Annotated in this window: 40 protein-coding genes, 1 tRNA gene and 1 pseudogene; 16 read left to right on the forward strand and 26 right to left on the reverse strand. The window is 38.4% G+C overall.

What is annotated here, in order from left to right:
- The first annotated feature begins 159 nt into the window (after window positions 1–159).
- Together ACO1QW_RS09455 and ACO1QW_RS09460 are read left to right on the forward strand one after the other, a co-directional pair.
- Window positions 160–233: transfer RNA gene (locus ACO1QW_RS09455), tRNA-Asp, on the forward strand.
- Between the two features lie 329 nt (window positions 234–562).
- Window positions 563–1,813, forward strand: coding sequence for a site-specific integrase (locus ACO1QW_RS09460; RefSeq protein WP_486257870.1), 1,251 nt, complete (start codon window positions 563–565; stop codon window positions 1,811–1,813).
- A gap of 54 nt (window positions 1,814–1,867) precedes the next feature.
- Here the strand turns inward: ACO1QW_RS09460 and ACO1QW_RS09465 are convergent, their stop codons facing one another.
- A complete protein-coding gene (locus tag ACO1QW_RS09465; RefSeq protein ID WP_486257872.1) occupies window positions 1,868–2,074 on the reverse strand; it encodes a hypothetical protein in 207 nt (68 codons plus the stop codon).
- Between the two features lie 138 nt (window positions 2,075–2,212).
- On the opposite strand from ACO1QW_RS09465, the gene ACO1QW_RS09470 reads away from it, so the two are divergent.
- Genes ACO1QW_RS09470 through ACO1QW_RS09485 form a run of 4 tightly spaced genes read left to right on the forward strand, consistent with a single transcriptional unit; the run spans window position 2,213 to window position 3,792 of the window.
- Window positions 2,213–2,971 carry a hypothetical protein gene (locus ACO1QW_RS09470; protein ID WP_486257875.1) on the forward strand — a complete coding sequence of 253 codons (759 nt, stop codon included), beginning with the start codon at window positions 2,213–2,215 and terminating at the stop codon, window positions 2,969–2,971.
- A gap of 37 nt (window positions 2,972–3,008) precedes the next feature.
- Window positions 3,009–3,410: a DUF5675 family protein gene (locus tag ACO1QW_RS09475; RefSeq protein WP_486257877.1), complete on the forward strand. Its 402-nt coding sequence runs from the start codon at window positions 3,009–3,011 to the stop codon at window positions 3,408–3,410.
- The gene (locus ACO1QW_RS09480) at window positions 3,410–3,619 is read left to right on the forward strand and encodes a hypothetical protein (protein WP_486257879.1); all 210 of its coding nucleotides are present in this window, start codon (window positions 3,410–3,412) and stop codon (window positions 3,617–3,619) included. Before ACO1QW_RS09475 ends, ACO1QW_RS09480 begins: the two co-directional genes overlap by 1 nt.
- Window positions 3,616–3,792: a hypothetical protein gene (locus tag ACO1QW_RS09485; protein ID WP_486257881.1), complete on the forward strand. Its 177-nt coding sequence runs from the start codon at window positions 3,616–3,618 to the stop codon at window positions 3,790–3,792. The genes ACO1QW_RS09480 and ACO1QW_RS09485 overlap by 4 nt, the downstream gene beginning before the upstream one ends.
- A gap of 459 nt (window positions 3,793–4,251) precedes the next feature.
- On the opposite strand, the gene ACO1QW_RS09490 is transcribed toward ACO1QW_RS09485, so the two are convergent.
- From ACO1QW_RS09490 to ACO1QW_RS09500, 3 genes are all read right to left on the reverse strand, one after another.
- A complete protein-coding gene (locus ACO1QW_RS09490; protein WP_486257883.1) occupies window positions 4,252–4,689 on the reverse strand; it encodes a DUF6943 family protein in 438 nt (145 codons plus the stop codon).
- Window positions 4,690–5,185: 496 nt separating this feature from the next.
- A complete protein-coding gene (locus tag ACO1QW_RS09495; protein WP_486257886.1) occupies window positions 5,186–6,124 on the reverse strand; it encodes a hypothetical protein in 939 nt (312 codons plus the stop codon).
- Between the two features lie 229 nt (window positions 6,125–6,353).
- Window positions 6,354–7,061, reverse strand: a complete 708-nt coding sequence (locus ACO1QW_RS09500) for a DUF4145 domain-containing protein (protein WP_486257888.1) — start codon at window positions 7,059–7,061, stop codon at window positions 6,354–6,356.
- 1,173 nt (window positions 7,062–8,234) lie between these two features.
- On the opposite strand from ACO1QW_RS09500, the gene ACO1QW_RS09505 reads away from it, so the two are divergent.
- The gene (locus tag ACO1QW_RS09505) at window positions 8,235–8,444 is read left to right on the forward strand and encodes a hypothetical protein (RefSeq protein ID WP_486257890.1); all 210 of its coding nucleotides are present in this window, start codon (window positions 8,235–8,237) and stop codon (window positions 8,442–8,444) included.
- Window positions 8,445–8,451: 7 nt separating this feature from the next.
- Here the strand turns inward: ACO1QW_RS09505 and bioA are convergent, their stop codons facing one another.
- The 10 genes from bioA to ACO1QW_RS09555 all read right to left on the reverse strand — a co-directional run bounded on the left by bioA (window position 8,452) and on the right by ACO1QW_RS09555 (window position 18,098).
- Window positions 8,452–9,771, reverse strand: coding sequence for an adenosylmethionine--8-amino-7-oxononanoate transaminase (bioA, locus tag ACO1QW_RS09510; protein WP_486257892.1), 1,320 nt, complete (start codon window positions 9,769–9,771; stop codon window positions 8,452–8,454).
- Window positions 9,772–9,776: 5 nt separating this feature from the next.
- On the reverse strand, window positions 9,777–10,403 hold the full coding sequence (bioD, locus tag ACO1QW_RS09515; RefSeq protein WP_486257894.1) for a dethiobiotin synthase: 627 nt from the start codon (window positions 10,401–10,403) through the stop codon (window positions 9,777–9,779).
- On the reverse strand, window positions 10,400–11,566 hold the full coding sequence (locus tag ACO1QW_RS09520; protein WP_486257896.1) for an aminotransferase class I/II-fold pyridoxal phosphate-dependent enzyme: 1,167 nt from the start codon (window positions 11,564–11,566) through the stop codon (window positions 10,400–10,402). The genes bioD and ACO1QW_RS09520 overlap by 4 nt, the downstream gene beginning before the upstream one ends.
- Window positions 11,553–12,536, reverse strand: coding sequence for a biotin synthase BioB (gene bioB / locus ACO1QW_RS09525; RefSeq protein ID WP_486257898.1), 984 nt, complete (start codon window positions 12,534–12,536; stop codon window positions 11,553–11,555). Before bioB ends, ACO1QW_RS09520 begins: the two co-directional genes overlap by 14 nt.
- A 152-nt stretch (window positions 12,537–12,688) precedes the next feature.
- A complete protein-coding gene (locus tag ACO1QW_RS09530; RefSeq protein WP_486257901.1) occupies window positions 12,689–14,518 on the reverse strand; it encodes a UvrD-helicase domain-containing protein in 1,830 nt (609 codons plus the stop codon).
- A gap of 142 nt (window positions 14,519–14,660) precedes the next feature.
- Window positions 14,661–15,536 carry an SOS response-associated peptidase gene (locus ACO1QW_RS09535; RefSeq protein WP_486257903.1) on the reverse strand — a complete coding sequence of 292 codons (876 nt, stop codon included), beginning with the start codon at window positions 15,534–15,536 and terminating at the stop codon, window positions 14,661–14,663.
- A gap of 2 nt (window positions 15,537–15,538) precedes the next feature.
- The gene (locus tag ACO1QW_RS09540; RefSeq protein WP_486257905.1) at window positions 15,539–16,036 is read right to left on the reverse strand and encodes a hypothetical protein; all 498 of its coding nucleotides are present in this window, start codon (window positions 16,034–16,036) and stop codon (window positions 15,539–15,541) included.
- A 15-nt stretch (window positions 16,037–16,051) separates the two neighbouring features.
- The gene (locus ACO1QW_RS09545) at window positions 16,052–16,369 is read right to left on the reverse strand and encodes a hypothetical protein (RefSeq protein ID WP_486257908.1); all 318 of its coding nucleotides are present in this window, start codon (window positions 16,367–16,369) and stop codon (window positions 16,052–16,054) included.
- Window positions 16,366–17,631: a Y-family DNA polymerase gene (locus ACO1QW_RS09550; RefSeq protein WP_486257910.1), complete on the reverse strand. Its 1,266-nt coding sequence runs from the start codon at window positions 17,629–17,631 to the stop codon at window positions 16,366–16,368. Before ACO1QW_RS09550 ends, ACO1QW_RS09545 begins: the two co-directional genes overlap by 4 nt.
- Before the next feature lie 2 nt (window positions 17,632–17,633).
- A complete protein-coding gene (locus ACO1QW_RS09555; protein WP_486257912.1) occupies window positions 17,634–18,098 on the reverse strand; it encodes a LexA family protein in 465 nt (154 codons plus the stop codon).
- A gap of 94 nt (window positions 18,099–18,192) precedes the next feature.
- On the opposite strand from ACO1QW_RS09555, the gene ACO1QW_RS09560 reads away from it, so the two are divergent.
- Window positions 18,193–18,396 (forward strand): hypothetical protein, encoded by a 204-nt coding sequence (locus ACO1QW_RS09560; RefSeq protein WP_486257914.1) that lies wholly within the window; start codon window positions 18,193–18,195, stop codon window positions 18,394–18,396.
- A 174-nt stretch (window positions 18,397–18,570) separates the two neighbouring features.
- Here the strand turns inward: ACO1QW_RS09560 and ACO1QW_RS09565 are convergent, their stop codons facing one another.
- From ACO1QW_RS09565 to ACO1QW_RS09585, 5 genes are all read right to left on the reverse strand, one after another.
- Complete coding sequence (locus tag ACO1QW_RS09565) at window positions 18,571–21,960, reverse strand: P-loop NTPase fold protein (RefSeq protein ID WP_486257916.1); 3,390 nt, start codon at window positions 21,958–21,960, stop codon at window positions 18,571–18,573.
- A 155-nt stretch (window positions 21,961–22,115) separates the two neighbouring features.
- Entirely contained in the window at window positions 22,116–22,598 is a 483-nt protein-coding gene (locus ACO1QW_RS09570) for a TIR domain-containing protein (RefSeq protein WP_486257918.1), read from the reverse strand.
- Window positions 22,599–22,600: 2 nt separating this feature from the next.
- Window positions 22,601–24,049: an SIR2 family protein gene (locus ACO1QW_RS09575; protein ID WP_486257920.1), complete on the reverse strand. Its 1,449-nt coding sequence runs from the start codon at window positions 24,047–24,049 to the stop codon at window positions 22,601–22,603.
- On the reverse strand, window positions 24,046–24,672 hold the full coding sequence (locus tag ACO1QW_RS09580; RefSeq protein ID WP_486257922.1) for a toll/interleukin-1 receptor domain-containing protein: 627 nt from the start codon (window positions 24,670–24,672) through the stop codon (window positions 24,046–24,048). Before ACO1QW_RS09580 ends, ACO1QW_RS09575 begins: the two co-directional genes overlap by 4 nt.
- A 32-nt stretch (window positions 24,673–24,704) precedes the next feature.
- Entirely contained in the window at window positions 24,705–25,289 is a 585-nt protein-coding gene (locus ACO1QW_RS09585) for a hypothetical protein (protein WP_486257924.1), read from the reverse strand.
- A 779-nt stretch (window positions 25,290–26,068) separates the two neighbouring features.
- On the opposite strand from ACO1QW_RS09585, the gene ACO1QW_RS09590 reads away from it, so the two are divergent.
- Entirely contained in the window at window positions 26,069–26,542 is a 474-nt protein-coding gene (locus tag ACO1QW_RS09590; RefSeq protein WP_486257926.1) for a hypothetical protein, read from the forward strand.
- Window positions 26,543–26,544: 2 nt separating this feature from the next.
- Here ACO1QW_RS09590 and ACO1QW_RS09595 read toward each other — a convergent pair whose 3' ends face one another.
- From ACO1QW_RS09595 to ACO1QW_RS09625, 7 genes are all read right to left on the reverse strand, one after another.
- Window positions 26,545–28,788 carry a S8 family peptidase gene (locus ACO1QW_RS09595; protein WP_486257927.1) on the reverse strand — a complete coding sequence of 748 codons (2,244 nt, stop codon included), beginning with the start codon at window positions 28,786–28,788 and terminating at the stop codon, window positions 26,545–26,547.
- Window positions 28,775–29,986 (reverse strand): AAA family ATPase, encoded by a 1,212-nt coding sequence (locus ACO1QW_RS09600; RefSeq protein ID WP_486257929.1) that lies wholly within the window; start codon window positions 29,984–29,986, stop codon window positions 28,775–28,777. The genes ACO1QW_RS09595 and ACO1QW_RS09600 overlap by 14 nt, the downstream gene beginning before the upstream one ends.
- Before the next feature lie 296 nt (window positions 29,987–30,282).
- A complete protein-coding gene (locus tag ACO1QW_RS09605) occupies window positions 30,283–30,948 on the reverse strand; it encodes a hypothetical protein (protein WP_486257930.1) in 666 nt (221 codons plus the stop codon).
- A gap of 13 nt (window positions 30,949–30,961) precedes the next feature.
- Window positions 30,962–31,405, reverse strand: a complete 444-nt coding sequence (locus ACO1QW_RS09610) for a hypothetical protein (protein ID WP_486257932.1) — start codon at window positions 31,403–31,405, stop codon at window positions 30,962–30,964.
- A complete protein-coding gene (locus tag ACO1QW_RS09615) occupies window positions 31,395–32,483 on the reverse strand; it encodes a hypothetical protein (RefSeq protein ID WP_486257934.1) in 1,089 nt (362 codons plus the stop codon). The genes ACO1QW_RS09610 and ACO1QW_RS09615 overlap by 11 nt, the downstream gene beginning before the upstream one ends.
- Before the next feature lie 471 nt (window positions 32,484–32,954).
- Window positions 32,955–33,245 carry a helix-turn-helix domain-containing protein gene (locus tag ACO1QW_RS09620; protein WP_486257936.1) on the reverse strand — a complete coding sequence of 97 codons (291 nt, stop codon included), beginning with the start codon at window positions 33,243–33,245 and terminating at the stop codon, window positions 32,955–32,957.
- Between the two features lie 693 nt (window positions 33,246–33,938).
- On the reverse strand, window positions 33,939–34,172 hold the full coding sequence (locus ACO1QW_RS09625) for a helix-turn-helix domain-containing protein (protein WP_486257938.1): 234 nt from the start codon (window positions 34,170–34,172) through the stop codon (window positions 33,939–33,941).
- Between the two features lie 186 nt (window positions 34,173–34,358).
- On the opposite strand from ACO1QW_RS09625, the gene ACO1QW_RS09630 reads away from it, so the two are divergent.
- The 7 genes and pseudogenes from ACO1QW_RS09630 to ACO1QW_RS09660 form a co-directional block, all read left to right on the forward strand.
- On the forward strand, window positions 34,359–34,517 hold the full coding sequence (locus tag ACO1QW_RS09630; RefSeq protein ID WP_486257940.1) for a hypothetical protein: 159 nt from the start codon (window positions 34,359–34,361) through the stop codon (window positions 34,515–34,517).
- 185 nt (window positions 34,518–34,702) lie between these two features.
- Window positions 34,703–35,311, forward strand: coding sequence for an RNA polymerase sigma factor (locus ACO1QW_RS09635; RefSeq protein WP_486257942.1), 609 nt, complete (start codon window positions 34,703–34,705; stop codon window positions 35,309–35,311).
- Between the two features lie 547 nt (window positions 35,312–35,858).
- Window positions 35,859–37,151 (forward strand): FecR family protein, encoded by a 1,293-nt coding sequence (locus ACO1QW_RS09640; RefSeq protein ID WP_486257944.1) that lies wholly within the window; start codon window positions 35,859–35,861, stop codon window positions 37,149–37,151.
- A 215-nt stretch (window positions 37,152–37,366) separates the two neighbouring features.
- Complete coding sequence (locus ACO1QW_RS09645; protein WP_486257946.1) at window positions 37,367–40,666, forward strand: SusC/RagA family TonB-linked outer membrane protein; 3,300 nt, start codon at window positions 37,367–37,369, stop codon at window positions 40,664–40,666.
- 5 nt (window positions 40,667–40,671) lie between these two features.
- A complete protein-coding gene (locus ACO1QW_RS09650; protein ID WP_486257948.1) occupies window positions 40,672–42,063 on the forward strand; it encodes a RagB/SusD family nutrient uptake outer membrane protein in 1,392 nt (463 codons plus the stop codon).
- A gap of 84 nt (window positions 42,064–42,147) precedes the next feature.
- Window positions 42,148–43,521: a TlpA family protein disulfide reductase gene (locus ACO1QW_RS09655; RefSeq protein ID WP_486257950.1), complete on the forward strand. Its 1,374-nt coding sequence runs from the start codon at window positions 42,148–42,150 to the stop codon at window positions 43,519–43,521.
- A gap of 50 nt (window positions 43,522–43,571) precedes the next feature.
- Window positions 43,572–43,943 (forward strand): annotated as a pseudogene (locus ACO1QW_RS09660) (hypothetical protein); the annotation flags it as partial.

Below are 43,943 nucleotides of genomic sequence, written 5' to 3' on the forward strand. Positions count from 1 at the left end.
CAAATATAAACTATGGATGTTACGAGGTTGGCTTGTATTATTCTTTTATCAAAAAAGATGAAAAACTTTTTTTACTAAATACGCAAAACCCCTATCTTTGCCGTCCCGAAAAATGAATGATAATTGATTATTGATCAGGCATTCATGCATAGGGTAGTTGGATCGGTAGTTCAGTTGGTTAGAATGCCGCCCTGTCACGGCGGAGGTCGCGGGTTCGAGTCCCGTCCGGTCCGCTGAAAGAACTACAAATTGTAAGAAAACCGCTTAGAATAGATATTCTAAGCGGTTTTTCTTTTGTAATTTGCTCAAAATTGATCAATTAATCTCATTCTGTTCGGTTAGCAAAACGGTTAGTAAGAGTAATTCTCAAATTTCTGGTAACCGAATTCTCTGCCGGGGTCATGTAATAATTGGCTCATTCGAGGCTAAGATGATTGAAGGCTTTTTATAAGAAAGCAGATCATTTATGTTTGTTAATAGACCACAGAAATTCTGGTACTTCTCCAAATATTTGAATAGCTAAATGCCTTAAAAATTGTTCACCACATTTAAGGTCACCACCATGAAACAAATGCAAACATTTACAATCCTATTTTGGATATGTAAGAGCAGAATTAAGGCGGGTAAAGCGCCAATTTCCACGAGAGTTACTGTTAATGGGCGAAGGGTCGAAATATCAACTCATCGATTTGTTTCGCCATTAGAATGGAATCCAAAAAATCAACTCTGCACCGGTAAGGGCGCCGAATCAAAAGAGTTAAATAATCATCTGGCGATGATCAAGACAAAACTGATAAGTTGCTTCAGCAAACTCGAAGCTAGAGAGGTTTACATATCAGCAGAATTATTAAAAAATGAATACTCTGGCATTGTAGAAAAGCCCAGAAAGTTAATTTCCATTATTGACCAACACAATGCGGATATTAAAGCATTGATAGGTCATGAATATTCTAAGGCAACCTGGATAAAATATGAAACTACCAGAAAGCATGTTTATGAGTTCTTACGGCATAAGTACAAACGAGAAGATATTACTCTAAAGGAACTCAATGTTGAGTTCATTTCAGATTTTGAATTCTATCTTAAAACAGAAAAGAAAATTGATCTTAATACGAATGCGAAGTACATAAAGAATATTAAGAAGATCATCAACGAATGCGTAGCCAAAAATTGGCTTGCAAAGAATCCTTTTATTGGTTACAAATTAAGAACTAAAAAAACGGAACGCCCTTTCCTGTCTGAATCAGAATTGCAAAGATTGGAACAAAAGGAATTTAAAATTGAACGGTTGAGCCATGTACGAGATATGTTTGTATTCTGCTGCTATACCGGGCTCGCATTTGTGGATGTAACTAATCTTACAAAAGATTCTATAACAATAGGAATCGATGGCGAAAAATGGATATACACCAGCAGACAGAAAACAAAAACGGATAGCAGAATTCCACTGTTAGCACCTGCATTGACAATTATTGAAAAATACAAGAATCATCCACAAGCTTCCAATAAACAAAAGTTACTGCCGATACCTACCAATCAAAAAGCAAATGCCTACCTAAAAGAAATAGCAGCTATATGTGAAATAAACAAGGACCTGACGTTTCATGTTGCCAGGCATACATTCGCCACAACAGTGACATTGACAAATGGAGTACCGATTGAAAGTGTAAGTAAGATGCTTGGGCACAAGAAGCTTCAAACAACTCAACTGTATGCAAAAATTTTGGACAAGAAAGTAAGTGCTGATATGCAAATACTACGTGAGAAATTTAAAGGAACCCAAAAACATGTTATTGATATGACTGGCTCTTGAGCCAGTCTTTTAATTTATGCACCATCCATGCTTTATCTATACTTAGGATATGCTTTATAGTACAAGGAAAGGGGCTACTTTTTCTTCTTTTAAACCGGTGAAGGAACAGAACTCGTCAATCGATATAAATTCTCCTTCTTTCTTATTGTATTTCTTTTTGATTCTGGCAAGGAGCTTCCTTGCCGCCCTTTCTTTACGGCCGGTGATATTCATTACATCTTTTGCATAAATCACTATGCGGTTTGGGATCGTTTGCTGCATAACCCTGCATATTCGGAACGCTTGCTTTTAAAGCTGCCGTCATCAGTCTAATCTTGTGTTGTTAAACATGCAAAGTTATTGATCAGGCGCCGGGTTGATGATTTGCAAAATGTATCAAATTAAAACAATCTGAATCCTATGGCAAGACAAAAAGGTATTATCAAATTAGATGGTACGATCGGAGATCTAACCTTCTACAAATCTAAAGAAGGCTACTTAGCCCGTGAAAAAGGTGGTGTACCTGCGGATCGTATTGCAAATGATCCGGCATTTCAGCGTACCCGTGAAAACGGTGCTGAGTTTGGAAGAGCAGGTAAAGCCGGTAAACTGTTAAGGACTGCAATTAGAGGTCTTTTGCAAAACTCGAAGGACAGCAAGATGGTTAGCCGCCTTACAACTTTAATGTTGAAAGTAATCCAGGAAGATGCTGTTAATCCACGTGGTTTAAGAAACGTAATTGATGGTGAAGCTGAGTTGGTGCAAGGTTTTGATTTCAACATCAACGGTAAGTTGGGTACGACCATTTACGCACCATTCACTTCAACAATTGATCGTGTAGCTGGCACCCTGGCAGTGAACCTGCCTTCATTTGTACCGTTGAACATGATAGCAGCGCCTGGAGGTGCAACACATTTTAAACTCATTTCTGCAGGTGCAGAGATTGATTTTGAAAATGAAGTATTTGTTGTAGATGCACAGCAAACAGGTATCCTGCCTTGGGATGCTATTGCTACTGCGGTGATAAATCTTTCCAATGCAGTTACCGCCAACAGTACGCATCCGTTGTTCCTTGTACTTGGTATTGAATTTTACCAAGAAGTGAACGGGCAAATGTATCCGTTGAAAAACGGTGCATTCAATGCGCTGAATGTTGTGAAGGTGGATGGTGGTGTTTAAGGCAATGGAATTTCTCAATCTTAAAATCCTATGAAAGATGGAACTGGAACTGATCAGAACATATTTTCCTGATGGCACGAACGGAGAGTTGCTCCATAATAACAAGCGGGTATGTTTTACAATAGAACTTCCCTGGCTTGATAATAAACAAAGGATCTCGTGTATTCCGGAAGGACGATATCAACTGACTAAGCGATACAGCCAACGATATAAACATCATTTGTTGGTGAATAATGTTGAAGGAAGAAGTTTGATATTGATACATTCATTTAATGATGCATTGAGAGAATCAAACGGCTGTATCGCTCCAGTTTCTATTTGTACCGGTGAGGGAAAAGGAAACAATTCAATGCTTGCATTGAAGAAATTACTTGCCATTACATCCATTGAGTTTGACAAAGACAACAAGGTATTTCTAACAATAAAATCTGCTATCTGATGAAACAACTTATTCAACGTGTGAAAGCGCCAACGCCAGTATTCTTTAAAAGACTTCGTTTAATTGGTTTAACACTGGCAGCTGTTGCCGGCACTATTGCGGCAGCACCAATAGCATTGCCCGCTGTGATTGTAAAAGTAGCCGGGTACCTGGCTGTAGCAAGCGGTGTATTGAGTGCAGTCAGTCAGACTGCGGTGGAGGGTGAATGATGTTTGATAAAACAACAAAAGCAGGAACAGCAGGTGGAACACTGTTGAGCATCTTCGCCAATATCAACAGTGAGGATCTTATCAAAACTGCAGTACTTGCAGCTGTTGGTGCGTTAGTAAGTTTTGCAGTGACCTTGTTATTAAAGCTTCTTGCAAAGCGAGTTAAAAAATAATTCTTTTCGTTTGTGGTGAGCGAATTGATAGCCTCCTGATTCTTCAGGAGGCTTTTTTATTACAAAAAGTAAAGCCCCTAAAAAGGAGGCGCACAGGATGAAGAAAAGCAATAGCCCAACTGCGATGAAAAAACGAAAACACCAGGTGAAACATGCCAGCATGAAACCCACATACTGCCGACGAACCAACGATTAACAAGCACTGCCATAACAAACAATTGAAGGTTAAGAAATAAAATAACCGTCCACCCACAGCGAAGGGATTTAGGGTGGCTGTATAAATGATGGCCTTGTGTGAGGGTATTGTGTTTATGCTGCGCAGTGTCGGCATTGTGCCCGTAGCTATCTTGGCGGATATTTTATTTTTTCAATGGTTTGTGTTGGCTCGTCCTTAGTTGGTGAGCTGCACTGTGTGTGTCATCACATGTCACCAATTTGTATGAGAAAAAGCGAATTCCCTTACGGGACATTTTTTATTTGCTGAAAGTATTGCTGCAACAAAACCTGCTGCAGTTTTTCTGTTGCTATGATTTGCTGGGCAAGTGAGGCTTTAAGCTGATTACATTTTTCTAATGAGGAAAGGATTTCCTGGAAGCGTGACCAATTAGGATGGATAAGTAAAGCAACTTCCCTGATGCAAATGCGAACATCATTTACATTGATGTAAGGAATAACAGAACCACGCTGATAAACCTTGAACTTTTTTGATTGATGCAAACCATACACTAACCAAAAGAAGAATTTAAAATACTCTTCATTTGAACAAGTGATAATAAAAGAATTTGGCCATGGAACCAGTGCAGGCCTGCCGGCATTATTGCCTTTGCAGAGAATGAAAAATGAATGCGGTGGAATGGATGCATTTGGATGATAGCAACGAACCATTGGATACATCATAAATTTTATACCGCTGATTTTTGCTATGCAGCAAGACGCCACATTTGGCCAGCGATAGGCAACCCAAATGCAGCGTGGGCAGGAAGGCAAGGTTTATTGCATAAAAAATACTACCCGAAATGAGCAGATATTAGCGAAGCAAAAAGCGAAATGAGGGGTGGAGATTTTTTTGCAAAAACCCGGAGGGCAAACGGAATGAAGTGGAGTGAAGACCTTGACGACTACAAGGAGCATAACTTGCCTATTCGGCTGGGCATGGTGAGTTTGAAAAGAGCGATCAATTTTTAAAATTTATTGCAATAGTGCTAATCAGGAATGAGTTTTTTTGTTTGAAGGCTTGTTTATTTCTAAAGAATAGAAGACTAGAAAAATAAAGAAGCAGTAATTTAATATGAAGGATAATAATAGTGTTTGAAGAATATGTATTTGTCTTTAATGGCACAATAAAAAATTTAGCAAGAACTAAAACATTATTAATTGGCACAGGTTGTTAATATTAGTTTATTGATAATTCAATATCGTTGACTTTAATTTGATTTATAGAGTTATTACGAGTGCCGCCCAAGTAAGCGATAGATATTTCGAATTTTTTGCTAAAGACTTTGTTTCCGATATCGGCATAGATTAGCTCGATTGAAAACACCGGTAAGTCAAATAATTGTTTTTTTTCTTCAACGGAATTCCAAGAATTAAATATTAAAGCACTGTAAGCTTCTAATATGTAGTGGGGTATGTCGATTTGATAAGGTTCAACGTTGTGTTCAATAGATAAAATGTGGTTAATCCGACTTTCGTTTTGAACTTGCACCACATTCATGGATCTAAACGAATTGCCGCCTATATTTTGGGTGAATTGAAAGATTTGCGGTTTCTTAATGTCATATGAAGCAGTAATTTTATCGTTATTGCCCGCTTCATGTGCCGAAATATTAACTAAATGATGAATCTTGTCCAAATCGATACTGAATCGTAAAATTATTTTTTTTGCTGGGCCAAGGCCTATATTTAATAATTTAAGGTGAAAGGAGTTGATAAGTGAAATTGACGAACGATAGTTTAAAGCAATTTTGTCGTAAGAAAATTCCAATGGTATATCGTTGAGAGAATTTGATGCAATGTAAAAAAGACGCTCTTCAATTATTAAATCCGGTTTGTAACTGCTTTCAATGGCTTTGTCTGCTCTTTTATCTTCAATTTTTTTAATATAGAAAGCGATGTATATGGTAACTAATAATGTAAAAAAGGAAATAATGGGGTTTAAAATGCCACCAAAGAAATCACCAAATGGGCCCCAATCGGAAGGATTGCTTGATGGGTTGTTATTGCCAAAATATAGTATATAATAATAAATAGGAAGACAGATAATGACAAAGACAGCAAGCATTCCGCTACCAATCAGAATTATTTTCCAAAGGTTAGGTCTTATTTTTTTCATCAATTATTTATTTTAGTGAAATGTGGTCGAGGACAGCGATTTAAAATTTGGAGATTTTTAAACACTTCAATAAGCCGATATAACATAAGTCTGGCTGTTATTTCGTAAATGTTAAAAGCAAAAGGTTTTCAGTTTTTTTAATTTGTACTTTGATTTCATTGCGTCAACAAATATTGGCATAGTTTTCTGGTTATAAAGGATGACAGATGATAAAGAAAATGCGAGTAACCTAACTAGATGATTTAGGATTTGATAAACTCTCAATTTTGTCATGCAAGTTTTGAATTCTTGCAGGAAGAATAAAGAGATATTCTATTAAGTAATCCAGTACATCAACCATTAGTGAAGAAATTTCTTCGTTAGGTTCTTTTTCTGCGTCAAAATGAGCTCCTAAATTGCCCCCTTTGCGAATAGCATCGGCTAAAGTCAGGATTGGGTCAGTCAAGTTTATATAGTTAGGCAATTCTTTAAGTTGCAATGCAAGTGGTTTCAATTTTTGTTCTTCTGAAACGATAGACTTAGTGATGCCTTCTAAAACTCTTCTGCATAAAACAGAAGTTGCGGTCCATTCATGAGCATTTAACACATTTATTGTTGAAAAGTAGGCCTTTTTGATACTTTCAGGCAATTTTTCAGCTTCGTCAATTCCCTCTAGTGCTAATCGAGTGTCTCCAGGTGGATTAATAAAAAGTTCGCCAGTATAGGAGTTGTTCGATTCGTTAGTTTTCGTTAGGTATAAAAAAAGCACTTTTTGCTGACAAGCCGGGCAATGCGATTTTGTATGTTCTATTACCATCGTTTTGCTGGCATTCCATTTCAATGTGAAGTTTGCTTTTCTTTTACAGAAAGGGCATGTTGTATCAACTGATAGCGGAATACGATAATTATTTTCTCTACTGCTACTTGCAAAATATTGATTTGGTATATGTCTCAACATTTGTAATGATGGTTAAATATGACTAGGGGGTGCATTTAAAAAGGGCTAATTGAGTTTTGGATAACGGGCTAATGTAATATCTAATTATTGAAATAAAAAGAGTGTTATAACTATTGTAAGCATTTGTCGGTAAAAGCGCCTGCGGCAAAAAGGAAGCAGAGCCCGCCGGGAGTAACGGCGGGGAAGGGCGGCAGCATAGCGAGTCAAAAGGAGCCGGAGAGAAAGATGAACGGAGGCGACGGCGAGCCCCCGAAAGGGGCCAGTAGTAAAGCTGCAGCCCCATCACTTGCCAATGGCAAAAGAAGCGTGGCCATGGGGCTGTAGCGATGCTGGCTACATAGGGAGCCGCCTGCATAAATTTCCCGAAGGGCATGCAGGCGGCGGACGTATGCGAGTGAGCTGATGTGCAGCTTTGCGACCTGGAGGTACGACAGAAGCAATTAGCAGCACACAGCAAACGATGCCTGAAGGGGCGGCCGGCGAGCAAAGAAGTGTGGCAGCGGGTGGACTTAGCAGTACTGAATGAAACCCCACTGAATGAAGTGTAATGAAACCCAGTGAGTGGTGTATGTGGGTTTGCGAAAGTGCATGTGCATCCTGCTGTGCGTGGGTTTGTGTTTTGACCAGGATGCCAGGCACAGAAGCAAATGGAGAGCAACGAACGTGGTGGAATGAAACGTAATGAAGGAGTGGTTGAATGAAGGGCTGTGAAGGACACAGGAGCTGCCGTGAGGAATGAGGAGGAGCTGCAAACAGTATGACAAACTGCGAAGTGAAACGGAGCACCCAAGACATGCGGAGTATCGGAGCATGCGAAGGGTATTGCAGCTATAAAAATGCCTTTCAGGAACAAGCATTGTATTCATTTTTTTTGCTGCAATGGTTTGGCATACCTGCTTGCCGACGACGAATGACGAACACCTTTTTACCGGCTACGGAGAAAGCTGATGAATGTTGAAAGAAAATTGTTGTGAAAAAGAAGTAGCGATAGCTGTAAATGCTGATGAAGCGAAGCGTTGCTTATAGAATGAAATGGAGTAAGCAAACACAATTATGAACGTGCCGAAGGCACGCAATTGAATTTAATTTTCTTTTAGAAAGAAATCGTATTATTAAAAACGAATACCAACATGAGAAAAGATGACACTATATCAATTCAACCAACTAGATGAAATGGAACAGCAAGAAGCAATCTGGAAACATGGAGTAAAGCTAGCTGTGCGGGAAGATGGGGAATTCAGATACACATTGTACCAGATAGACAAATTCTACGTGGAAAAGCTGTTCAATAAGGAACTGGGTGTAACAAGGGATCAAAGAACTTTTCAAAGTCCGAATGAATTTTTAGATCCATATCTAGATCAGATCAAACTGAAATTATAGAGATCGTTCATCGTTCATTTTTCATGGTGGAAGAATGTTGTAGCTCAGCTGCCATAAGTTTCAGACAATTTTCAATCTCATTCAAATCAGTTTCAGCAATGCAATATGGTGGCATTATGTAAATGGTATTGCCTAATGGACGAAGAATGATTCCTCTTTTCAGAAAGAAATGATATAGCCAATCACGAAGAGAATTGAAATAAGAAGTTTGTTCGTTTGTTATAATATCAAAGGCCAAAATAGTTCCAGTGCAACGGATATTTTTTAAAGTAGTTACGTTTTGAAGACTGTGAGCCAGTGACTTCATATGAGTTGAAATGCGTTGTATATTATTTTTGCACTCATCGTTTAATAACAGATCAAGGCTTGCCAATGCTGCTGTGCAGGCTAAAGGATTTGCTGTGTAGGAATGACCGTGATACAATGTTTTCGAACGGTCGGTTGATTGAAAGCTGTTAAAAATAGTTTCAGTGCAGATTGTGATACCCTTTGGCATTGTTCCCCCTGTGAGGCCTTTGGACAGGCAGACGATGTCGGGTTGCTGTTGCAAATGATCAGAAGCAAAGAGTTTTCCTGTTCTGCCAAACCCGGTCATGACTTCATCGGCAATGGTGAGGATTTCATTTTTCTTACAGATGCTTATGAGCTGATCGAGGGCTGCAGCATCATACATGATCATACCACCTGCGCCCAAGATTAAGGGTTCAAAAATGAATGCAGCAATCTCATCGTGATGACTTAAAATTTCAGCCCTGAGTTTTGTAAATGATTCTTCTTCGTTTCCTTTTACAGGAACAGGTATATGAATTACTTCAAACAGCAATGATGAAAAAGGTTTTGTAAACCCACTTCTTGCGCTTACACTCATTGCACCAAATGTATCTCCATGGTAAGCTGCGTCAAATGCAATGATCTTATTCTTTTTTAATGCATTGTTGCTCCAATACTGTATGGCCATTTTCAATGCTACTTCCACTGCAGTGGACCCATTATCGGAATAGAATATTTTTGATTGATTGGAAGGAAGGATCTGTAATATACGTTCGGCTAATTCAACAGCCGGCTGATGGGTGAACCCGGCGAAGATCAAATGTTCCAGTGTGTTTAATTGTTGAGCAACTTTTTCTGCAATGTATGGATGTGCATGTCCGTGAATGTTTACCCACCAGGAAGAAATGGCATCAATGTATCTGTTGCCTTTTTCATCAAACAAATAAACGCCTTCGCCTCTAACAATCGGAATTGGAAAGTCAGCATGATTGATGTCTGAATTTCTGTGTGTGTATGGATGCCAGATGCATTGTAAGTCCCGTTGTGTTAAGTTCATATGCTTCACTTTACAAAAGATTGTTTCAGCTGATGAGCATAGTTGCTGATGGTTTTCTTCGTGATGTGTTCTTCGTGATTGATCCTGGCCAGGCAGGAAAGCTCGGTATATTGTAAGATGTAGTTTTCAGTTAATTGATTTGCCTTTCCGTTAAATATAATTCCTGCTATTTCAATCTTTTTGTTTTTTAATGCTTCAACAGAAAGCAACGTGTGATTGATGCTGCCGAGGTAATTTTGTGAAACCAATATTACAGGAGCCTGCCATTTTACCAGCAAGTCGATGTTTAATTCATTTTTGTTGAGAGGCACCATGATGCCTCCTGCCAATTCAATGATAAGTGTATTATTTGTTTGAGGAAGATCCAGTTTTGTTAGTTCAATTTCGATTCCATCTATATCCGCAGCAGCATGAGGTGAAAGAGGTTGTGTTAAACGATATGCTTCCTTATGAAAAAACGATTTTGAATTTGTAACAAGTGAACGAACTTCATCTGTATCTGTATAATCAAGACTTCCCGATTGAATGGGTTTCCAGTAATCAGCTTCCAATGCTTCAGTAAGGATCGCAGCAACCATTGTTTTGCCAATGCCTGTTCCAATACCTGCTACAATGATTCTTTTCCTGTTCATGCAGTAAGAATTTCCGTTAATGCAGTTTGCAATTGATCAACCTCACCCATTGTATTGTGCAGGTGTAAACTTATGCGCAGCCGTTCTTTTCCCTGTGGTACGGAAGGTGGGATGATGGCCCGGACATCAAAGCCTTTTTTCTGTAATTGTGTTGCAGTTTTTCTTGCCCTTTCACTACCCGGTATAATCAAACTTTGGACGGGGCAATTACCATCAATTAAAACAGTATCGTCGATATTTTTCCAATGCTGTTTGAAATGCTGAATTAGTTGGTGCAGATGTGTTGTATTGAAATCTGTTGCAAGTAATTGTTCATATGCAATACGAATGCTGACTAATGAATGAATTGGTAATGCGGTTGTGAAGATGAAGGAACGGGCAAAGTTGATGAGATAATTTCTCAAGGTAGCTGAACCAACTACTACCGCACCATGACAGCCCATTGCTTTGCCGAACGTATGCACCCTGGCAAATACATCCTGTTCGAGATTGTATTGGTTAACAAGGCCTCTTCCATTTGTGCCAAACACACCGGTTGCATGTGCTTCGTCTACAACCAGGTTAGCATTGTATTGTTTGCAAAGATGAACCACTTCCTGTAAAGGAGCTATATCGCCATCCATTGAGTAAACAGATTCTGCAACTACGAAGATGTTGCCTTTGGCTTGTTGTAATTTCTTTTCAAGGTCGTGCAGATTGTTATGTTGAAAACGGAAACGGTTGGCATAGCTTAACCTGCATCCATCAATAATGCTTGCATGGATGAGTTCATCACAAATGATGGTATCATTTTTTTTAGCAATACAAGAGAAGAGCCCGACATTGGCATCGTAACCTGAATTGAAAAGTAAGGCAGCTTCTGTGTTATGAAATGCAGCAAGAAATTGTTCCAGTTCTTCGGCAAAAGCTGTGTTGCCAGAAATAGACCGTGAACCAGTTGAACCGGAAAAGCATTGCATCTCATCGAGATATCTTTTCGTATTCTCCTGAAGTATCTCTGAACGTGCAAAGCTCAAATAGTCATTGGAACAAAAATCGATCAATCCATTATTCAACTGGAGAAAGCGGAACAGCGATTGTTCTTTTCGTTGATCAAGTGCTTCCTGTAAAGTATCATTGATATTTTTACTTTCTGCATGTACTAATGTGTTATGCATTGACATGAGCAGCAGATTCTTCGTTCTTAAATGCTTTGCGTGCTGTTAATCCAAACAATTCAAACATCTGCATATCATCTACAAAGGAAGGGTTAGGCGTAGTAAGCAGTTTATCGCCAGCAAAAATAGAATTAGCACCAGCCATGAAACACAAAGCCTGTTCCGGTAAACTCATTTCCAAACGACCTGCAGATAAGCGAACTACTGTTTTTGGCATAATGCTCCTTGCTGTTGCAATCATCCGCACCAATTCCCAAACAGAAATACGAGTTTGGTTTTCAAGTGGTGTTCCCTTTACAGGTACTAATGCATTTATAGGAACCGATTCAGGATGTTGTGGTAATGTTGAAAGTGTATGCAGCATTTTAACTCTGTCGTCATCTGTTTCTCCCAAGCCGATGATGCCTCCACTGCAAACAGTAATATTTGCTTTACGGACATTGTGCAATGTTTCTAAACGATCATCATAGGTTCTTGTGGTGATGATGGTTTCATAATTTTCACGGGATGTATCGACATTGTGGTTGTATGCATAGAGTCCTGCTTCTTTTAATTTTTGTGCCTGTTCATATGAAAGCATGCCCAATGTGCAACATACTTCCATTCCTGTTTCGTTGACTGCTTTCACCATTTCTAATACACGATCAAAATCCCTGTTGTTACGGACTTCTCTCCAGGCTGCGCCCATGCAGAGACGTGATGCTCCACCTTGTTTTGCCTGCTGTGCCATTTCTACCACTTCATTGACCTGCATAAGTGCGTGCACACCTACACCTGTATTATAACGTGCTGCCTGCGGGCAATAAGCACAGTCTTCGGAACATCCTCCCGTTTTAATGGATATTAAACTGCTAATTTGTACCTCCGCATATTCATTGTTGTTGCGGTGAACAGTGGCAGCATTGAAGATGAGATCTAATAATGGGGAATGATAGATCGTCTTGATCTCCTGGAGAGACCAGTCGTTTCTTAGCATAGCAATGGTTTAAGGGTTAATGATTGCATACAGTCAAACAAACAAACTGGTTTATTTGTTTTTGTTGACAGCGGGGCAAAGATATAGGGAAAATATTTTATTGGTAGAGGAGCATTTGATATGTCTTTTCTTGAAATTATTATTCCGATTAATTATTCATCGAAGAGATTGAGCTTTTTGAGACGTGAAATGATTGCTCCTCTTGTTCTGTTGAAATGCTCTGCTAAATCGCTGATAGAATAGTCGTCTTCAAACAACTCTTTCAATTCTTCATCTAATGCATCGGTCCAAGGGTAATAGGCTGATTTGTTGACTTCTCTTTTCTTGTCGAGGGTGTATGCCTTCTTTTTTATTTCCATGCCGGTAGGTTTGCGGCTTGTAGAGTTTGTTGATTGTGGTGGTACAGTTGATTTAAAGACTGCTTTTAGTGGATCGGACTCTTTAATGACTACTATTGATGGTGATGAAATGAACGTTTTTGGCAACAGTTTATCAGGTATATGTAGTTTGTTTTTTGTACGAGTGATGGCCACATACAGTAAGTTTATCTCTTCATTTATTTTTGAAACATCCATTGGTTCCTGGTCTTTCTTTATTTCAGCTCTAATACGTTCCACTTTTTCTTCGGTGATAAAGTCGTTAACCAAGTACACAATATCATATTCCATTCCTTTGGCCCGGTGTACAGTAGAAAAGATCATTTGTGCTTTGTGCCTGTCTTCATCTTTCGTTTGACGTTTCTTTAATTGGTTGATAAGGTCGTGAATTTCGTTTTCATATTCTTTTACTATTTCGACCATCATTCCCAGTTGTGCATCTTCGGTTGACTCGATATATTCTTCTAATTCATCAATGTCTTTCATTGAAGCAATTAATTTGTCCCGGATAAGATCGTGACGCTCATTATAGAGATTAAGTACATCATAAAGTGAAGCTCCATCTTCTGCATAGGTGTAGGAATTGATATTTCCTTCGAAATAAATGTGATTCACTTTTGGATTTTCAGTAATGTAATTAATTGCAGTGAGTAATAGTCCAAGGTTTGTACGAGCAATAGTAGCAGAGGAATTTGATATTGTTGAGTTTCCTTTGCCCGTGATGGATACCGGCTTGTAATCAACCAGCTTTTCTTTGAAGTCAAGAATTCTGCAAGCAAGTTTGGCAATATCCTGGCTGAACCGAAAACTAGCTGAGAGATGCAGTATGTTGAAGTTGACTTTGTTTAATGAGTTAACCGCATGCCTCCAACCATAAATCTGTTGATGTGTATCTCCCACAATTACTTTAGTGGCTTTTTGTTTCATGAAGATATCAAGCATTGCTTCGGAAGCATCCTGTCCTTCATCGAAAAGAATATAGTTATATGGCAGGACTGGATTTGAAAGTTGAAATTTCTTCAGATAGAAATCGTGTGTGATTTCTATTTCTCCTTTGTCCATTTTTGCAAGCAGTTGACGGGTGCCCGTTATGATCGACTCATAGAATTTGTGCACAAACGATTTTGCTTTAGGATCTGTAATAGTGTCAATATAGTTCAGCTGCTGCACTTTTTGTTTATCGCTGTTGCTGAAGAAAGTAATGAACTTGTTTATATGATTTGCAATAATGTATTCAGTAAGTTTTTGATCACTGCCGGTTAGTTGTAGCAATTCAACTATCTCAGGTGTTTTGTACTGTGAGGGTTTTATTTTGTAGTTAGAGCCTCTGCAGATAAACCGGAAAGCTAGTGAATGAGCGGTTTCAACTTTTACATTGTGCAAACCTTTTTCCTTAAACTTTCTTTCTGCTTCTAGTTTTACGGATTTGTTGAAAGCAAGGTAAAGAATTTTTGAACCGGCAGGGCGGGATGCCGCATATTCAATTACTGTTGTTGTTTTTCCGGAACCAGCAACCGCATTGATGCAAAGATTTGTGTCTGTTGCAATGATTACTTCCTGTTCAATGGTTAAACGTGGCTGGGTTATGGTGTGGTGATTTTCCATACAAGTATCTTAAAGCGGCTAAGATATTGTTTCAAATGAAAAAACAAAAGAGTTTATTGACTTAATTAATACGCCAATTAACGTGAGAAATAACAGATAAAATAATTTCCAAGGCCTTATATTTTAATACAGCATTTGATTTTTAAAATAATACACTTTGTGGTTCCAAAGGACTGTCGTTTCCTAATGGTGGCAGGTTTGGCCAATTGTATGTTTCATGCTTTAATAAACCATCGGGACGAGGGTTTTGTGTCCTGATTGTAAATACCGGAGTTTCATCAAGGCTTTCAGCTGGAATCTGGAATGCCAGCATGCTTTTTATTTCATCATCTGTTAACGCAGGATCAATCCATTTAACTGCCATTTCCGGTTCCATGAATAAAGGCATGCGATGTTTGTTATCGCCATCGTTATGGATGTTCATCATTTTTTCATTTGCCGGCACTGTGATCATTGCATAGGTGCCCAACAGTTCGCCGGTTTCGATATTGATGATCTTATTGATGGCTTCAAGGAATTTTGTATCGCCTGTTGACTTGATAGCAGCAATATCTTCTTTTGTTACATCGAGGTAATTGTATAATGCAGGGATGAGCATTGGTTTTTTTGATTGAAGCCGGATGAAATAAGGCACTTTGTTTTTCCAACCAATGATCTTTCGATGTTCGTAAATACCATCGGTGACAATGAGACAACGATTCTGTTTTATTTTAAACCAGGTTGATTTGGGATCGAAGATGTTTTCTGAACGGGCATTGTACATGTTGTTTCCGTACTTAAAAAAGTTGACTGCATTTTTCAACATGAATTTGCTCATTACTCCCCACCGCATTAAAGTAATGTAAGGAATGTTTTCCGTATTCATGTAAATGATACGTGTTTGCGGACGGGAATGTGCCTGGATATGTGAATTAGCTTCAAACTTTAAATTGATTTGCGGATCAATCTTTAAATGTGGAAGATAATCGTAAAGAGAATCTTCCGAAATATCGATACGAAAAGAAATATCAAGACACATAACTAACTATTTTCAAGGTCTTCAAATTTGAATTTTATTTCATCGCCACCATAACTGATACGGGTGAACAATTCGCCCAGTTGAAAATACAAAAAAGGTATAATTGTTACCTTCCCTTTCAGATCCCAACCGGTATTTTTATAAAGGTATTTTTTGGTACGTTCTTTAAACAAAACCGTTACTTTCTTTTCAATACCCGGTATCATGATCCTCGAATAAATTTTGTATCCTTCAGGTGCGGCAGCTGCAATCTTTAGTTTATCCAAATGTTCCGGAATTCTTGTATCGTAAAGAAAGCGATTCTGATCGTGCCTGATAGCTTTGTAATGACGTTCGGCTTCGGCGGAATCGTGGTAGTGGGATATGAGAAAACTGTTTTTTATGGAAGTGTGGTCTTTTACTAAGCCTCTTGGATAAGTGGAACGTACATAATGCCGCACTTGTTTTTCAATCATTGCATTCAGCAACTCTGTTGTAAATGGATAACAAGGATTGAACATTTCCTGGGTTTTGTTTTAAAGGACCGTTGAATTGTGCAGGTACTGAAAATATAAGTCTTCAGAAATTTCTATCAAAAAGCGGATGGCATCTATACCTGCAGCCATTTCCTTCACTTCATCGCTATCAATAGGACTAATTAGCTGATCGGATGCTTCAGCTTTCAACAAGGGATCATCGGGCAATAGGGGAAGCAAGTAGTAATCATTTACATGATGATCCGCTTCATTATTTGCAAATGCATCACCCATTGAAAGAATATGTGTATATCTTTTGTCTTTCAGAAAGAACATAAGTTCCTGCGATAATTCAGCAATGATTGTTTTTGTATTCATATCTTGATGGTGAGCACCTGGTTAATATCTGTTGTATAGCAGGGTGAAAGATGTTCCTGTTTTAAGCGCCATTGCCGTGAGTAACCTTGTATAGCAAATTTAACCAAATCCTTTCCGAAGCGTGTGTTGACTTTATCGAGTGTTTTCATAAGGGTAGCATCCTTTTTTCGATCTGCTTTATCGAACAAGGACTGCTGTACTTCGATTTCCGGCACAATATCCATAACAATTACACCGGCCTTCTTGAATTGATAACCGGGTTTATAAATCATGTCGAGCCCTTTTAATGCATAACGAATAATGTCTTTTGTGCTATTGGTTGCTACAGGAATTTTTAATGTAAGATTGCGGGCATATTGTTTATCCTGAGTGCGGTGAACATTGGTCTGAATAAGCACATGCATTAAGCCGGCGCAAGTTTTTTGTTTGCGAAGTTTTGCAGCACATGATGAAGCATAATTTGCGACGGCTTCCTGAATATCTTTTTTTTCGGAAAGCAATTTTCCAAATGAACGTGCAGTGCAGATACCTTTTTTTGGTTTGATTATATCTTCCCACTCAATTGATGGAATGCCGTTTAATTCATTGAGCATACGTTCACCTACCACCGTCATGTTTGTGCGGACCCAATCAGGATTGAGTTTATTTAAAAAGTCGGCTGCAGTATGAATGCCCATCCATTTAAGCCTGCGACTATGTTGTGCACCAATGCCCCACACATCTTCAATTTGTGTCCAGTTCAAAACTTCGTTGATCTTTTCTTTTGTATCGAGACAGTAGACTGCTTTACTGCGTTGTGTTTTCTTCGCATACCTGTTAGCCATCTTCGCTAAAGTTTTACTAGGAGCGATACCAACGGTGACAGGAATACCAATATCCTGTTTGATTGCTTCACGAATTGAATAACCGTATTGAAACAGATCGGTGAATTTCATATTGGACAGGTCGAGAAAAGCTTCATCGATTGAATAACATTCTATTTTAGGTGTGAACGTTGACAGCATATCCTGGACACGCTCACTCAGATTTCCATACAATGTATAATTTGAAGAGAATACTGCTACCTGATTTTTTGAAAGCAATTCCTGCATCATAAATGCGGGTGCACCCATTTCAATACCGATCTCTTTTGCTTCTTCGCTACGTGCAATGACGCAACCATCATTATTACTTAAAACCACAACTGCTTTGCCTTCGAGCCGGGGCTGAAAGATGCGCTCACAGGAAGCATAAAAATTATTACAATCAACTAGTGCTATCATTTTTAAATGCCTGAAACAAGTGGATCAATGATGACTTTGGTAACTGTGCCCCATACACGAAAATCCATCTCTTCGGTAATGACGATTGGATTGTAACGTGGATTGGCAGGCATCAACCTTGTTCCACTGCTGTTAACAATGTATCGCTTAACAGTAAACTCGCTGTTGACTACAGCCAAAACGATGTTACCGCTGGCTGGTTTGATGGATCGATCGACTATTAACCAGGCTTTATCGGGAATGTTTGCACCTGTCATAGAATCGCCACTTACTCTTACAACAAATGTTGATGAAGGACGAGGGCGAAGCAGTTGGTTAAAATCGATGTCATCTTCACGATAGTCTGCAGCTGGAGAAGGGAAGCCTGCCGGGACAGCTGTATCATACAAGCGAAGAGTAACACAATCAAAATCACGGAGGCGATAAATCTGCACCTCATCTGAACGGAGTGTATGAATGGCTGACATGTTAGCTAATATTTTTAGCAATTTTAGCTAATTTTATTCACTCACGGTATATTTTTGTTGGCGACAAGTATTTAATGATCAAAATGAATCTGTTATGCCCTGGTACCGTGTGACTGTAGGCCTTAAAAATGGAAAAATCCATAAAGGATTGAGACAAAATGAAAGCTGGAACCTGGATGCGATGTACAGCCTTTACTTAAAGAAAGCACATGATCATTATGGAATAAATAATGTTAAGAGTGTTGATGTGGTGATGGTGCCGAAGAATAGTGAGGAGGTGAAGAGGGTGAGGAAATGAGAGAATCGCTTATAGATATTAAATACAGTTATTTTTTTAGGCAACCTGCGACGACGTCGATGTAAATATCATTGTCGTTGATGATTGCTTAGTAGGCGGAGTAGCCCTAGTGTGATTTTGTTGTGATGCATTTCCATTCACGTATTTTAAGGTGTTACGTAGGGAATCGGTCAATCAGGGGAGACTTAGCCATTTGCCTTCTTCAAATAATTGTTCTTTTTCTTCGTCTTTGTAAGTGAATTTAACAAACAATGATTTCAGTTTACCAGGTGCGGGGTCTGCCCCGTCGACTATGCCATTGTCAACCATAAAATGGAGGTTTTTTTCCTGCTCTACAATTCGTTTTAACGAATCTGTTATATCTAACTCTTCAACTTCTTCACTTGAAGGCGAGTAGTATTTTGCATAAATTATTTTAATATCGTTTGCTAAGTTTGAATTAATGATGTTATTCAGATCCATCATAGCAGTATTACTAGCATCAGATTGAAGACTTTCACGGAGAGAGTCTATAAAGGTGAATGCGTCGTTTCCTGCCGATGAGATTAAAGCACCATAAAATGATCTGTTGTTAGCAATAACTGTGAAGCACTCTGAATCAGTGAATACACAGATTAAAATTCTTCTCACATAATCGCCGCATCTATCTTTTAAGGCGCCAATTTCTCGTAACGATGTTTCGAAAAAGATAAATTGTTCTGACGAAATATCAACTTCTCGTAAAAACCTATCCCTGATATCTTTAATGACAGGCTGCAAATGAGTCTTGTCCGCTATTTGATAAATTAGTTGCCAATTCTTTAAGGTATTGTCGGATATATCGTAATCATCCGGATTATCTACTATTGCTTGTAATGTTGTTTTATATGCATCGAATGCCTCCTTAGGCAATGTGATAATTCGATTGCTGTTAATGAGTGTTAAGAATAAATCAAAAAGGTACGACGAGGAAAAATCTTTAAAAGCTTCTTTCCACTCGTCCTCAGTCGCCTGATCTGTGAATTTAATTGCTGTTTCAAAAATATATCGTGTAAGATCATTATCGGTCTTTATAGCGAATTTATAAAAATCAGAATCTGGAATGATGTTGATTAAATTTTTTTCCGTCATTTTCTGCTTTAAATATACCGCCCAGGGGTTTAATTTGCTTAGTAAGGTCTCATTGCCAACATCTATCGTTTTTGCAATTGTTTCAAATTCTGGTAGAACTTTTTCGATATGCATAGCAACGCCTGCATTGTCCATAGTGATTTTTTTCGCTATCAAAGCTATCGCCGCGGTTGGCCAACTAATTGTCATCAGCAATATGCTGCCATAGTCATTGTAGTGTTGTATACGTTTTGATATTTCACTAATATAATTTTCATCAGTTGATGCTGAAATGGTTTCATCTAAATTTCCGGGACTGGTAAATGCGCCCCCTCTAGCTAATCGCATGGCGCACAATTCATAATATGCTGGTGTTTTACTTCTTGCTTCCGACAAAAGTTCATTGATCTTGGCATCACTCAGTTTGGCAGATAACAATTTTGAAGATGAAGTGGCTTTATATGCGTCAAATATTGGATCAATATTTTCAATGGCAATATTGTTGTTGCTAATAATTTTTTCTAGTTCTGCTTTAAGTTTTGTGAACGAGTACTTTGTATTAATATGCCATAAGATACTAGTGTTTGCCAATTTATTTGGAAGCTTTTCGATAAAGAATTTTTCCAAGATCGAAGCGTCACAACTCACTTTGAATTTTTCATAATTGTCTTCGCCTTCGTAAACATAATCAACAAATTTATCAGCCTCGACCTTTTTTGCATCAATTAAATTAATATAATCAATTTCAATATTGTTTTCATCGAGGAAGTTTTCAATTTTCTGGAGTTCCAAAAAATAATGCGAACCTGTAAAAGGTTGAACGTTATAGAATTGAGAAAGAAGGTATTTTACGAATTTCTTTTTAGCATATGGGCGTGCTTTAAGGACAAGTGTTTTATGGACCTCAGTAAATTTAATAGTCTGTATCTGTGAGTTCATTTGCAATCCGACAACTCTATCCCAGATGATTTGAATAGCGGCCCTGTCAGCCTCTGCGGTCGTGTTTTCGATTTCATTCAAACATATCGACATTGATTCAACTTCTATGTCTTCGGCGGGTATTTGCTCTAATACGGAAATGAAATCAGAATTTTTGGAGTATTCTTTCAGGTCGTCAATTTTTCTCAGGCGAATAGCTAGCTCTATTTCTCTCTGCAGTGTAACTTGAGTGGCTTTTTCCAAAGGAACGTTATACATCAATGCGGCAATGTTATCTGTAAGTGCATCGTCGCTGATAAATATGTTTTTTGATTTTTCCAGATATCGTTTATTTAAGATCTCATGGAGTGGGTTTTCTGCAATCTGCTGCCGATTCATAACAAAAAGCGCCATATACCGTAATTGAATTTCTTTACCCCATAAAAGTTTTAGAGAAACCAAGTCATTAATAAAAGCGATAATTTTACGAGGTGTAATGGCAGTGCTGTGGAGATCGAATATTTTTCTGGCAATAATATATTCTTCTCTTTCGTTTTCGGCAAACGCCTCTTTAAATTTGCACTCAAATAATTTTTTCCAATCGGTAATTACAGCTGGCGAAATATTAAATATAACTGCAAAAGTTTTATTAATAAGGTGGTTTGTTTTTTCAAAGTTAATATCCTTGTCTTTTTCACCAAAAGCTTCTCTAATATGCGTCCTGTCAAATGGTACAATGACCGATATTTTGGAATAGGGCTCACTTGAAAAAAAAGTGTGTAACAACGCCCAAATAACTTTGATTTTGTCAGCTGGTAACCTATCCATATTGTCGAATACAATGACAATATTCTTCTTACTATCTTGATTCAGTTGGCTTAACCAATCTCTAAATTCTTTTAAGGAGGGTTCACTTTCGGAAATGGTTTCATTACTTATTTTCTTCAAATCATGTTTTTCATAAATCCTAAATAAATGAACAAGATTCCAGTTCTTTTTGTCTTTTAGAGCTGAGAAAATCCATACAATCGCTGCAACTATTAAAGGTGTTGAAGTTATAAGAAACTTGTAGAATTTCTTTTCTTCCGGAAGAGTATCTGAAATTGATTTTGCTATTGGCATCACCGCTGTAACAATCAGCGATGCAATTATTGCTGCACTTAATGTGGGTATTGACTGAGTTATTGTTACTTTCTTTTTTGCTAATAAATCTCTGAGTTTAGTCTTCCATTCAGATTGGTTTACAATATCATTCTTTTGTAAATTGTCGGTGAGTTCTTCGAGAAATGAACGGCGTTGTAAATCTTCCTGGTGCGCCCAGGTATCATAAACGAAAAGATGATAGTTTTCTCCAAGTTGATTTTGAATAATACTGATAGTATTTGACTTGCCAGACCCCCAAACCCCATCAAGACCAATAAGTTTATAATCATTATCCCCAATTTTGATATGATCAGAAATACTTTTAGCGGTTTTTTCTTGAGAGCGGCTTTCAAATAAATCAACGCCGGAAGGTGAATTACTGATAAAACGAGGGTAAGCAACTGACTTTTGCATTTTTTGTGATTTTACAATGATGGGTCATAAATATATTTAAAAATATTTTCTATGGCGAAACCGTTATTAGAACAAAAGTAAGCTTGCTATTAAAATTTTTTCTTCTCCCCCTAAACCGGTAGATGTAGGTGCCATAGGAATATAATATTTAGAAATTAATTATTATTCCTGATTTTGATTGCTTCTTCTATCCAAGTTTCCATATTTGCTTTGATGGTGTTGTATGCATCCCTGCCTGGATCATAACATTTGACAATTGATGACATTGATTTATTGTTAATTGAGAATTGATCAAATGGGTTAGAGCCTTTTGAGCCATATCCATTTCTGAGGCACTTAAGATTGTGAATGTAGATTCCAACTACTCCCTTGCCGTCTCTCCAGGCTTTCTTAATTTCATGTTTAACCCATTTTCTGTTAGCGGTTTCTGAACCTATCAAGACAACAACACAAGAACGATAATACATGTTATCGTTTATCCATTTTTCAATTGCAGCATCACCACCTCTTTTGACTTCTTCCCAGTCGTTTACTGAAGCTGGTTTATTATCTTCTAATGCACCCATGTTACGAACCTGTTGAACACGGAAAACATCGTTGTCGAAATGAAAGCTGAAGAAAATTTGTCTTTTTGCCATGGTTACTTATTTACGAGTTGAATAATTTTTATAATTTTTTTGATTATCTCTTCAGGTTCAAGAGTAGAGTCTTTTAGTTCTTGAATAAGAGGAATAATGGCGGGCTTTTCGTTGTAATATTTATCAGGGCTTGCTAACACCGTGTCTGCTATATTGGACGAAATGTAGCCGGTTGCGCCTATGGGAATAGGTATTAATTTCTGTCCTATTGCTATGTCGAATTCTTTTTGCAGTCCATCAGCAAGGATTAAGCTGCCATCAGATTTCTTTTTATTACCGAAAATAAAAATTGCTATGCCAGTTAACGAAATCATATTTTGACGATATTCTTGCCACATTTCATGTAGATCTTTCTTGCCAGTAGAAAATTGTGGGAAAGGTTTAATTATTAATTGGTCTTGGGAAAACTTTTCTGGTTTTTCATACACCGCTTCCAATGCTCCATTAATCACTGCGCTGCCAACACCCCAACCAAATCCATTCACAATTCTGAACCCGGATTTGACGATTTCTTTGCTTAATAAGTGAATAAATGTTTGAGCCTTGTCTCTATCCCAAGTGCCATATTCTTCTGCGCTACCTGAAATGAAAATTGTTTTCTTTTTGAATCTTGTCTCGATCTCTTTTAATATAGCAGTGATGTCAGCGTAGTCTTCAACTGTAATCGCTTTTATACGATACCTTTTGAGATCTCCTATCATTAACCGTTGTTTGGTGGAGTTGTAGTCGAGCTTGGCCTGATCTTCATTTCCTTTTTCTCCCAGCTTATGCTTTTTAATAAAACAATAATGTTGTCTGTTGTTCTCTCCGAAATGAATGTTCAAGCGACTTAAAACATAGTCAAGGTTAGGATCTGTAAAACTAAAACCAATGAACAGAAAAGTTTTAGATATTAAATCTCCACTTAATGCAGTAATAAACAGTTCATGGGTTCTGAAATATCCTTCGTATTGGTCTTTAGTTAAGATGGCATCAGCAGGGTGGTGTGCATCGCCATGCATTTTATAAACAACTGCATCTCTTTTTGGAAGAATGTTAGCGAGTTGTTTAGTTTGATGTTTAACATCGGCAATCTTATTCGACTTTTTTAATGTGTCCTCTATAAGTGTGTCATAGTTTGTTGTCCAATATGTATTAATTGGAAGCCGAGCCAGGATGTTATGGTTTTCGGTTGGCTGAGCATCTTCTGTAAACTCTTCGAGTATTTTCTTGTTGATCTTGTGTTTGCCTCCACCACTTTCATTGACATGAAACTGTGCTAAGGATATAAGATCGTGTTCTTTATCGATACTTAAGCCCAGTTCTTCGGCGATTTCTGCTAGTAGCTCAGGCCAATTGACAAAGCCTGCACTTCTTGACATACCGGCACCGGCAAAAATGGCGACGTTATTTTCCGAAAGGTCGTTTACAAAATCTTTTATAAATGCTTCAATTTCGGCGGAATACTTCATGATGTTGTGTGTTTGTATGGTAGTTGATTTTTTGAAATCCAATCATTGTATGCGACGTAAACATTTTTAGATTCATTGACCCAAAGACTTTCCTTGGTTGTTGAACCTTGAATTAATTCTTTTGTGATGTAATAATAGATGCCCAGATATTCAGATCCTTTAAACTCATCTTTTGAGTTATTAGTAATTGGTAAAATGGCAGCCTTGTTTTTTATGCCATCGAAGTAGCCTAATTCCCATGGCATCCATCTTGATTCTGCAGAGTTTTCAGAGAAAGCGTAGAAAAGTGATTTGCAAGACTTCATTCTTTTTTGTAAAAGTGTTGCGGTTTTTTTGGTTACCTGTGAACGGTCCAGTTGAGGATCATTGATCCAATCGACATATACAGAATATCCGAGATCCTCTAACTCAAGTTTAAGACCTGCTACGATAGTTGCGTCTGAGGAGCTATGCGATAGAAAAATGTCATATATTAATTGAGAAGACCGTATAGACTTTTGATCATCGAAACTTTCATTTAATATTCTTTTAGCTTTCGCTGACAAATTTTGATCGACAATACCACCTTTTGATAGTTGGTTTTCCAAACGCCTTGTCAAACGATCAGTTGTAAATAGTGCCATTATTTAAGATTTAATGAATGTAGAGTGATTATTTAAACGACAAGAAATTGATGGTAGTAATCAAGGTTACATAATTTCAAGAAGGATGAGCCTGGAGATAATGAAGTTGTGATATCCTGAAATGAAGGGATGGTGTCTGTTGCGAGAACGAGTTGACGGTAATAATAGACAGTGGTAATTAACAATGCACCAACGGCATTAATTACATTTTTTAAATTTGCTTCATTGTAATGTGCATTTCGTTGATGCTTTACATTATTATAACTACGCCACCAATCTGGTGATTGTGAAGATGCAAGATTCTCCCAGGGCTTATGTGTAATTCCATGGCGATGTATAACTATTTCTTCCATTATCAAATCGGGACAATGGTTTTGTATAATTGCTATATAATGAATAATATTTTCTGCTCTTTCGGCAGGTGCTAATAGATTGCATAATAGTTTCATGACAACATCTACTTCGGATGAAGCCGATAGCAGAATGTGAGCGAGTTCTATCGAATACGTTTCCATATTTGCTTCATCAAATTCGATGAAACGTGATAATGATTCAAGGTCTTTTTCGATTGCAAGAAAATAATTCCAATGATGTTTGGAGGTTGCGAAGGTTAACATTGAGAAACTTTATTTGGATAAAATGTGTAGTTGGGCGACCATAAATTTAGAAAAAGTGTATTACGAATAATAATAATTTAAATCACATTCGCTCATAACAGCTGTGCATAAATAAAGTATGCGACACAGCTAGTTAAAACGTGTCGTAGTTCGTGTTGCCTCTTTTTGTTCTGGTTGGAAAATAAAAAAAAGAGCAAGGTTTGCTCTTTATCATTTCTTAAGGGTATGGAGTAAAAACGGTTGTTTGCGACCGTAATTATGGGTCGAGGAATTGGGTAAACGACCTTATTAAATAGGATACGGACTAAATGGTTTCAGAAGTTGGTTTAATGGATATTGAATTTTAAACACATTGTCTCACCATCTACATTACAAAGTAACGACGAGCTGTAGCCGAAAAAGATAGTACAAGCATGCATTGAAGCATACGAGTTCTCCAACTAATTATGTAGTATAAATATTATATGTGCCTTTTATAATATGACAATACTTAGCTTAGCCGATCAGCAGTTTTGTTTTACCGGTGCTTACTTTCTGGAACAATGTTTCATTGGCTTTCATATCGTAGATGAAGGGGAGAAACATTTGGAGGGGTTTGGCCTGGCCGAGGAGGATCATGGAGCATTAGATCTCAGTCCAGTCGGAGAAGATTTCCAAGAGGTTTTGATGGTAACGAACAGAAGGTACAAAAGTGCGAAGCAACGGAAGATGTTATGAAAGGTTGGTTTGAGTAAAAAAAGAAGTTGAATGAACGTATTTTGTAAAACAATTATTTAAATATGAAAATTGGTATTGAACCAGATTGGTATCCTAAGGATGAACGGAAGAACTCAATTTTGCATTTCATTCTTTGGTTTTCCAGATTTGAATATGCAATGAAAAATTCTTCTTTTCATCGAACTAATCGGGGATATTTAGAACCCGATTGGATTCAACTAACAAACTATTTGGCAGATAAACCTATACCGCTTTCATTGCGGGATACAATTATTCTTTTGACATCGAATCCTCCTAACAGACAAATAAATATTGACACCTGGCTACCTATAACAGGCGATGCAGATTGGAGATTATTGGTCGATGCTCTAAAAACAGTGAGGAATAATTTGTTTCATGGCGGTAAACATTTTTCAGGGCAGCTTCTATCACCTAATCGTGATTCAATACTAGTAAATAACTGCCAGATTATAATGAGTGAACTTATACAAATAGCACCTGTGGATATTCAGGAACTATTTAATCATGCATCATAAAGTTATACCCGTAAAGGCAAGTCAATAACCGGAACTAACTGTTCTAATTTAGTTGCATAACGCCTAACAACTTTATCATAGAGATCAGTAATTTTTGGAGCTTCTACTGTTATAACTAAAGCGTATTCGATTTCCTGAGACCTAGTATCATTATGACCTTCCATACGTGCATTATAATGGATATCGAAAGTCGGATCATTCAAGGATGTACCATTTAGACTTTTTTCATCATGCATGCAATTCTCCCACTTCAAAGCATCTCTTCTAAGTTCTTCCTCTGTTTGAAAATCTTTTTGAATGGTACCGAAAAATGTTTTTGTCATCGGATGCACAGATTCCCTTCCGGTTTTTTTATCCTTTCTTCTTTTTGTTTTATCAGGCCTAAAAGCAACTTCTAACCCACTTCGTGTATAATTTTCAGGATGATGAGGATCCACCGCAGTTGTATAACATAAAGTTGCTTTAATTTTTATTCTCCCCGGTAAGGCAGTGTTTGGGACAGGTATTGGAATGCGAATAAATTTAGAAGCAGTAATTCTTCCTTGAAAGACAACACGCATTGTTCCATCATTACAAATGACAATATCATCAAGGGAACGTGCAATTCTGCCGAAGCCAACTTCTGATTTCGGTATGTCAGCAGCCTCCGAACAATGGACAAGAAGAGTTCGGATTGCAAGTGTATTTAATGCTGCACCAAAATGTGCCTTAACTCCTGACGCTAATCTTAAAGTAGATGGAGCTGAAAAACTAGTACCTCCGGTAGGAATAATCTGGGTGCCATCATTTACATCTAATGTTAGAAAGGGACGTTGAATAGATCCTCCAAATTCAACAAGATCTGGTTTTGTAATACCCGGGCTGCGACCTGGCCCAACAGAACTATATGGTGCTCTTTGCCAATTATCATCAGGAACATCACAAGCGCCGATTGCTAAGGCATTCACACAATCTGCAGGAACTTGAACCCTGTTTGCTTTAATTGCAGCATCCCCTTCACCGTCATTGCCAACTGCGATAGTAGCAAGAGTTGATCTTTTTGATAAATAGTCATCCAATACTGCTGTCCATACATGAACTTCTCCGTCTTCAATAGGTAGTCGAGGTCCAAGACTTATGTTAATAAAGTCATAGTTATTAGTTTCTAAAACATCCTTAATCCTATCCAATATTTCAAAAAGTTCAAAAGGATTTTTCCCGGGAACGTCATCTAAAACACGGTAATGATCTACGAATGAATATGGCTGCGGAAGGGGTACCTTAGGATCAATATGGCCAAATAAAAAAGCAGAAGTAACTCCTACACCATGCTCCAGCAATGCCGGAACTGTAGCGCCAATTCCTGGCACATTATAGTTGGTTGCCCAACGTGAAATCGGATGATTATCTGGTATACCACCATCGAAGATTGCAACTTTAATATTAGAATCAAGCGGACCGATATTGGGAATGTCAATCTTCATACTTTTATCTACTCCACCAGTACGGATGGCAGGACGTAATAATCGTAATGTTGGCATAGTCCTTACAACACGAACCAAACTAAACTGAGCAATATATTCTGTTTGGTCAACTGGTGCCTCCATTTCAAGAAAGCATAAACCGCCTGCATAAAAACGATGTGTAAAATCGGGGTTTAACTTATGCTTTTTAAGGTAATTTTTGAATTGATTTAAATAGCGGCCCTCACCTTTTTCTTCATCCAGATGAAGTACAACTTCATAAACATTCTTTTCTACTTTCTCTTCAACCAGTTTCAATTTTTGATGAGGTGTTTGAAAAGAAATTTCTTCTATTCCAGTAATCTGAGTGGCTCCTGGATCTGTTTCATCCAAATTATCGAATGTTGCTGCCCAACGTTTGAAGCTTTGCCGGTTGCCAATAACAAATAATTCAGTTGTGAATGCCTCTTGGGGATCCCTATCACCACTTTTCTTTTCGGGCTTGATAGTTCTTGATCTGCTTCCAATCGGTTCTAAACCTACTGATCTCAATAATTCCGAAGGGAAATAAGTTTTTGCAATATATTCCGGATTCATTGTGATCGTAGCCACAGCCAGATCATCGGGGCACGCATCTGCGGGAAGATCATCAATGTCAGATGCAACATTTTTCAGCATTGGTGCAAGGCGTTCTTTTGCTTCACCAAAAGTATAAGGCGATAACTTATTAACAGGTGCTGACCCTACACGAATATCTTCCGCCAAACGTTCTCCTTTTCCTAACAAAAAATTACGCTTTGCCATGTTTTAATTTTTTCTTTATGGATTTTGAAGGTGTTTTCTTAGTCATTTTTTGTTTAACTGCCGGACTTGTTTTACGCAACATAGATGTCGATTGTTCTAAATGGTCGTTGCGATGTTTCCTTATCGTGTCTCTAGAAATTCCAGTGATTTCATATGCACGTCTTTGCGAAACAATTCCATTTTCCTCAAGGCTGCAAGCGAGTTCCACCTTTTGATCATGAGTGAGATTTGCATTTGAATTTATCAATAATTGAATGCCCTCTGCTAATGATTTGTTGCCTATAGCTGAAGTTTTACGCAGTAATGTAATTTGCCTTTCAACTTCGCTGAAAGATTGACCCAGCAGGACGAACGAAAGTACCTTGCTCCATAACTCAGTGTCTTCGATTTGACCATTCAATAATCTTCTAATCTGAGATTCAATTTGAATTCGTGGAGGGATACTGAATTTTAAGACCGCTTCAAATCGACGCCAAACAGCAGGGTCAAGCAGATCTGGGTGATTTGTTGCAGCAAGTAGCAATCCAGTTGAAGGCCAATCGTCAATTTCTTGCAGTAACACGGTAACCAATCGTTTCAATTCGCCGATTTCGCTGTTATCGTCTCGGCGTTTCGCAATTGCATCCAATTCATCAAGTAAAAGAACGCATTCTGTATTTTTTGCATAGTCCAGCACATATCTGATGTTATTGCCAGTCCTCCCTAAGAAACTGCTCATAACTGCCGCTAAATCCAGTACTAGTAACGGACGATTTAATCGATTTGCAATCCATTTTGCCGCCAAAGTTTTCCCAACACCAGGAGGACCTGTAAAAAGCATTGACTTTGTTGGGTGCAATCCAAGCTTGAACAATGTGCTGCTATTTTCACGCTCTGATATAACTTGATATAAAAGAGTTTCATTTTCAGTAGATAATATAGGGGCGTAATCCGGCACTCCCATTTCAACACGCAACAACTGAAGTCGTGAATCTAAATCTACTGGCAATGGGGTGTCCATCTGTTTTCTTAATGGAGACGAACGAGAAGGTGATTCTTTTAATAAAGCAAGCAATGCATCTGTCATGTGAGGATAGGCTTCAATATATTTTTTAGAAGCTCGATGAATAAGCAGTTGAATATCCTGCGGTCTGCCAGCCAAAGCAGTGCGTGCTAACTGAATAAAATCCTGTGGTAGTTGTGTTTTTTCCGAAATCATGGTCTTCTTACAGTTGAGATAATTATAGATTATGGTGGACTAAATTTATATTAAGAATTGTTAGTGTCGTCCATTTAGAATGTAAGTTACTGTAAATTAGAATAATAATCCAAATAAAAGTGGACTAAATATTAAAACAAATGTAAAACACTAGTCCACAATGATTTTTAATATTTGCTGAGATAAACAGCATGTCGTACACGAAGGGTAAAAACATTGGCAACGGTTTGGCTTGGCCAAGGAGGATAATGGAGCATTGGATTTTGGTCCAGTCGGGACGAGTCAGGACATGTTTTTCAGCTAGCTTGCTCATTATAAAATGTCCAATTTAATTTGAGTTTTTCTTTGCTTTCGTATTCCTGTATTTTTTGAATTACTGATTTTCTGTGGCCAGCACCCAAGGTAAATATCGCCTTGTCGTATTTATTCTCTTTACTGTAATTATAAATATTTTGAAGCATTGCATATTCCCGGTTGTTGGTTTCTTCGTAAAGAAATTTATGAATACGAAGCAGCTTATTTTTCTCCGGCGATAGTTGTATAAGATTTGTTTCCAGTATCATCTTTTTTTCAAACAACTCTATATATTTATTGCTATTGAGAAACGCAAAACCTTTTGTTGTTATCAGTTCTTTTTGCTCGTCCTCTATTTTTTTATATGCAGCATCTTTTTTAAATGAATCACACATATATTTAACATCCCTGTCATAAAAGTCCAGGTTTGTATCAATATCTACAGCGATATGTTTAATATCATGCGTTCGTAAGTATCTTTTGACAGACTTTGATTCCGGGGATTCAACGGGATGTTCATCCAGCTTGTATAACTCGTTAAATAAATACGGCGGTAATTCTTCAAAAATTACATCGGGACTTATTGCTTCAAAGATCTTAAGCAATTCATCTGCATTGCATTTGCCAAGCTCGCTATGGTGGGTAGAAATGAGCGTGATATTATACATCTGTAAATTCTTTTTATCCTGGTAATAATTTCAATTTACCACTACTCACTTTATCAAACAAAGTTTCGTTGTTTTTTGTGTCGTACATGAATGGAAGGAACATTTGCAGGGGTTTGCCTTGTCCGAGGAGGATCATCGAACATTGGATCTCGGTCCAGTCGGAGAGTATTTTCCAGGCGGTTTTTGATGATTGTTTTTGGAGTTGTTCTTTGGTGTCAGGTCGGGGACGCTTGATTTCTTTCCAAAGGATGTTGAAGCATTCTTCGACTTGGGCGGAAAGGTGAAAAGGAAGTGTTTGTTGCAGTTGCGTATCGTACAATAAAAACGTGATGCCGGTGCACAGTTTGTTTTGATATTGCTTGTTGATGTTGGTTGCACCGATTTCGACAAGCAATTCTTCGATACGTGCCATGGACTTTGATGCTTCGACGTTGGAGCTGTAATTTTTAATGTTCATTTTCTTGTGTTGTTTTAAAGTGTGAGAGTATGGCTATTCGCTTTGCGATTAGGTCTATGTTGCTTTTGTCTTTTGACATGCTTTCGTTGTTTTGTTGCTTGCTGTTGTAGGCTTGCAATAGTTGCTGATCACTGTACTGATTGCTGCTGCTTAATTGTTTGATACGTTCGGCTTTTGCAATTGTCTTTATTTCATCTGTTAACTGCAGTTGTAGATATTCGAAATGATTTGGTGATAGTTGGTGAATGATGTTCTTTCCTTCTTTCCAGGATTCGTAGAGGTATTGTATTTCTTTTCCAATATCCTTTTCCTGGATTTGCTGTTGTTGCCCACCGGGCCAATGCTTCGCATTTTCCATCCACTTTTCTACCAAGGGTTTCCAATCTTCGATTGGCGCCACGCCCTGGATTTTCCAGCCTAATGATTTGTAGTGATTGTAGAATTTGTTTGCTTCGGATGTTGCATATCCTTTTTGCTGGAAATATTCTTTCACCTCGGCTAAACCCGAGGGCAAGCTAGAATGCATACCCACCCCGAGCCCCTCCCGGGAGGGGATATTCATTGCGCCGGGATCTTGTTTTTTCTTAATTATATTCTGTTGATTAATAGTGGGTATGTGGGTTTCTCTCTGTTTAGAAATGTTTGGTTTTATATTCTGTCCCAAATGTGGGACTGTGTCGGTATCAATATCGGGACTTGTGTGGCTTAAATATGAGCCATTAACTGTATCAGTATTGGGACTTGATGAGAAGATGTTGATTTGATGTGGTTGGAGTTTATCAAAGTAACTATCTAACCTGGTGACTGTGATCTTGACTTGTAGAAATTTAGATGGTGCAGGATGATAAACTATATAACGTGACTGATGCAGTTCTTTCATGCATTTGTGATAGGTGTTGCGTGAACCAATCTTTGATAGCTGCATGATGTTATCACGGTAAACGGGGAAGGGATTTTGAAAACGATTGTAGTTCCAGTATTGGAACAATGCCAGATACAGACTTACATGATTTGCATTTAAACTACTATCGTTTTTTATAATGCTGAAGAAGGCATTGAGGTGTTTGATGTAGTTCATTTTCTGTCACTTTTTTGTTTGGCCAAAAAAGTAACCAAAAAAGGCCCCAGCAACCGATATACAGCACGGTTGCTGATTACACCTTGATTTGACTTTGTGCTACTGTGATGAATTACTGCAGTAGGTATGTTGATCACTCTATGTGTAACGTTTGAAGCAATTGCGATTACCATATTACTTAATTCATTTTGAGTTGAAGAAGGGAAGGAAGTGTTTCCAGATTGGGAAGAGTTTGCGTAAACGCTTGAGATGTTTTCTTTTTTTACGTTCCTGTGGACTGATTTTGGATTTGCATTGATTTTGTTTGCCGGTATTGTTGCGTATGGTATGCATGAAGAATGGCTAATGGTTAGTTATTAATGGTCAATGGTGAATTGGCAATGGAATGCATATTGGCTGGATTGCTTCGCAAGCTCGCAATGACGGTAGTGAGTGATTATTGTTATTTCTCGACTGCTCTCGAAGTAACAGTTACCCGACTCTTCGACTGCGCTCAGAGCCTGCGTTACCTTTCATTAGTTGGGTGATATCGTCGTTATCATAGAACATGAGGCCGCCGACTTGTGTGGCTTTGAGTGTGCCGTTGATTCGCATGTTTTGCAAGGTGCCCCGGGAGATGCCAAGGAGTTCTCTTACTTCCCAGGATTTAAGCCATTTCTTTTGTTTGCTGTTTGCAGCCGGCTCGAGGAGTTGGCGGAGTTCGGCTAATAGTTCTGTTTTGAATTTTTGAAGATCTTCCTGGGTTACGATGTTAATTGCCATCATTATTGTTTTAAATGAATTTATGGCGTAAAGATGTTTGGAGAGATTGCTTTTATGGAAGTGAGAGAAGGAGTGGATTATGTGCAGGAGGGAGAAGTTTTGACAATGGTTAGTTGTTAATGGTTAATGTTCACCTGAGTTTATTATTTTGAACTGATGTTTTTTATCAACATGCATTTCTTTCTTTTCTTTTTGCTTGTCCAAAAAGAAACAAAAAGGACCCCGAAAACCAATATCCAGCATGGTTTTCGGATATCGCCTTGATTAGGCTTATGTACTACTGTGGTTAATAGCAGTGGTATACCGATAGGAATTTACTTTATGAACAGAAAGTTATACAAACAAAAAGAGCCCCTTTTTATGAGGCTCAGTGTGTGTAATATCTTTGTGGCTGTTAGAGTTGGAGTATTCTGATGATTGATTTGATGCTTCTAGATTATTTGCGTGTGTGGTTTTCTTCATGACTTCATTTTTTTTGAGTGATGACTGAATATTTTCAGTCTTATTTTTTATTAATGCTGTAAATGAATCGTCGAAATGCCTTACATACATGATTACTAGTATTAAATAGAATACTATTTTAAAGAACTTTTTAATTGAAACCCAACTTATAGCCTTGTTACCAATTTATAATGCAAATAAACCACTTGTTTTGTGCGAATGCAATTTTTCGAACAAAATTATTTTTAATGATTACATAGGTTTTTTAGGCATGAAGTCTTGCGGACTGCATTTGAAGATTTTAGCAAGTTTGTTGAGATGATCGATGTTGTAATGATCGGGGAGATTCTTGCTTTCTATTTTACCGACATAGCCTTCGGAGAAGCCTAATTCTAATGACAACTGGAGTTGTGTCATTTCAATTGCAAGGCGTTTTTCACGCACTTTTTGAATTACATACCATTGTATGGGTGTCTTGACCGGCATTTGTGTGACGGCTAAGGTGACGGAATTGAAACGCTAGTACAACTACCTATAGGTAGTTTTGTTTTATCTTCGTTTTTTTACTTCTATTAAATTCTATGAGAATTGAAACGAGGCGCTAACCATACTGATATCTATACTTTACTAAGTAAGATGGATTACTCAAAACAAGAGAAACAAATCATTAATATGTACTTTCTCGAAGGAATTAATGTTTCAAGAATTGCCAGCATTACTTCAAACAAGAAAGAATATGTCAGAAATATCCTGCAACGATTTCAACTGCAGATACTGGAGTATCAGCAAACAGATGACTATAAAAAAGCTGTTGAAATACTTTATAAGTAAGATTACAAGAATTTAAAATATAAGAACTTTACGATTGTACGGACCGTACAATGAATTAAGATAATTATGCAGCATTATGATTTAGATTAACGTCTTTTGAACAGTTATATGCAAGGTATCTGATTCAAGTTTTGTAATTTTAATTTACATTGAACCCAAAACCTGCAAAGAACTCTTAAGCTGTCATGAAGATTGTGTACTCTGATATGGACCTACTCCATGGATTTCAACATGGACATGAAGCTGCCGTAAAACAACTTTACGAACAGCATTACCAGGCACTTTGTTATTATGCAGATAAGATGATCAGCAATAAGGAAGAAGCTGAGGATATTGCGGTTGAAGTGTTCCTTAAACTACTCCGGAAAAAAGATGACTTTGATAACCTGAAAGACATTGAATCTTTCCTTTTTACTGCTACGAAAAATGCCTGCATTGATCTACTACGTAAAACAAAACGCAGGGATGCGGATCATAACAGCCTGGCTTTTTTAACTGATTCCGTTGAAACGGGTAGTGATAAAGAAATGATCATTGCCATGACTCTCCAGACAATTTATGCTGAAGTTGAAAAGATGCCGCCTCAACGAAAACTTGTTTTTCAAAGGATATTCTTGGATGGAAAAACGACGGCACAGATTGCTGCAGAATTGAGTATCAGTCCGCAGACGGTGTTGAATCATAAGAACCAGGCTATTGAAAGTTTACGGTTGAAACTTTATCACCAGGGGATTAGTTCTGCTGGTGTGTTGATGTATTGTTTGTATTTGTTAGGACAAGGTTCGGAGTTATGAATTGTGAATGGTCAATGGTGAATAGTGAATGGGGCAAGTATTTCTATTAAGCTTTTTGTTTGTAGATGAACTTTCTGTTCTTGTTCTTTTGTCTTGACACAAAAGAACCAAAAAGTCAAGCCGGAACATATTACCCCCATGTTCCGTCGAAAGCCCTGATTTAGCTCTTGCACTACTGTGGTGAAGAGCAGTGGTAAGCCGATTGGGGATACTATGTGTAGCAGAAAGATAAAGCACAAGTGAAAAAAAAATCCAAAATCCAAGGAGCAAAATCCAAAGAAGAAAAGACAAGATCCTTTTGATAAACACGACCTACTCTTTTTAATTTTTTAGCTGCACTTACTTACAGACCGAGGATAAAAAATCCAATGTACTACGATGGGGAATGAATGTATAAAATCTGGCATTTTATGGGTAAAACTGTGTTTACAAAAGAAAGTTTTGAAACCGGATAGTTAAAAGTTAAGGCTGGGCGTGATATAGATATACGCCATTATCCTTTTGTTAAGCCGTGGTGAACCTATTGTAAAATTTCCTAACCAATTCTATGGCAGCAAACAATCAACATGTACGAGATCTCCTTATTAACTATCTGCAAGGATCCATAACGGATGCTGAGCAGATTGAACTTGATAAATGGAAGAACCTGAACGATACTAATAAAACAATCTTTGATAACCTGACGAATAGAGAGTTTGTGAATAGTGAATTGCAGGTGTTGCAACAGTATGATGTTGAGAAAGGTTGGGAGAAAGTTAAAGAGGAATTAGATTTAATGCAAGCCGATAGTCCTTCGACTGACGCTCAGGACGAGGCGTTAGTGGTTAGTGGTAAAGACAGTAGGCTGTTGTGGAAGAAAATAGCAGTTGCTGCGAGTATAATTGGTGTGTTGTTTATGGTGGGGTATTGGTTGTTTAATTCAAGTACAAAGGATAACGGACAACAAACTAATCCTATTACGGCTCAGAAGACTGATGTTAAAGCGCCGGATAAAAACAGAGCACAGATTACATTGGCCGATGGAACAACAGTTTACCTGGATGATGTTGCGAATGGACAACTTGCAAATGTGAATGGAGTGAAGGTAGATAAAACTGATGACGGACGAATAGTGTATAGCCCTTCGGCTACCGCTCAGGGTGAGTTAAAATACCATACGTTGGCAAACCCGAGAGGAAGTAAGGTGATTGATATGACATTGAGTGATGGAAGCAGGGTATGGTTAAACGCTGGTAGTTCTATAACATATCCTGTTGCATTTATTGGCAACGAACGAAAAGTGACAATGAGTGGTGAAGGATACTTTGAAGTAAGTACGAATTACGATGCAGGAGGTACGATAAAACAGCCATTCATTGTTAGCAAAGGCGATGTGGGTGTAACGGTGTTGGGTACTCATTTTAATGTGAACGCCTTTGATGATGAACCGGAGATAAGGGTGACGTTGCTGGAGGGGAAAGTGAAAACTGCAATTGGCAATGGGCAATCGGCAATATTAAAACCCGGAGAACAAGCGAGAGTAATAAGCAACCCTTCGACTCCCGCTGGTGGCGGGACAGGTACGCTCAGGGTAAATAAAGATGTAGATGTGGATGAAGTGATGGCTTGGAAGAATGGCATGTTTAGTTACCAAGGTACTGATTTGAATACAGTGATGCGGCAAGTGGCGAGGTGGTATGATGTGGAGATTGAATATGAAACTGCTATTGATGAAAAATTTTATGGTGATATATCACGGAACACGAATATGAGTAACCTGTTTAAGATGCTTGAAACAACAGGTAGCGTGCATTTTAAAATTGAAGGAAAAAAAGTAATCGTAATGAAAGGAAGAAAGTAAGCAACGATATTATAAAAAAACTGTAACCCGCTCCGAGAGGAGAAAACAAAACCGCCCCGGTGTACGAGACCAGAGCGGCGAAGTTGAGGTTACAAAACATATAGCCCGTAAAGACTTGCGTTATGAACCTAAACAGAGGTAAAGATACATTATTAATGGCTCTTTGTGGCCTGCTCCGAATTGACAGCAAGGCTGCAATTAAACTGTTTCGGATCATGAAAATAACCGCCCTTTTACTGCTATGTGCATTTGTTACTGCAAGTGCAACAGGATACAGCCAGCAAGTAACTCTCTCTGCAAAGGATGCACCACTTGAAAAAATATTGCAATCCATTAAAAAGCAAACAGGCTACAGTTTTTTATATACGGCTTCTCAATTGAAGGCGGCCAAGAAAGTAACTATTGAAGTGAATAATGCAAATCTTGAGGAGGTGTTGGATAAATGTTTTGCAGGACAGCCTTTTACATACAGCATTATTGAAAAAACCATTGTTGTAAAGAATGTGACCCACCCCAACCCCTCCCAAGGAGGGGATATTACAATAAGTAATCTTCCTCCTCTCATTACTGTAAAAGGACGGATTGTAAATGAGAGCGGAGAAGGTGTAGCAGCTTCCATTATTGTGAAGGGTACAGCACAGCAGGGTGCCACCAGTAATGGGGATGGTTATTTTGAACTAACTAACGTGAACGAACAAGCGACGTTGCAGATTACCGGTATAAGTATCCAGGCGATTGAAATAAAAGTAAACGGGAGGAGCAACTTAGGCGATATAAGGGTAAGAGCAAAAGTAGAAAGCTTAAATGAAGTTGTAATTAAGCGTGGATACTGGGAACAAAAGAAAGAGACAATGCTGGGAAATGTGGTGCGGATTGAGGCAAAAGAAATACGGGACCAACCGGTAGTCAATATACTGCAGGCTCTGCAAGGGAGAACGCCGGGAGTAGAAATCGTTTCTTTAAGCGGTGTGCCCGGTACATGGAATACCATTACTATAAGAGGAAAGAGCACGGTAAGAACAGATGCTGTACCGCCTCTCTTTGTAGTGGATGGCGTTCCAGTGGCATCTAACCCTACCACTTCAAATGCAAGGCTAACCCTAAATGGAATTGACCCACTCAACACAATCAATCCTGAAAATATCGAAAGCATTGAAATATTGAAAGATGCTGACGCAACTGCCATTTATGGTTCCCGTGGGGCATATGGTGTGGTATTGATCACAACCAAAAAAGGGGCAAAAAATCTGAAAGGCAAAACACAGTTGGATGTAAGTTTTTATAAAGGCATTGGAAAGGCTCCAAAAATGGATTTAATGAACCGTGAGCAATACCTCGCCATGCGAAGAGAGGCTTTTGCAAACGATGGATTAATACCAACTGCTAATCCTGCAGACAATGGCACTAATGGCAAACGTTATGCTCCGGACCTGATGGTTTGGGATACGACAAGAAGTACAGATTGGCAAAAACAGCTTTTTGGTGGGACGGCACAAATCACAAATGCAGAAATTGCGCTCTCTGGTGGAAATGGCTTTACTTCTTTCCGATTTAGCGGAGGATATCATCACTCCACTATAGTATTTCCTGGTGATTTTGGTTACAGCAAAGTAACAAGTAACTTAAGTGTACAACATCAATCATCAAATAACAAGTTTACTGCAACTTTCACTGCCAGTTTTGGAGCAGATAACAACAAATTGTTTGATGGTAATTTAGTGCCTTTAGGAATTCATCTTGCACCTGTGGCACCTTCGCTTTACAATTCTGATGGAAGTTTAAACTGGGCGATCTATAACAATAATGCTACATGGACAAATCCTCTTGCACAAACGAGAATAGACCATAGAAACAAAACCAAATCGTTAATAGCAAATTCGGTATTGCAATATGAATTGCTGAAAGGTTTGCGATTAAGGGCTAATGTGGGATATACCAGTCTTAGCAATACTGAAGTTGTTAGTACTCCCTACTCCAGTTTTAACCCCAGGGTATCAGGTGTAATAAACTCTACGCAGGTTGGAAAAAATGATTTTAGTTCCTGGATCATTGAGCCACAGGCCAGCTATAATAAGAGAATGGGAGACGGAAGCCTTGACTTACTGATAGGCATTACTTATCAGGAAAGCGGGGGTGAAGAATTACGTGTAACAGGTTATTCCTATGCAAGTGATGATCTTTTAGGAGATCTGAGCTCTGCTTCTTATGTAAATCGTGATCTTTCAAACAAGAACAACTATAAATATGCGGCCGTATTTGGACGTGCAGCTTATAATTGGAAGAAAAAATACCTGATCAACCTTACGGGCCGCAGAGATGGTTCATCAAGGTTTGGGCCGGGCAAACAATTTGGCAATTTTGGGGCCCTTGGCCTTGGCTGGATCTTTACCAATGAAAAATTCTTTAACAAATTTTCTTTTATCAACTTCGGAAAGATCCGTGGCAGCTACGGCATTACTGGTAGCGACAATATTCCTGATTATGGTTTCTTGTCAACGTTTACACCTACTACTTACACCTACGATGGCCTTACAGGACTTTATCCAACAGCCCTGGCAAACCCTGATTATAGTTGGGAAACTAATAAAAAACTAGAAATCGGTGTGGAGCTTGGTTTATTGCAGGACCGAATCAATTTCTCAGCCAGTTGGTATCGTAATCTCGCTTCGGACCAGTTAGTGGGTTATCAATTACCACGCATCACCGGTTTTACTTCCGTACCGGCCAACCTTCCCGCAACAGTGGAAAATACAGGGTTAGAATTAATATTGAATACTGTGAATCTTCGCAAAAATGAATTCACTTGGTCGTCTGCCTTTAACATAACTATTCCGAGAAACAAACTCATCTCTTTCCCAAATCTTGAGGGATCCACCTACAGGAATTCTTATATTATTGGTCAACCATTGAATATTTACAAGGCCTATAAGGGCTTGGGTGTAAATCCTCAAACCGGTATTTATCAAACGGCAGACTTGAATGGAGACGGAAAGCTGGATATCGCAGACCAGCAACAAGTAATTGATGTGGGAAGAAAGTTCTATGGGGGCATAAATAATACCCTAAGCTATAAAACATTTGAACTGAGTTTCCTTTTTGAATTTGTAAAACAGGTTGCCGGTACAAATCCTGCAACTTTTCCAGGGCCCGGATCTGCCAATGCGAATCAACCCGCATATATATTAAGTAATGTTTGGAGAAAGAGTGGTGATTTGACAACACTGCAAAAAATTTCAACTGGTCCTCCAGCAATTTCTCAGGAATATGGGTATTGGTTGCAGAGCAATCTTAATTTTTCTGACGCTTCCTTTTTGCGGCTGAAAACTCTTGCTGTTAGTTATAATCTTCCCGCAAAATTGGTTAGCAGGTGGCACATGGAATTTGTACGAGTTTATATTCATGGGCAAAACCTAATCACATTTACTGACTATATAGGACTTGACCCACAGGTTCCCAACCGTGAAAATATGCCCGTGCTTAAAATGTTAACAGCGGGAATTCAAATTAAACTATAAAGAAAATGCGGCGGCTAACTACTATAATATTGATCTCGCTGGTTGTATTGATGCCTTCCTGCAAAAAGTTTTTGGAAGTAGAACTTCCTAAATCGCAGGTGGTAGAAGAAACAGTTTTTAAAACCGATGCAACAGCTATTTCTGCTATTAGCGGCATTTATTACCAAATGCGATCAATACAAGGCTTTGCCAGTGGATCATATAACAGCACGATGCTGCTTGCTGCCTATAGTGCTGACGAATTGGTTAATTATAACAATGGACTGGAGTTGATTGAGTTTTATAGTAATAGCCTGCAGCCCCGCAATAGTTATAATTACCAGTTATGGGGCTCCGCCTTCGAAATAATTTATGCTTGCAATGCAGTATTAGAAGGGCTGTCAAAATCTACCGGCGTAACAGACGCTGTAAAAAAGCAGTTAGAAGGCGAAGCTCTGTTTATTCGTGCCTTTAGCTATTTCTACCTTGTTAATTTTTATGGCGACGTTCCACTCATTACTACTACAGATTATCGTATCAATCAATCGGCTTCACGGGCTTCTGCAAGAGTTGTTTATGATCAAATCATCGCAGATCTTATTGCTGCACAATCCAAACTGTCTGCAGAGTATCCCACTGCAAATAAAGTAAGGGTAAATAAGATTACTGCCACTGCCATGTTAGCCCGGGTGTATCTATATACAGCTGCCTGGGATAAAGCTGTTACGCAGGCAACAACTGTTATTAACGATTCACGGTACGGAATTGAAAATGATCTGGGCAAAGTATTTCTTGCCAATAGTAACGAAGCCATATGGCAGATGATGAACCCGAACATGAATGGTTATACTGCGGAAGGAATTTTATTGATACTTAATGCAGCACCTGGACTTGTTTCTCCGGCTGCATTAGATAGTTCGCTGGTAAAATCTTTTACGGCGAATGATAAGAGGCGCAGTAGCTGGGTAGATAGTTTTACAACCAGTACAAATAAGTTTTACTACCCTGCAAAATATAAACGCACGCTCAAATTGGCTGGTAATGGTCCTGAATATACGATGGTCATCCGTTTAGCAGAAATGTATTTGATACGTGCAGAGGCCAGGGCAAAGCAAAATCAATTAGTGCCCGCCATTGCTGACCTGGATGTTATCAGGAGCCGTGCAAATATTCCACTTATCGCAATTACCAATCCGGGCATTTCTCAATCGGCACTTTTACTGGCAATTGAACAGGAGAGAAGGCTGGAACTTTTTACAGAATGGGGACATCGCTGGTTTGATTTGAAAAGAACCGACAGGGCAAATGCTGTTTTGGGTGTAAAACCGAACTGGCAGGTTCATGATGTTTTATATCCTATCCCTGAAACAGAGATGCTTAACAACCCTAACCTAAAGCCTCAAAACCCTGGATATTAAAAGTTGAATGACAGGGTACAATTGAACAGCAATCGCACAGTAAGCAGTTAATAAAATTTGAAACAAAGCTTTAAAAAATATACAATGAAAATAATCTCGTACATAATATTCCTGGTTATTTTTTTGCAGTTCTCAGCAATATCACAAGGTTTATCAAAGAAAATGGTGGTACCCGAAATTGGAAAACCGGTTCCAGTTTTTCAGTTAAAAAATATTGGCAACTTCAGAAAGCCGGCAATCACACCTGCAGAATTAAAAGGGCGCTATGTCATTATTGATTTTTGGAATAAAAACTGTGTCTCTTGCGTGCAGGGGTTTCCAAAACTCAACCAAGTGCATGAATTGTATAAGAACAAAGGACTTGACTTGATCCTGGTGGGTACAGACGAGGAAGGCATTCAGTCAATGTTCGAAAATTTTAAAAAGAAGTTGGAATTGAAGTTTCCGTATGCCTTCAATATGCCCTTTTATGAAAACTCCGTTCCAAATGGGGCACCACATTTATTATGGGTAAATGATAAAGGCTTTGTAAAAGCCATAACAGGAGCTGGTGATCTCACGATAAAAAATATTGAAGCATTTTTGGACGGAAAGGATTTCTCTTTTAGCGATCGCTCCCACAGTTATTGGGCAAAACAGGACTCAAACGCTTATGATATAACAACACCATTTCTGGTAAATGGAAATGGCGGTGGTGCACAGTACGATGCAATATTTAAGTATCGTTCCCTTATTACCGAACACATCCCCGGAACCCCTCTGAAGGATTGGCCGGATGTACATTTTTTCCGTTTGGGCAATTCTCCACCAATGATTCGGACTAACGACCGGCAACTATTTGAAGCCTGTGTATCACTCGAAGAATTATACAGAATGGCGTTCACCGGAAATCTTCAATGGAGCTATGGACAAAACATCTACAATGAAATTCTCCCGAAAATAGTGTTTGAAACAAACGACAGTGCAAAGTTTAAGGCAGATGCCGCTACTGAAACTGGCTTCTATTGGTATAGCCTTGTTTTACCGGCCAGGAAGATCACACCGGAGTATTTGATGGAGTGTATGCAGGTGGATTTGAAAAGATATTTCGGGTACGAGGCTAAGTTCCAAACAAAGAGATCAACCTATCTCAAAATAGTAGCAACGGAAAAAGCAAAAGGACTGGAAACAAAAGGAGGAAAAAGGGAAGCTAAAGCAGATCGTATAATGTACAAAGGCAGTAATGTACCGCTCGATAATTTTTTTCAGTTTGCATTGGGTGGTTTTAACTATTGGGAAACTAGCGGCACTGTGCCCGTGATTATTAATGAAACCGGTATTAAGTACAATGTAGATATCGATGTAATGATAAACACAACTGATTGGAGTGATGTTAAAAAAGTATTAAGTGACCTCGGTTTTGAATTGGAGCCGGCTGAAAAAGAATTTAAAGTGTTGGTGATCAGTGCTCCCAAATAAACATCATAATAATCAGGTAGAAAAAATATTTATGTTTTAAAACAAACACAATGATTACAATCAGAAACCTCTTATTGGTATTTGGCGGTGTAGCAATAATTATGATCAGTAGTTGTAAAAGGAAGGATGCGCCCAAGAAGGTGCCCGAGCTAACGACCACTGCTGCTACTAATGTAACAGCAACCGGTGCCATGAGTGGTGGTACTATTAATTCTAATGGAGGGGCAGAAATTACTGCTACAGGTCTTGCTTATAGTAAGACAAGTCAATTGCCAACGATCACAGATGATACTACAAAAGTGAGTACAACATCGGGAACATTTGTATCAGAGTTAAAGAATCTTGATCCTTCATCAACATATTACATCAGGGCTTATGCCACCAATAGTGCAGGAACAGGTTATGGTAATGTAATAACGATC

Source organism: Lacibacter sp. (genome assembly GCF_057361365.1).

Coding starts and splice junctions, on each gene's coding strand:
- ACO1QW_RS09460 (WP_486257870.1), top strand. CDS start 563: ATGAAACAAATGCAAACATTTACAATCCTATTTTGGATATGTAAGAGC.
- ACO1QW_RS09465 (WP_486257872.1), bottom strand. CDS start 2,074: ATGCAGCAAACGATCCCAAACCGCATAGTGATTTATGCAAAAGATGTA.
- ACO1QW_RS09470 (WP_486257875.1), top strand. CDS start 2,213: ATGGCAAGACAAAAAGGTATTATCAAATTAGATGGTACGATCGGAGAT.
- ACO1QW_RS09475 (WP_486257877.1), top strand. CDS start 3,009: ATGGAACTGGAACTGATCAGAACATATTTTCCTGATGGCACGAACGGA.
- ACO1QW_RS09480 (WP_486257879.1), top strand. CDS start 3,410: ATGAAACAACTTATTCAACGTGTGAAAGCGCCAACGCCAGTATTCTTT.
- ACO1QW_RS09485 (WP_486257881.1), top strand. CDS start 3,616: ATGATGTTTGATAAAACAACAAAAGCAGGAACAGCAGGTGGAACACTG.
- ACO1QW_RS09490 (WP_486257883.1), bottom strand. CDS start 4,689: ATGATGTATCCAATGGTTCGTTGCTATCATCCAAATGCATCCATTCCA.
- ACO1QW_RS09495 (WP_486257886.1), bottom strand. CDS start 6,124: ATGAAAAAAATAAGACCTAACCTTTGGAAAATAATTCTGATTGGTAGC.
- ACO1QW_RS09500 (WP_486257888.1), bottom strand. CDS start 7,061: ATGTTGAGACATATACCAAATCAATATTTTGCAAGTAGCAGTAGAGAA.
- ACO1QW_RS09505 (WP_486257890.1), top strand. CDS start 8,235: ATGGAACAGCAAGAAGCAATCTGGAAACATGGAGTAAAGCTAGCTGTG.
- bioA (WP_486257892.1), bottom strand. CDS start 9,771: ATGAACTTAACACAACGGGACTTACAATGCATCTGGCATCCATACACA.
- bioD (WP_486257894.1), bottom strand. CDS start 10,403: ATGAACAGGAAAAGAATCATTGTAGCAGGTATTGGAACAGGCATTGGC.
- ACO1QW_RS09520 (WP_486257896.1), bottom strand. CDS start 11,566: ATGTCAATGCATAACACATTAGTACATGCAGAAAGTAAAAATATCAAT.
- bioB (WP_486257898.1), bottom strand. CDS start 12,536: ATGCTAAGAAACGACTGGTCTCTCCAGGAGATCAAGACGATCTATCAT.
- ACO1QW_RS09530 (WP_486257901.1), bottom strand. CDS start 14,518: ATGGAAAATCACCACACCATAACCCAGCCACGTTTAACCATTGAACAG.
- ACO1QW_RS09535 (WP_486257903.1), bottom strand. CDS start 15,536: ATGTGTCTTGATATTTCTTTTCGTATCGATATTTCGGAAGATTCTCTT.
- ACO1QW_RS09540 (WP_486257905.1), bottom strand. CDS start 16,036: ATGTTCAATCCTTGTTATCCATTTACAACAGAGTTGCTGAATGCAATG.
- ACO1QW_RS09545 (WP_486257908.1), bottom strand. CDS start 16,369: ATGAATACAAAAACAATCATTGCTGAATTATCGCAGGAACTTATGTTC.
- ACO1QW_RS09550 (WP_486257910.1), bottom strand. CDS start 17,631: ATGATAGCACTAGTTGATTGTAATAATTTTTATGCTTCCTGTGAGCGC.
- ACO1QW_RS09555 (WP_486257912.1), bottom strand. CDS start 18,098: ATGTCAGCCATTCATACACTCCGTTCAGATGAGGTGCAGATTTATCGC.
- ACO1QW_RS09560 (WP_486257914.1), top strand. CDS start 18,193: ATGCCCTGGTACCGTGTGACTGTAGGCCTTAAAAATGGAAAAATCCAT.
- ACO1QW_RS09565 (WP_486257916.1), bottom strand. CDS start 21,960: ATGCAAAAGTCAGTTGCTTACCCTCGTTTTATCAGTAATTCACCTTCC.
- ACO1QW_RS09570 (WP_486257918.1), bottom strand. CDS start 22,598: ATGGCAAAAAGACAAATTTTCTTCAGCTTTCATTTCGACAACGATGTT.
- ACO1QW_RS09575 (WP_486257920.1), bottom strand. CDS start 24,049: ATGAAGTATTCCGCCGAAATTGAAGCATTTATAAAAGATTTTGTAAAC.
- ACO1QW_RS09580 (WP_486257922.1), bottom strand. CDS start 24,672: ATGGCACTATTTACAACTGATCGTTTGACAAGGCGTTTGGAAAACCAA.
- ACO1QW_RS09585 (WP_486257924.1), bottom strand. CDS start 25,289: ATGTTAACCTTCGCAACCTCCAAACATCATTGGAATTATTTTCTTGCA.
- ACO1QW_RS09590 (WP_486257926.1), top strand. CDS start 26,069: ATGAAAATTGGTATTGAACCAGATTGGTATCCTAAGGATGAACGGAAG.
- ACO1QW_RS09595 (WP_486257927.1), bottom strand. CDS start 28,788: ATGGCAAAGCGTAATTTTTTGTTAGGAAAAGGAGAACGTTTGGCGGAA.
- ACO1QW_RS09600 (WP_486257929.1), bottom strand. CDS start 29,986: ATGATTTCGGAAAAAACACAACTACCACAGGATTTTATTCAGTTAGCA.
- ACO1QW_RS09605 (WP_486257930.1), bottom strand. CDS start 30,948: ATGTATAATATCACGCTCATTTCTACCCACCATAGCGAGCTTGGCAAA.
- ACO1QW_RS09610 (WP_486257932.1), bottom strand. CDS start 31,405: ATGAACATTAAAAATTACAGCTCCAACGTCGAAGCATCAAAGTCCATG.
- ACO1QW_RS09615 (WP_486257934.1), bottom strand. CDS start 32,483: ATGAACTACATCAAACACCTCAATGCCTTCTTCAGCATTATAAAAAAC.
- ACO1QW_RS09620 (WP_486257936.1), bottom strand. CDS start 33,245: ATGGCAATTAACATCGTAACCCAGGAAGATCTTCAAAAATTCAAAACA.
- ACO1QW_RS09625 (WP_486257938.1), bottom strand. CDS start 34,172: ATGCCGGTCAAGACACCCATACAATGGTATGTAATTCAAAAAGTGCGT.
- ACO1QW_RS09630 (WP_486257940.1), top strand. CDS start 34,359: ATGTACTTTCTCGAAGGAATTAATGTTTCAAGAATTGCCAGCATTACT.
- ACO1QW_RS09635 (WP_486257942.1), top strand. CDS start 34,703: ATGAAGATTGTGTACTCTGATATGGACCTACTCCATGGATTTCAACAT.
- ACO1QW_RS09640 (WP_486257944.1), top strand. CDS start 35,859: ATGGCAGCAAACAATCAACATGTACGAGATCTCCTTATTAACTATCTG.
- ACO1QW_RS09645 (WP_486257946.1), top strand. CDS start 37,367: ATGAAAATAACCGCCCTTTTACTGCTATGTGCATTTGTTACTGCAAGT.
- ACO1QW_RS09650 (WP_486257948.1), top strand. CDS start 40,672: ATGCGGCGGCTAACTACTATAATATTGATCTCGCTGGTTGTATTGATG.
- ACO1QW_RS09655 (WP_486257950.1), top strand. CDS start 42,148: ATGAAAATAATCTCGTACATAATATTCCTGGTTATTTTTTTGCAGTTC.